This window comes from Paraburkholderia sp. Ac-20342 (genome assembly GCF_017104985.1).
Taxonomy (GTDB): Bacteria; Pseudomonadota; Gammaproteobacteria; order Burkholderiales; family Burkholderiaceae; genus Paraburkholderia.
Window position 1 is genome coordinate 1 of record NZ_JAAGPQ010000020.1, and the last position, 56,381, is coordinate 56,381.

A 56,381-nucleotide genomic window follows, 5' to 3' on the forward strand; every position below is an offset into this window, starting at 1 on the left:
CCCGTCATGCCTGATGACCATAGCGAGTCGGTCCCACCCCTTCCCATCCCGAACAGGACCGTGAAACGACTCCACGCCGATGATAGTGCGGATTGCCCGTGTGAAAGTAGGTAATCGTCAGGCTCCTCATGCTGTAACACGGACCCCGGCTTCTCACTCTGAGTGCCGGGGTCCGGCCGTTTACGGCGTCAGGGATACGCCGCCGGATCCCGAAGCCGCAGCGTTCGAACGGACCCGGGCGTCATGCCGCCCGCGTTCTCCACAATCCCCCGGCCGTGAAGCGGAAAAACCGGCGTATGCTGGATTGGACACTCGTGATGCGTAAGGTCTCGGTTGGTACATCATAAGCCTGTACAGAGGAGGCGTGGAGACACGTGGAGCATGCTTTGACGTGATATTTACATTGAATATGCGTTTTGCTCGAAATACATCGCTTTGTGATATATGTGTGCAGCGAAGTAGAACGCTCTGCTTATGCAATGTCCTTCAACCTTGCTGGTGCAACGTTAGCGAGCACGCTTGTGACGATCTGGCGCAGCTCTTCGAACGACTCGGCAGGCCAGCACTCGAGCACGCACTCGTTTCAGTACGCTCGGCCACATGGCTCGCGTGAGGCATGCAGCAAACAGCACGCAGTACACGCGGACCGCGTAAACGTCACGACCTGCAACGCATCCCGAACTATCTGTACTTCATTCGTATTGGTTGTTGACTGATTTTGTCTATGCACCTTTCGATGCCTGCCAGGAAATTTGTTCTGAAGTCCTACAGGACTCGATAGTCGATCTACTGGCTACTGGTAAGGTTGCGTTCTCTACCAGTACATCAGTCACGCTATTGGCCAATGCAGGTATTCAGCGAATTCGCAAGTTATCGCAACCGGCTTGTCCTTCGCATACAGCAAGCCAGCCCCCATCCCGAAGCGATTCGCCTGCCCGTTGGCTCTGAAAAGAAAAAGCGCCAGCGGGAAAAACCAGCTGGCGCTTCAGGACATCAGATGCCTGGCTCAAGAGCCTCGTCGGATGAGCCGGATGATAAACAGCAGAATGACCGCACCGATCACGGCGGTAATGATCGAGCCGATCCAGCCGCCGCCGAGCGAGATATGCAGTACGCCGGCGAGCCATCCGCCGATGAACGCGCCGACAATCCCGACGATGATGTCGACAATCAGACCGAAGCCGCCGCCTCTGACGAGTACACCCGCGAGCCAGCCAGCGATCGCGCCGATGATGAGCCATGCAATGACGCCGTGTTCCATATTCGAGACTCCATGGTTGAGTGTGAAAAAATCACGGTGATAGAGCTTAGTCGAAGGTTATGGGACAGTCCATGTTCAGGACACTGAATTAACATTGTCTGAATCTTCAGCAAGTTAAGTGTAGACGATGCGCGCCAATAAAGGGGATCGACGCGCTGCGGTTCACTCGGGGGTCGGCTCCACTTCCCGGGCCGTCCAGCTGACGCTGGAGACGCTCTTTTCCATGCTGAGGCGGCTTGCCATCTGTTCGAGCTTCGATTGATCCTTCGGATGCATCTTGAGCGTCGCCGTTACGCGGATGCGCCCCGATTCGTTCTCGACATCTTCGCTCATCAAGCTCTGGAACGACAGCGGCGCCGAGTACATCGAGTTGGAGATCGCGGTGCGAATGTGGATCTCGTCGGCTTCGAGGCAGACGATCGTCAGCATGTACTCGCGCACGAGATCGGCGTTTGAAACCGGCGTCGAGTTGATCATGCGGCTGACTTCGCGCAGCAGGGTGTTGGTCAGCAGCACGATCACGGTGCCCGCGAGCGCCGGCCCGTAATGTCCCGCGCCGCTCAACACACCGACCGCCGCTGAGCACCACAGCGTGGCTGCCGTGTTGATCCCCTGAATGGAGCCCTTGTCGCGCATGATGACGCCGCCGCCGAGGAAGCCGACGCCGGACACCACATAGGCGGCGATCTGCGTAATGCCGCTCACGCCGTTGCCAGTCAGCACGCCGAGCGTCACGAACAGGCACGCACCGCTTGCGACCAGTGTGATCGTACGCAGTCCGGCATTGCGCTGCCGTATCTGCCGTTCGAGGCCGATGGCGACACCGCAGGCGAACGCGGTGAGAAGCCGCAGGAAGAAATCGAGTGTCATCGTTCAGAAAGGTTGGCGTGTGGTTGCCGCGCGGTTGGCGCAGTGTGAAGCCTACGCGTGACAGCCGCGCGTCGTCTACCGTCGCCGGTTTGAAGGACGACCGTAGTCATGCATGGCAAAGCACGCGAACGCAAGCGCGCTGCACGGGCAACACAAAAAGTGAGCGGAAAAAAGCGACGTGCGCCGTCGAGCCAGGAAGCAGGACGGCGACAGAAAGACTGACGCGGAAATCCTGCCGATCAGGCGATCGGGCGAAGCGAAGCTCGGCAAGTACTACTGCTACTGTCCAAGATCGTGGTTCCGGTTAATTGAAGTGGGCGAATTTTAGGCGGTTGCACAACGCCTGGTCAAGCCTCGAACGCACGGTACAGGTTCTGCGCAACGGCTTTCAACCAGGTATTGGCGGTGGCGTTGTGAAGAGGCGGCGATATTAGTTGCGACTCCGAATATTGACGCTGTTCATTGAACAATACCGTCCGGGTATTCGAGAATAACGCTCACCCCGTGCATTACGTTTTGCTTTTTTGAGCTTGCTATTTCATCCGCTGGCATGTGCTCATGCGCTCCGATGCGGCACGATTCGACGAGCCTTACCCGGAACTCAACCCGGCCCACCCGGCACGAGCCGCAAACGTGTGATTTCAGAAGGCGCGCCAAGCCGCTTCGGCGGTCCCCAATAGCCGGTGCCTCGGCTCGTGTAGACCCACAGTCCGTTCAGGCGCGCGAGGCCCGCCGTGAACGGCTGCTGGAATCGCACGAAGAAATTCCACGGGAAGAACTGGCCGCCGTGCGTGTGGCCGGATAGCTGCAGCGTGAAGCCGGCCGCCGCGGCGGCTTCGGCGGAACGCGGCTGGTGTGCGAGCAATACCTTGAGCGGCACGTCGCGAGGCGCGCCGGCGAGCGCCGCAACCGGGTCGCTGCGATGCGCGGGATCATGATGGCCCGCCGAGTAATCGGTGACGCCGGCAATCACGGCGCGTGCGCCTTCGTGATCGACCACGACGTGTTCGTTGAGCAGCACGTTCAGGCCGAGGCGACGGAATTCGTCGATCCACGAGTTCGCACCGGAGTAGTACTCGTGATTGCCCGTGACGAGAAACGCGCCATGCCGTGCAGTGAGCCGCGACAACGGCTGCGTATGTCGGCTCAGTCGCGGCACGCTGCCGTCGACTATGTCGCCGGTCACGGCAATCAGATCGGGCTTCAAGCGGTTCACCGCATCGACGATGGCGTCGACGTAACGCACCTTGATCGTCGGGCCGACGTGGATGTCGCTGATCTGCACGATCGTGAAGCCTGCGAGCGCGGGCGGCAGATCGTTGATCGGCACGTCGATCGTCACGACGCGCGCGCGACGGCGCGCGTTGAAGAAGCCGATCAGCGTCGAGATCAACGCGAGTACCGGCACGGCCGCCGCCGAACCGGCGCGCCAATGCGCGATCGTCAATGTGTTCGGCCAGATCGCATCGATGCCAAGCAGCGAAGCGAGCACGAGGTCGCGCGCAAACGTCAGCACGAGCAGCGACGAGAAGAAGCCCATTGCGGGCAAGCCGATCCACGCGAGCCGGTCGCCGAGCGGTTGGCGCTTGATGCGGCGCGCCATCATGCCGAGCGGAATCAGGAAGACCGAAGCGACGAGCCACAGCACGCACAGCCAGCGGCCGGCGGTGTCGATCGGCAGAGCGGGAATCAGGCGCACGCCGACGTAGAGATGCATCAGGATGCCAATCAGGATCAGGCGAACTAAAAACGATGAAAGACGCATAGAGAAGATCGAGGCGGGAAGGGGCGAAGGCGCAGCGGCAATCGGTTGACGGGCGACGCACGCACGGGATTCGCGAACGCGGCGAATCATTCTACCGGCATGTCCGAGCCTTTGCCGACGCCGCGAAAGTCGTGCAAATCATGGGCGGATCCTCGGCCGATCATGAGCGAAGCACGTGCCCTTGCGGCACGCGGCACATATGCCCGGCACCGCTTCGCGATATGTTCAGGGCATCTATCTCCACGGCACATCTACAGACACGGGCTCACTAAATACCCGACGACCGGCCATTCGTATGCCCACCCGCGCCGCATTTTAATGTCCAGGCAAGCTAATTAAATGGGCTTTGAATTGTATTCGCGCGTGGACTATTCTTGAAACAAACCAGTCTGTCTCCGGTCACGGCAGCGGCATTGCAAGGTCACGGCAGAGCTTGCCGCGTGGGTCGCGCGGGGCGGTCACGACTGGTTCTGTCGCCGGGAAAGAGATCGGTCGGGGGGACGCACCATGAAGCTGCTCAAATCGGGCCACCTGTTCCACCATGTGCACCACGCGCATCCTCATCATGTACATCGCGTCGGGCACGAGGGCAGTCACGTGATGCTGCCGCTGGTCGGCATCTCGCTGATGGCAATCGCACTCTACCTCGGCGTGCGCGACATCGACTTCTCGCAGTTGGGCAAGGACGCGCTGTTCTATGTGGTGATGGTGAGCGTCGCGCTCGGTATCGCGGGGTTGTTCGGTGCGGTCGGCGCATGGCTGCGCTCGAGCGGCGACGAAGCCGACGAAGGCTTCTGCTTCGTCGGCGCGCTGATCGGCACGGTGGTGTTTTATATCGCGATGATGACCTGAGCGAGGCCAATCAACGGTGCACGAAGCGCTACTCGCCCCGCCGTCCGCTGTGTCGTCGCTTTGCGCGCCGCACCATGCGCGAGACACGTCGTCCGCTCACAGCGACAAACGGCCATGCAACAGCGACATACCGCAGCGCGCCACAACACACGTGCTCACAGCGCACACGCTCACAACAAATGCTTCAACGCGCCTCGCGCCTCAAACAATCCGCGCCGCTTCGTCGAATGAAAAACGCGGGCTGCGCGGGAACAGCTTCGACGCATCCCCGTAACCGAGATTGATCAGGAAGTTCGCCTTCACGGTCGTGCCCGCGAAGAACACCGCGTCGACTTTGGCCGCATCGAAGCCCGACATCGGACCCGTATCGAGGCCGAGCGCGCGGGCCGCGAGAATCAGATAGCCGCCTTGCAGCGTCGAGTTGCGAAACGCGGTATCGGCAATCGCGCGCTCGTTGCCGACGAACCAGCTGCGCGCATCCGCATGTGGAAAGAGTTTCGGCAGATACTCGTAAAACGCCATATCCGTGCCGACGATCACCGTGACCGGCGCGGCCATCGTCTTCTCGAGATTGCCCGCCGATAACGCCGGACGCAGCTTTTCCTTGCCTTCGGGCGTCTTCACGAACACGAAGCGGCCCGGGCTCGAATTGGCCGAGGTCGGGCCGAGCAGCACGAGTTCGATGAGTTGGTGCAGCACGGCATCGTCGATCGGTTTGTCTTGCCAGCCGTTGTGCGTGCGCGCTTCGCGAAAGAGCTGATCGAGCGCCTGGTCGGAAAGAATCATGAGCCTGCTCCGTGCGAAGGAAAACGAGCCGGGGAAGGGCGCGGCATACCGCGTCGAATGACAGAGCAAGGCGCGGGCGTCGGCGGGCACGCGTTGTCGTCATGCTTGCCGCCATAATAGCCGGGGTTTTCATGCACCCGCCCGCATTCAACTCGAAGCCGAACTTATCGATGACGGATCTTTTCGACGACCTGCCGACGCCCGACGTCGACTGGTATCCCGACTGGCTCGCGCCGGCCGATGCCGCGCAACGGTTCGCGCGGCTGATCGGCGAGGTGGAGTGGCGCCAGGACATGATGGGCACGCCGGCCGGCCGTGTCGCGCTGCCGCGTCTGACCGCGTGGCAAGGCGAGCCGGATGCCGTGTACGTCTACTCGGGCATCCGCAACGTGCCGCAAGCGTGGACGCCCGCGGTCGCCGAACTGAAGGCCGCCGCCGAGGCGACGAGCGGCGTGCGCTTTAACAGCGTGCTGCTGAACCGCTACCGCAGCGGCACCGACAGCATGGGCTGGCACGCCGACCGCGAGCGCGAACTCGGCAGCCGGCCGGTGATCGCGTCGGTCAGTCTCGGCGTCGCGCGCACGTTCGATCTGCGGCACAACCGCAGCGGCCGCATGCAGTCGTTCTCGCTGAAGGGCGGCAGCCTGCTCGTGATGAAGGGCGACACGCAGGCCGAGTGGCGCCACCGGGTGCCGAAGGAGCCGGGCGTGAGCGGCGAGCGCATCAATCTGACGTTTCGCAGGATCGTGCCGGGAGTCGCGCCACGGTAATTCCGCGAATGACCGTGCGCCGACTCGATACACCGACCCGCGCGCTATACCAAAATTGATATCGACGACGCGAATCATATGATTGGACGGTTAACGCGTCGCACAGTACGCTACATCACGATCCGCGCACCGTGAGGGCCGCGAGGGCTGGACAGGTCGCCGGGTCGTCTACACAACAATCAGGAGACAGTCATGGCGAATAGACGACGTGCCGCGTGTCGCGCTCTGGGCGCGCTTGCACTTTCCGCGAGTCTCGGTGCGCTGACGTTGGCGACGTCCGGCGCTCATGCCGAAGGCAAGCAGATTACGCTCGGTTTCGCACAGGTCGGCGCGGAAAGCGCATGGCGTACGGCCAATACCGAATCGGTGAAATCGGCGGCGGCGGATGCCGGCATCAAGCTCAAATTCTCCGACGCACAGCAGAAACAGGAAAACCAGATCAAGGCGATCCGCTCGTATATTGCGCAGAAAGTCGACGTGATCGCGTTCTCGCCGGTCGTCGAATCGGGCTGGGAACCGGTGCTGCGCGAAGCGAAGGCCGCGAACATTCCGGTGATCCTGACCGACCGCAACGTCGACGTGAAAGACCCGTCGCTCTACGTGACGATGATCGGTTCGGACTTCCTCGAAGAAGGACGGCGCGGCGGCCGCTGGCTCGAGGAGCACTACAAGAACGACAAGGGGCCGATCAATATCGCCGAACTGCAGGGCACGGTCGGCTCGGCGCCGGCCAACGATCGCCATGCGGGTCTGATGGAAGTCATCAAGAACGATCCGAAGTTCAAGATCATCGCGTCGCAAAGCGGCGACTTCACGCTCGCCGGCGGCAAGCAGGTGATGGAAGCGTTCGCCAAGACCTACGGCAACAAGATCAACGTCGTCTATGCGCATAACGACGACATGGCGCTCGGCGCGATCCAGGCGATGGAAGAAGCCGGCATGCATCCGGGCAAGGACATCGCCGTCGTGTCGTTCGACGCAACCAAGGGCGGCTTCCAGGCGATGGCCGGGGGCAAGATGAACGTCGACGTCGAATGCAGCCCGCTGCTCGGGCCGCAGCTGATGACGGCCGTGAAGGACATCGTGGCCGGCAAGCAGTTGCCCAAGCGCATCGTCACGGAAGAGACCGTGTTCCCGATGAGCGTGGCCGCGGAGACGCTGCCGAAGCGTAAATACTGACGCGACATGGGCGGGAGCGCGACGGCGTTCCCCGCTCACCGACCGGCGCCGGACGATGCCACGGCCGGCGCACGGGAGGCGCGCAGTACGGACAGAGCGAACCGGTTTCTCCAGTGGTGCTACCTGACCGCCCGGGCTGCTTCGGCAGCGGGCGGTCTCTTTTCGTCGGCGAGCCCCTGAGCCTGCCGACCCACGCCTTGCCAGGCGAGCGAGGTCCATGATCCCATCCGCATTTGAAGCGGGGCAGCCGGACCGCGGCATGAATGGCACGTACCACACGCACGCACGCACGGCACGCTCAGTTCGTGGTGGACGCGGATCGTGATCGGCGCGCTGCTGTGCGCGTTCTGCCTGTTGCCGCGCCTGATCGAGCGGCATGCGAAGCCGATGCGGCGGCGGGGTGGCACGAGCGCGGTGGCTGGCGACGGCGAGGCTGGCGCGCCTCACTCCGCGTGAGGCCGCCGCCCGCCCGAATGCAAGAGCGACAGCAACGGCCAGCCGAGATTGACGCCGAGACTCGCCGCGACGATCAGCACCATGCCCGCGAGTTGCGGCAGCGACAGCGCGCGGTGATACACGAGCGCATCGACGACGATCGCGGTGAGCGGATACACGAACAGCAGCACCGCGATCACAGGCGTGCTCAGTTTCGGCAGCGCGCCGTAGATCAGCACGTACGACAGCCCCGTATGCAGCACGCCCATGCCGATCAGCCAGAACCATTGCAACGGGCCGATATGCGCGAGCGTCAATGGGGCGATGAGCGGTGCAATAAGCGGCAGGCACACCACGCCGACCGCGCACTGCGCGAGCGTCAGCAGATGCGGGCGCAACTCACCAAGGCTCTTCGCGATCAGCGTGACGCTCGCGTACAGCAGCGAGCCGAACAGCGCCTCGCCGAGACCGATCAGATAGCTCGTGTGGCCTTGCAGGTTGCCGCTGGCCGCGACGCCCGAGGCGAGCACGAGTCCGGCGAACGCGGTGGCGATCCAGCCGAGCCGGTCCGCGCCGAGCCGCTCGTTGAAAAGCGCCGCGCCGATCAGCACGACCCAGAACGGCTGCACATGAAACACGACTGTCGCGACCGCGATGCTCGTGCGATGAATCGCATCGAAGAAACCGACCCACTGCGTGACCATCAGTACGCCTGAAATCAGCGCAAGCGCGACCGTGCGGCGTGTAAACTGCGCGCGCGTGAAAAAGCCCTGCCATGCGCAATACGCGGCCAGCGACAGAAAGCCGAACAGGCAGCGAAAGAACACGAGCGTGAGCGCATCGAGTCGCGCTTCCTCGACGAACACGCCGAGCGTGCCCATCAGCAATCCGCCGCTCGCGAGCGCGAGCGCGCCTTGTTGACGTTGGCTGAGGGACATGCGAAGCGGCTCCATAGGGTCGTGAATCAGGGTGATGAGCCCGAGTATTGCGCCGCTTGCGGCCTCATCGCAAACGAATTAAATTGAGCAATCCCATAAGCTGGATTGATAAATCGTGAACCCTGAATTCGACGTCGATCTGTTGCGCAGCTTCGTCGCGGTCGTGGAAGCGGGCAGCTTCACGAAGGCGGCGGCGAGCGTGCATCGCTCGCAGACGGCCGTCAGCATGCAGATCAAGCGGCTCGAAGCGATGCTCGGCACGACGCTGTTCGCGCGCAACACGCGCAACCTGTCGCTGACGCGGCCCGGCAATACGCTGCTCGAATACGCGCGGCGCGCGCTCGCGTTGCAGGAAGAGGCGTGGGCGGCGATCGTGCGGCCCGAGGTGACCGGGCGCGTCGTGCTCGGCGCGCCGGACGATTACGTGTCGTCCTTGCTCTCGCCGGTGTTGCGGCGTTTCGCGACGCTGTACCCGCGCGTCGAGATCGAGATCGTCTGCGCGCAAAGTACCGCGCTTGCGCCGATGCTCGCCGACAACAAGATCGACCTCGCATTCGTCACGCGCGACCGCAAGCTGCGCGGCGAATTCGTGCGCAGCGAGCCGATGGTGTGGGTGGGCGCGTCGGCCGATACGGCGGTGCTGAAGGCGTCGCCGTTGCCGGTGGGACTCTACGAGCCGGGCTGCGTCGCGCGTCAGCACACGCTGGCCGCGCTCGAGGGCGCGCGTATCCGCTATCGCGCGGCGTTCAGCAGCGCGAGCCTGATGGGGCTCGTCGCGACCGTCGACGCGGGTTTGTCGGTGATCGCGCTGACGCGTTGCAGCGTGCCGCCGCGGCTCGCGATGCTCGGCGAGGCGCAAGGGCTGCCGAAGATCGCACCGCTCGAAATCGTGGTCGCGCGTAGCGCGAAATCGGACCGGCCGACCTGCGATTATCTGGCGCAGCAGATGGTGCAGGATCTGTCGTTGCGCTAGGGCGCGGTTCCGCGCGGACCTTTTACGCCGTGCCTTATGGGTAGCCCTTAAGGTAGCTCTTGCAGGTGGCGCTTTATACGCAGCCCTACCTAATCACGCGGATAAGCCGTCACCTCGCCCTCGACCGTTAGCCGTACCCGTTCCCCCGGCTGCGGACACAGATAACCGGGCACGCGTGCGCGTACCATCGTCCGCGTGGCGGACTGCAATTGCAGCGCGACGCTCGCGTCCTGCCCTTGAAAGATCACCTCGGTGACGAGCGCATCATGCGCGGCACCGTCACGCGCGGCTTCGCCGGCACGCAGCAGGCGGATCTGCTCGGGCCGCAGCATCACGTCGACCGCGCCATGGCCGCTGGACGCGAGCGGCGCGGCCAGCGTGAGATCGCCAAGCTCGCAACTCGCGCGGTCCTGCTGCGCCACGCCCGGCAACAACACCGCCTCGCCGACGAACGACGCAAGCTCGCGCGTCACGGGCCGCCGGTACAGCGCCTCGGGCGTCGCGGTCTGGATCAGCCGGCCGTTCCATAGCACCGCAACTTCATGCCCGAGCGACAGCGCCTCGGACTGATCGTGCGTAACCAGCACCGCCGTCGCTCCCGCTGCGGCGAGCGCGCTCGCGACCGCCTGGCGCGTCTCGACGCGCAGCGCCGCATCGAGCGACGAGAACGGCTCGTCGAGCATCACCAGCGTCGGTGCCGGCGCGAGCGCACGGGCCAGCGCGACGCGCTGCTGCTGACCGCCCGACAATTGCTGCGGCGCGCGCTCGCCGAAATGCGCCGGCAGACCCACGAGTTCGAGCAATTCGGCGACGCGATGGCGCGCGCGGCGCTGCGTGCGCGGCAGGCCGAACACGATGTTGTCCGCGACCGATAGATGCGGAAACAGCGCGCCTTCCTGAGGCACGTAGCCGATGCGGCGCTGTTCCGACGGCACGTGCAGACCGTCGCCGGCCACGCGCCGTCCGTCGATCTCGACGCTGCCGCCGTCCGTGCGCTCGAAGCCGCACAGCAGACGCAGCAGCGTCGTCTTGCCGCTGCCCGACGGACCGAGCAGCGCGAGCAGGGTGCCGCGCTCGACCGACAGATCGATGCCGTGCAGCACCGCGTGGCCGTCGAACGATTTGCGCAGTCCGCGGATACGAAGTTCGCTCATGAAAATCCGATGGAGTCCGAAGATAAAGGCCGGCGATGGCTCAAATGGTTCAAGCGCGCTCGCCGAGCAGGGCCGAGCGGCCGAACAGCGCGAACAGCAGTCCCGAGGCGAGCAGCGAAATGCCCGTGAGCAGCGCCGCGTACGGCGCGGCCGCGGCGAATGCCATCGTCGAGGTGTCGGCCCAGACCTGGGTCGCGAGCGTTTGCGTATCGAGCGGCGAGAGCAGCAGCGTCGCGTTCAGTTCGGTGACGACCGAGATGAACACCATCGCCGCCGACGCACCGAGGCCCGGACCGGCGAGCGGCAGGATCACGCGCAGGAGCGTTTGCGGCCAGTTCAGGCCGAGTGCGCGCGCGGTTTCCTCGAGACGCGGCTGCGCCTGCATGAACGCGGCGCGCACGCTGACGAGCGCGACCGGCATGAACAGGATCGCATACGCGACGACCAGCAGCGTCGCGCTCTGATAGAGCGGCTGCAGCGCATGCACCGCGAGCGAGACGATCGCGAGCGCGATCACGAGTCCCGGCACGCCTTGCGCGAGAAACACGCTGCGCTCGAACAGCGTCGCGCAACGCGTCGGATAGCGCACCAGCAGAAACGCGAGCGGCACCACGAGCAGCGTGGTTAGCGCGGCGGCGGCGAGGCCGAAGCCGAGCGACGACAGCGTCGCGTTCCACAGCAGTTCCGGCGATACGTCGGCGGGCGTGACGGCAGCCGCGCCCGGCTGCGTGAGCCAGAAGCCGATCATGCCGAGCGGCACGCCGAGCGTCGCGAGCGTGAGCAGCGCGAAGCCCACGACGACGATCCAGCGCCATGCGCCGAGTTCATAGCGCAGCACCGCGCGGCGCGTGCCGCGATCGACGCGCTCGTAGCGCGCCGCGCCGCGCACGCGAAACTCGAACGCGAGCACGGCGAGACAGATGACGATGAGCAGACACGCGAGCAGCGAGGCGCCGCCGCCGTCGAAACCGGTGCGGAATTCGGCGTAGATCTGCGTCGTGAAGGTACGAAAGCGCAGCAGCGTAAACGCGCCGAATTCGGAGAGCACCCCAAGCGCGACGAGCAGCATGCCGCCGAGCAGCGCGGGGCGCAGTTGCGGCAACACGACGCGCATGAAGCTGGTCCAGCGGTTGCAGCCGAGCGAGCGCGCGCTTTCTTCGAGCGCCGGGTCCATGCCGCGCAGCGCGGCAGCAACCGGCAGATAGACGAGCGGAAAATACGCGCAGGTCAGCACGAGGAGCGCGCCGTTGAAGTCCTGCAGGTTCTCGCTCAGCGACACCCAGGCATAGCTCGAAATGAAGGCTGGCATCGCGAGCGGCGCGGCGCACAGCACGGCCCACGCGCGGCGTCCCGGCAGATACGTGCGTTCGACGAACCACGCGGCCGCGGTGCCGAGCACCGCGCAGACGAGCGTGGTCGCAACGGCAATCAGCAACGTGTTGACGAGCAGTTCGCCGACGAGCGGCCGCCAGATCAGATCGAGCGCTTCGCCGATGCCGAAGCTCGCGGCACGCCAGAACGTAAACGCAATCGGCAGCAGCACCAGCAAAGCGCTGAGTGCCGCCGCCGCGAACAGACCGCGCGGCGCGCGCGAACGCATGCGCGCCGGAGGCGGGGAGACAGCCGGCGGACCGGCTGACAGTGCTTCGCTCATTTACAGCAGGCCCGCCTGACGCAGCAGCTTGCCGGCCTGGCTATCGTCGCCGAGTTGCTGGATCGTCAGCGCGGGCGGCGTCAGTTCCGCGAACGGCTTGAGCGCCGGGTCCGGCGCAACGCCCGCGTGCAGCGGATACTCGAACATCACGTGGCTATTGGCCATCAACTGCTGCGCGCGCTCGCCGACCAGATAGGCGAGAAACTTCTGCGCGCCGTCCGCGTTGTGCGCCGACTTCAGCACGCCCGCGCCCGATACGTTGACGAGCGCGCCCACGTCGCCGTGGCCGAAGTGATAGATCGCGCTGCGCGTTTTCGCGTCGCCGATCTCCGCATGCAGACGCGACCAGTAGTAGTTGTTGATGAGGCCGGTCGCGACCGCGCCGCGATTGACCGCGGCGACCACGCCTTCGTCGTCGTCGAAAATCTGCGAGTTGGTTTTCAGGCCCTTGAGCCAGGCAAGCGTCTGCTCTTCGCCCTTCAGCGCGAGCACGGCGCTCACGAGCGGCAGGAAGTCGGCGTCGCTCGGCGCGATGCCGACCTTGCCTTTCCATTCCGGCTTCGCGAGATCGAGCGCCGACTGCGGCAGTTGCGCCGGTTGCAGCTTCGCCGTGTTGTAGGCGAGCACGCTTTCGCGCGCGGTCACGGCAACCCATGCGCCGCCCGGCGAATTGAAGCGCGCGGGCACGGTCGCGAGCGTTGCTGCGTCGGTTTTGGCGAGCAGGCCCTTTTCCTCGAGCAGCATCAGCTCCGGCGAGTTCTCGGTGAAGTACACGTCGGCGGGCGAGGCCGTGCCTTCCGCGACGATCTGCGCGGCGAGCGCCGGGCCTTCGCCGTTGCGGATTTTCACCGAGATGCCGGACTGCTTCTCGAAGTCCTTGGCGAGCAGATTGACGACCTGCTCGTGCTGCGCGTTATAGAGCGTGATCGATGCCGCGTGTGCCGCCGACGGCAGCGTCGCGAAAGCGGTGAGCGAGAGCGCGGCCACGCTGCCGAGCGCGCGCAGGCGGGTGGCAAACCAGGAATGAGCCATGTTGCGGAATTCCGTTCTGATTATGTTGAGTGGGCCGGTCGCCAGGCGACCGGCGTGCTTCGTTTGCTTCGGATGTCTGATGGATATTGCGCGGGAGTCCGTGCGCGCATCACGTCTCGAACAGCCCCGCGCCGACATACGAACCCGGCTTCGCCCCCGGCGGCACGACGAAGATCGCGCTGCCGACGTGGGTCGTGAACTGGTTCATCATGTCGAACTTCGCGAGCCGTTCGTTGATCGGGATGAAGCCGCTACGCGGGTCGCTCTGGTGCGCGATGAAAATCAGCCCCGCGTCGTACTCGGTTTCCTGGCGCCATGGCGGCCAGCGCTCGATATAGAAGTTCGTGCCTTCGTTGTACGAATACGAGCGGCGCAGAATCTGCGCGCCGTTGTTGCTCGCCTGATTCGACAGACGCACGTGCGAGTTCTCCGGAATCACCGGATTGCCGTCCTTGTCCTCGGCCTTCAGGTCCACCGGGTCGAACTCGTGCTTGCTGCCGATCGGCGCGCCGCTGTATTTGTGGCGGCCGAACACCTGCTCCTGGAAGCCGAGCTCGGTGTTGTCCCAGTGTTCGAGCGTGATGCGGATGCGCCGCACGACCGTGTAGGTGCCGCCTTCCATCCACGGCGCGTCGTCGGTGGCGCGGGCCCACACGAACTGGTTCATCAGTTCCGGCTTCGCGGTCGACGGGTTGTTGGTGCCGTCCTTGAAGCCCATCAGGTTGCGCGGCGTCTGCCCGCGCGGACCCGACAGGAAGCCGGCCTGGCCCCAGCGCATCGTCGCGACGCCGTAGGCGTGGCGCGACAGCTGGCGCACCGCGTGAAACGCGACTTGCGCGTCGTTCGCGCAGGCCTGGATGAACAGGTCGCCGCCGGTCTTCTCCTTGACTAGCTGATCGCCGTTGAAGCGCGGCAGATCGACGAGCGCGGCGGGGCGGCGCGAGGCGAGCCCGTAACGGTCCTGACCGTCCTTCGTGAAGAGGCCGGGGCCGAAGCCGAACATGATCGTGAGGCCGTTCGGGCCGAGGCCGAGCACGTCGCCGGAATCGGGCGCGGCCTGGTTGTCGCCGGCGTCGCCCGTGGGCAGCGCGGCGGCCGTATTGCCCTGCGTGAGGCGCGCGGCCGCTTCGGTCCACGCGCGCAGCAAGGCGATCACGTCGTCGCGCTTGCCGGTGGTCAGATCGAGTGCGGCGACATAGGTGTGGCTCTGCTGCGGCGTGGTGATGCCGCCTTGATGCGCGCCGTAGAACGGCTCGACCGCGAGCTGCGGATCGGTGCTCTGCGCGTTCGCGGTGCTAGGCGCGGGCGCTTTGGCGAACGCGGCCTGCGAGCTTGCGAGGCCGGCGCCGAGCGACGCACCGGCCGCGACCGCGGCGCCGCCCGCCTTCAGAAAGCCGCGCCGCGACGGACGTTGCGGACGTTGCGGCTTTGGGGGTTGATCGTTTGTCATGGTCACTTCGTTTTCAAGAGGGCCGACGCGCGTGGCTTACTTCGCGAGCACCAGCGTATTCACGTCGTCTTCGACGTAGTAGAAGCCGTCGCCTTCCGGCGTTATCGCGATGCCGAACAGGTCGCCGTTGCCCGGCGGCGATTGCGCCTTGTCGGTGTCGATCCAGCGCGCGTAGAGCTGTTTGCCGCTCGCCGGATCGATTTCGACGACCTGGCCGTTCAGCGCGTTGGTCACGAGCAGATGGCCGTTGGGCGCGGTGGTCATCGCGAGCGGACGATGCAGCAGGCCGTCGGCGGTCAGCTGGCGGCCGACGCCCGCGCTCGTGTCGCGCGTGAGCGGATCGTCGATCTCGGTGATGCGGTTGCCGATCGCATCGGACACGTACAGCAGCTTCTGATCGGCCGACAGCGACAGCCCGGTCGGGCCGACGAGGAACACGCCCTTGTCGGCCTGCGCGCCGAAGCCGCTGCCGATCACGGTTTCCTTCTTCACGACGGGCGGCTTGTCCTGCGGCACGTCGAGGTCGAGGCGCAGCACGGTGGCCTGCTTGAACACGGGCGGTTCGCCGTCCGCGCCGCCGACGCCGAAGCCCGCGTTGCTGACGAACAGCGTCGCGCTCGTGCCGTTATCGACCACGGCCATGTTGCCCCACGGGTCGTTGATGTTCGGGCTCGAGATCGTCGAGGCGATCTTGCCTTGCGGATCGATCACGATCAGGCAGCCCGCGCCCTTGGTGCCGGTGGTGCCGTCGTTGCTCGGCGTGCTGCCGACGATCACGTAGCCCGACTTCAGCATCGTCATCGCGGTCGAGAGGCCGATGCCGCCCGGGCATTCCTTGAGGTCGCGCGGCACGGTCGCGAACACCGTCATCTGTTGGGTGTCCGGGTGATAGTCGACGATCGTGCTGCCGGTGCCTTGCAGGTTCGTCGAGTTGTTGAAGTTGCCGACCAGCACGTCGCCCTTCTTCACGGTGCCGGCGCTGACGGGCGCGACCACGACCGCGTACGGATTCTGGTCGCCGTTATCGGGCACGGTGTTGATGAGCGTCGTGTGGTGCTTGATGGTTTCGAGGAAACCTTGCGGCTCGGCATGGGCGGCGCTGGTCGTCACGAGAGCAGCAGCGGCTGCCATGGTGGTTGCAGCAGCGGTTGCGGCGAGCCGGGCCCGCGCGGCGCGCGGCGAAAACTGGCGCGTGGGATGGTTCACGATTGGGCCTCCGTGCATGAGCACAAAGCGTGGGTAGCGGTGAGGAGCGAAAGCATGGAAAGTGCGGGTCCGATTGCGTGTGAGTGCAGGCGTGTCTGAATGCCTGCGTGGAGAGAGGGCACGAGCGGCATCAGAAATTGATGAGGGTCCGTACGCCGACGACGAACGTATTGCGCAGCGGCTGCGTCGGATCGTTCGGGTTCTGGCCGGCGCCCGCGTTGAACGTGTACTGCGCGTCGGCCTGCAGTTGCCACCACGGATTGACCTGGTACTGGTAGGTCGCTTCGAGCGCGGTTTCGCTCGTGCGCACGCCGTACGGGCCGCCGTTGAATGCCAGGGTATCCTGATCGAGTCCGTTGACGTGATTGCCGATCTTGATGTAGGTCAGCGCGAGACCGGCGCTGTCGTTGTCGCGACCCTTGAACGGTGCTTTCAGCACGATGCCGAGGTTCGCCGCGAGGCTCACGAGGTTGCGGTCGCCGGGGGCGCCCATCACGCGCGCGAACACGCCGAGGCTGCGCGGCTCGTCGGGGTCCGGACGCCACACCATCTGGTCGGCGACCGCGTAGATGCTGTAATTGCCGTGATGGTTCGCGGCCACGCCGGTGGACGCCGGGTTCGCGAGCGACAGGCCGAGGTTGTCGTAACGCTGATCCGCGAAACTGTTCGTGTTGTACCAGACGCCGATCTTGTAGGTGCCGGGCAGGCCGCCGCCCGCGCCGACCATCTGACCGTCGGACGGCTGGTTGATCGCGTACTGCAATTCGCCGATCCACAACGCGCCGTTATGCAGGTTGAAGTTCGTGCCGCTCATGTTGCTGGGGTCGTTGCCGAGCGGGTCGCCCGAGTACACGCCGGCCAGCGCGGTCAACGACGGCGTGATCTGGCCGCGCACGCGCACGCCGAGCGCCGAGAGCGGATACGCGGGGCCGCCCGAGGGCAGGTCGTACGAGGGCAGCGCGGGCCAGCCGAACATCGTGTTGAGGAACAGCGCCGCGTACGAACTCACGATGAATTCCTGGTCCAGACTTTGCTGGCCGATCTTCACGTCGACGCGCTTGTCGAGAAACGACTGCTGATACCAGAGTTCCCACAGACGCGTCGCGTCGTCGGCCTCGATGCCGCTCGCCGTATTGAGCGTGCCGAGCTTGTTGGCGCTGAGGTTCGCGCCGTGGATCTGCAGCGCGCTCACGTTGAAGAGGCCGCCGGGCAGGCCGAACGCCTTCGAGGTGTCCATCTGCAGGGTGGCGGTCGTGAGGCCGTCGTAGTCGGCGCCGCGCGCGAGACCGCCGCGCAGGTTCGCGAGTACTTCGCTGGTTTCGGTCACGGTGAGGGTCACGCCGTATTTGCCGAGCCACGGACGCAGGCCGCCGATGTCGCCGAGCATCTGCTGACGGTTCCAGACGCCGGTCCACTGGTCGGTCTGGGCCGCCTGGATTTTCAGGTCGGCTTCGGGCGCTTCCGGGGTGGCGTCGGGACTGGTTTCGGCCATCGCCGTGCCGGCGTTCAGCGAGGCCCATGCGAAGGCCGTGCAGAGCGCGACGTGCCGCATCGAAGGCAGGCGCGTACGATGAGTTGCAGCGGGACGTGTCGAGGAGTCGCAAGGAGGACGCGCGTAGGCGCGGCGTCCGTTGAATTGGGCAAACTTCATCGAGATCCTTATTGATGTTGTTTCTACTGATCGAATCAACGTTGCGACTGCCCCGCGTGCGAATTCGCGCGATGTCCCGGGATGCCGGCGCAGTAGATGGCGTGATCGTACGTACTCGGATTTCAGGAGTCAATATAAATGAGAACGATTCTCATCAATATTACTGCGGTGTAATGCCGCTCTTTACGGATTGCGCCCAAAAGGCGTGACGGCGTAATGAATGAGGAATTAATGTGTAATTTAATCGTATTTATGTGGTCATACGAAACGTGCGCGAGCGCGCGATGTCGAAGCGCACGGGTAATTTGACAGCCAACGTAAGGAGAGGGAAATGAATCGACGCATTCTTCTGGTTTCATTGCTGACGAGCGGTGCGCTGCTCGCGGGCGGCGCGGCGCATGCGCAGATGAGCCTGAAGCAGTTCGGCCTCGGCGGCGGCGACAGTTCGACCGGCGGTTCGGCCGGCAGTGGGCTCGGCGCCGCGGTGGGCAATGCACTGGGCGGTAATGCCGGCAGTACTTCGTCGAGCGGCGTGTCGCAATTGCTGCAAGGCTATGTGGGCGCGAACCAGCAGGTGCTGAGCGGTCAATCGAGCCTCGCCTCGGCGATGGGCATGACGAGCGCGGCCGGCCAGGCGCAGCAGGCCGCGGGGCTGCTGAGCGGCGGCACGCCGTCGGTCAGCCAGTTGACGCAGATGGGCAGCACGCAGCAGTCGTTGTCGCAGAAGCTCACCGGTGCGTTCGCGAGTCAGGCGAGCGGCGGCGCGTCGGCGGCGCCGGTCGACAAGCAGGCGTTTACCGATGGGCTGTCGTCGCTCGGCAAGGGCGTGAGCCAGTATTCGAGCTTGCAGTCGGGGCTCGGCAGCGTCGGCCAGATGAGTCCGTCCTCGTTGCTGCAGTCGGGGCTCAATCCGCAGACCGCGCAAAGCGCGTCGTATATCGCGCAATCGGCGCCGGGGCAGTTGAAGTCGTTGACGTCGACGCTCAGTGCGGCCGTGCAGTTCGCGTCGAGCCATGGCATCAGCGTGCCGTCGGCCGCGACGGCGGCGTTGAAGGGCATGTAGCCGCGGCGGGAGGAAGCGGGTAGCGGGCGCGGCGCGGACATCGTTGCTTTCCGCTCGGCCGCGCCATGCCGGAGAGACGCAAAAAGCCGCTATGATCGTTTCATGAGGCGGGCCGCGTGTCGTGTGCTGTGTGCCTATGAGCATGCATCGCAACGTGCAGACAGGCGCGGCCCGCGCGTGCCGAACTCGCTCCTCTCTACCGGAACCACGCCGATGCCCCACGCCATCAATCTCGAACGCTACTTCGCGCGCATCGGCTACACGGGCCCGCGCGCGGCCACGCTGGAAGTTCTGCAGGTGCTTCACGGGCTGCACCCGGCAGCGATTCCGTTCGAAAACCTCAACACGCTGACGGGCCGCCCCGTCAGGCTGGACCTCGAAGCGATCGAGCACAAGCTCGTCGCCAGCAGGCGCGGCGGCTACTGCTTCGAGCAGAACTCGCTGTTCGCCAACGTGCTGATGCAGCTCGGCTTCAGGATCACGCCGATGCTCGGGCGCGTGCTGTGGGGGCGCGCATCCGATACGATTCCGCCGCGCACGCACATGGTGCTGCGCATCGACCTCGGCAACGACACATGGATCGCCGACGTCGGCTTCGGCAGCGTGACGCTGACCGAGCCGCTGCGTCTGAGCGCGGGCATCGCGCAACCGACGCCGCTCGGCACGTTCCGTCTCGCCGACGCCGGCCGCGACATGCTGACGCTCGAAATGCAGGAGCCCGACGAAAGCTGGGTGCGCGTCTATCGTTTCGATCTGCATCCGGTCGAATGGATCGATTACGAAACGTCGAACTGGTACACGTCGACCTCGCCGGATTCCATCTTCGCGCACAACCTGATCGTGTGTCGTGTGTTGCCGGGGCTGCGCGTCACGCTCTTTAACGATCAGTTGAACGAACGCGATGCACAAGGGCGGCTCGTGGCCGAGCGGCAACTGGCCAGTGCCGGCGAGCTTGCCGATTGTCTGCGCGAGCGCTTCGGGCTGAATCTCGAAGACCTCGACATCGGCGCGGTGTTCGAGCGCGTGCGCACGCGCGGCGAGGCCGCCTGACGGCGACGGCCCAAGACGCCTGCATAAGGAGCCGATCCAAGGGAGATATCGCCATGATCGCGCGTCTGATCCTGCAATCGCTCGCGTGGCTCGCGAGCATGGGCGTGCTGCTGTTCGGCGCGGCGGGCACGCTCGCGTGGCCGGCCGCATGGTGGTATCTGATCGAACTGGCCGTGTTGAGCCTATGGCTCGGCGTGTGGCTCGCGCGTCACGATCCCGCGTTGCTGGCCGAGCGGCTCGCGCCATTCGTGCAGACGCAGCAGAGCCGCTGGGATCGTCTGTTCATGGCCGCGGTCGCGCCCGCGTGGCTCGGCTGGCTGATCCTGATGGGCTTCGATGCGGTGCGCTTTCGCTGGTCCGCGCCGCTGCCGCTCTGGCTCGCGAGCTTCGGCGCGCTATGCGTGTTCCTCTGCATCTTCCTGTGTCGCTTCGTGTTTCGCGCCAATAGCTATGCGGCGCCGGTCGTGAAGATTCAGGCGAGCCGCGGTCATAAGGTTGCCGACACGGGGCCTTATGCGTATGTGCGTCATCCGATGTATGCGGACGCGCTGCTGTTCTTCGTCGGCACGCCGCTGTTGCTCGGCTCGTGGTGGGGGCTCGCGGCGTTGCCGGTGGCGGCGTTCGGCTTCGGTTGGCGCGCGGTGCGCGAGGAGCGTCTGCTTGCCGAACAGCTCGACGGTTACGCGGCCTATATGAAGCGCGTGCGGTTCCGCTTCGTGCCGTTCATCTGGTAGGCGCGCAGCGTCGAGTGTCCGGCCTCGCCGCCGAACCGGGTAAGATTGGGCCCGGCCGCCGGAGAACCGGCCACGGTGTACGACGTGTATTGCCGGCGCACGACCTATGAGGCTTGCAGTGAAAACAACGACACAGGCGCGCGGCGTGTCCGCCGTACCGGACGACCCGCACCACGGGCAGGACCACGAGCGGGAGCGGAACCGCGTCGGCCGCGGCCGCGATGCACTGGTCAAGGCGGTGCCCGCTTATGAGCAGATCAAGCGCTATGTGCTCGATCGCATCGGCGAGGGTGTCTGGAAACCGGGCGGGCTGATTCCGTCCGAAACGGAACTGGTCAAGGAATTCGGCGTCGCGCGCATGACGGTGTCGCGCGCGCTGCGCGAACTGACCGCTGAGCGCGTGCTTACGCGTGTGCAAGGCTCGGGCACGTTCGTCGCGGCGCAGCGTTATGAATCGACGGTGCTGGAAATCCGCAATATCGCCGATGAAATCGCCGCGCGCGGTCATCGCCATACGGCGCGCGTGCTGACGCTCGAACCGGGCGACGACGCCGAAGCGCTCGACGCGCTCGGTCTCGCAAACGGCCCCGCGTATCACTCGTGCATCGTGCACAGCGAGGAGGGCGTGCCGATCCAGTACGAGGACCGCTACGTCAATCCGAAGGTGTTCCCCGAATACCTGCAACAGGATTTTTCGGTCGAAACGCCGAATCACTACATGGTGCGGGTCGCGCCGGTGCAGCGCGCCGAGTTTCGCATCTACGCGCAAAAGCCCGACGCCCATGTGCGGCGGCATCTGATGATGGATATCGGCGAGCCGTGTCTGCTGCTATGGCGGCGCACGTGGGTCGTCGAGAACGTCGCGACCTCGGTGCGGCTATGGCATCCGGCCTCGCGTTTTCATCTGGCCGGGACCGTATAGCGCGGCGTTGTTTCAGCCGCGCTTCGCTGCGCATTCAGCCATTCGACTCAGGGCGCGGAGACCGAATCGAGCCCGGTCGAGCGGACCGTCTTCTGCGCCGCGGGCGACGCGAGATAGTCGAGCAGCGCTTTCGCTTCGCGCGGATGCGGCGCATTCACCGGAATACCTGCTGCATAGCGCGTGACCGATTGCACCGATTCGGGAATCTTGCCGACGAAGGTCGCGCCCTTGACCGGCAGCAATTCGCTGACCTGCTGGAAGCCGACTTCGTAGTCGCCGTTCGCGACGACCGAGGCAACCGGAATCTTCGGCACCATCTTCGCTTTTGCGCTCACCTGATCTTCGATACCGAGCCGCTTGAACATCTCGCGTTGAATATAGACGCCGCTCGCGCTGTCCGAGTAGGCGATCGATTTCGCGTGCAGCAGCGTGTTTTTCAGCCCTTCGATCGTGCTGATGTCGGGCTTCGGCGCGCCGTCGCGCACGACCATGCCGATGCGCGAATCCGCGAGTTCCACGCGCGAGCCGGGAATGACCTTGCCCTGCTTGATCAGATCGTCGAGTGCATAGCCGACCATAATGACGACGTCGGCGGATTCGCCACGCGCGAGCCGGTTCGGAATCGCTTCGGGCGATTGACCCATCGACGGTCCGAGGATCGTGTCGAGCGTGTTGCCGCTCGAGGCCGCGAACGTCGGCCCGAGTTCCTTGTAAGCGGCGGTGAAGCCGCCCGAGGTCATGACGCGCAGTTCGGCCGCCTGCACGTTCGTCGCGGCGACGGTGTTGCCGAGCAAGCCGGCGGTGAACAAGGCCAGAAAGAATTTTTTCATCGCGATGAGTGAGAGTACGGGTGGATGAGTGTGCGTGGAATGAAGGCGCAACGAAAGCGTGGCGCGGAAAAAGCGGGGAGGGCCGCGCGTCGCGCAACATGAACCATACCGGAATGATGGCGCGAGGAGAACCCATGTCATGCGGATGACGCGTTACGCATCGACGAGGCGGGGCAACACGGTGGCATAACGCAGCAGCACGACACAGCGGCACGACCAAGCGAAGCGACGCAACAGCGGCGAATTGAAACGCGCGCCGCGCATCGCCCGATGCACGGCGCCGATGACGGCACGCCAATGCGTGCCGTCAATGCGCGTTGAGATACTGCACGATCACCGGATAAACATCGACCGCCGCGTTCTTGCCGAAGATGCAGTCGATATGCCCATAGTCCGGAATCAGATGCCGTTCATACGGCTGCTCGGGGAACGCGCCGCGCAGCATGTCGTAGGTGAGTTCAGTGCTCTTCGGCAGATAGGTCTCGTTCTTCTCGCCGTGAATGAAGCCGATCGGCAGGCGCATACCCGCGAGCCCTTTCATGCCGTTCGCGCCGGTGAAGTACACGTCGTCGCCATGCGCATCGACGAGCTTGCCGGCCCGCACCATCGCCGCCAGATGCATGAATACGGCGACGTCGTGAATGCCGAACAGCTCCTGCAGGTTCGCATGCAGCGTTTCGTTGAGCTTCTGGTGTTCGTAGAGCAGTCCATACAGGAACGTCGCGCGATGGCAGACCGGATTGCCGCAGCCCTCGTCGTGATCGAGCGGATAGAGCCGCAGTGCTTCGTCGAGCAGGTTCGCGGGCCACGAATCCTGCTGCGTATAGGCGGTCAGATCGCGTATCCGCAGATGCTGCATGAGGTCGGGAATATGAAGCCCGGCCTTGATCCGTTGCAGCGTGCCGGGCACCGGATGCGCGGACACCTGCGAAATTACCGCCGAGCGTACGCCTTCGAGCCCATGCATCAGCGACATGCTCAGCGCGAGCCCGCCCATGCAATGACCGAGCACCTGCAGGTTCGGTGCGCCGGTCAGCGCGAGAATCTTCGCGACCGCGGCGGGAATGTCCTCGCGCGCGACCTTGTCGACATTGGTCGGCACGAGCACGCTCGGCAGTTCGATGCTCACGCGCAGATCGACGAGCCAGACGTCGAAGCCCGAGGCGCACAGATACTCGACGAGATTGGTCGGCGTCAGATCGGTCGAGAAGATGCGGCTCGACACGCCCGAGCCGTGAATCAGCAGGACCGGTTTGCCGGCTTTGCCCGCGGCCGGATCGACGTAGCGCGTGAGCCTGAGCCTCGTGCCGTCGGGTGTATCGAACCAGCTGATTTGCGGCGCCGGCGCGCGCAGCGTGCGCTTCGCGCGCGGCGGCAGCGCCGGATCGTAGAACTGCAACGGCGCGGCCACGCCGCCGTATTCGGTGAACAGCACGCCCGCGAAGAACCGGCCGAACTTCAGCGTCCATTCGAGGCGCGTTTTCAGATCGGGCGCGTGCGTGACTTCGAGCGTGCGCTGCTGCTTGAGGAAGTTTTCCGGCGTGATGATCAACCTCGCGGTGCCGAGCGGCGGCGCGGTGTCGTCGGCCGTCGCGCGGATGTCCGCGTAAAGCGTATTGGTCTGCTCCCAGAGATTGATCGGCGAAGTGCGCGTGATGATCTTCCTGCCGCTCAGATAGTAGGTGTTGCCCTCGGCCGCGTTGAGCGTCATGCGATACGTCATGTTGCGTTCGTCGACATCCGATGCGTCGACGACGAACAGGTTGAACGTGCCGTCCGTGATCGTCAGCGGTTGCGCGGACAGGGCGGGGCAGGTCAGCGTGCCAGCGGTGTGCGCGAGATGCTGTGGATTGCCAAGCATATCGGCGAGATCGTCGGACTCGACCGTGAGCGTGAATTCGATCGGGCTCGTCGCCGCCTCGCCGGCCACCTTCGGCGTGTAGGTGCCGACCATCGTCTCGGTGAAGCGCAGGCCGATTTTTTGCGCGGGCGGCGCGGCGGCCTCGCCCGCTTTCGCGTAATCGATCGACCAGCCGTGCGTCTTCGCGAGCAGCGCGCAATTGCGCTCGGCGAGCGCGGAGATGGTCAGCAGCGGATTCACGCCGAGCGACATCGGCATCACCGCGCCGTCCATCACATAGAGGCCGTCGTGTACCGCATTGCCAGCCGTGCCGCTGAATACGCGGCCCATATGATCGACTACGCCACGTTCCGCGTCCTCGCCCATTCCGCAGCCGCCGAGCGGATGCACGGTGACCGTGCGCCTGCCGAGAATCTTTGTCGAAATCGGATTGCGCAGATATTTGCCGCCGAGCGGCGCGGTGGCCTGGATCAGCACGTTCTCGATCGCCTTGAAGAGCGGCTGGCGTCCAGCGTTTTTCCACTCGATGCGCGCGCGTCCCTGCTCGTCGATCGTGATGCGGCCATCCTCGTCGTCATGCGCCATCACGAGATAGCTTTGCGTGTGGTTCAGCGCGCCGTGATACGGGCCGCGTATCAGGCTCTCGATGGCGCGCGCGTCGTAGGCGAGCCGCTCGCGCAGCGTCGGCGGTCCGCCCGGGTCCACGCCTTCGAGCGGCGCGACCGCGCCGAGCATACCGACCAGCGCTTCGCCGACCGGCCCGGCCAGCGAACCTTCCTCGATCACGTAGCCGTCCTTCGCATCCGGCCCGTTCTGGCGAACGTCGATGAGCCCGGTGATGGTTGGCCCGACCACGGGAATTTCGCCTGGCGCATGCTCGCCCCAGCCGACGCCGTTGATCGTGTCGCGGGTGTTGTACGCGAAGGCCAGCACGTCGCCGTTGCCGGTGAAGCGCCGGCCGAGCATGTCCGAGGTGCTCAGGCCTTCCTTGCGCGAACGCAGCAGCAGCGCGCTCGAACCGATCGTTCCCGCCGCCACGATGACGATATCGGCCAGCACGAACAGATCGGGCGCGCCGTAGCTCTCGCGGCCGAGTTCGACGAGCTGGAAGTTGACCTTCCATTGCTGCGTGTCCGGATCGCGCAGCACCGAATGCACGGCCGCGCCCGTGAAAATCTGTGCGCGGTGCGCGACCGCATCGGGCAGATAGTTCATGTGTGTCGAATTCTTCGCGTCGTAGTTGCAGCCCGAGTTGCAATCGCCGCAGCCGACGCAGCGCTGCTGTTCGACGCCGGCCGCATTCGGGCCCTTCGTGAACGTGACCGTGATCGGCGGGCGGCTGAAGCGGTTCGCCATGCCGAGCGCCTGCGCCGATTTTTCGAGCGCGTCGAGCTTCGGCAGCGGCCCAAAATCGGCAGGCACCGGCGACGGCGACAGCATCTTCCGCGCGAGCGCATAACCTGCGTCGCGTCCGTCGCTGTCGGCGCGCAGCGCGGCCGGCCAGCGCGGGTCGTCCCAGAGACGCGGATCGGCTTCGAGCGCGACGTTCGCATTGATCAGCGAGGTGCCGCCGAGCCCGCAGCCGACCACCGCATTGACGTCCTCGTTCACGTGTACTTCGAGCAGCGCGAGCGGCGAGCCGAGCTGCGCCTCGGCCGTGTTGTACTGGAGCTGCTCGCCGCCCTGCACGGGCGTGCGCGGGTATTCGCCGGCCATGAATTCGCGGCCGCGCTCGAGCACGCAGACGCTGCGGCCCGCGCGCGCCATGCGGCTCGCGGCGATCGCGCCGCCATAGCCGGAACCGACCACGACCACTTCGTAATGCCGTTGCAGCGCCGTCGGCGCGCTCGATAAGCGGTTCATCAGGACCACCTCGTCTGGAGTCGGATGCGGGGAACGGAAGCTGTGCTTCGGAATAAAGACGGCGCGCGGCAGCAGATTTTTTATCGTAGGTGGAATGGGCGCACAAAAAAAGCGCGCCGTGCAAGGCGCGCAACCGTAGCGTGCGACGTGTCGGGCGGCATGAGCGGGCGGTTTTCTTGTGGTTTGGCCGGCCGTGCGCTCATGCGCGGGTCCATCGCTTTTTATGTGGCCTGTTATGTCGTCCGTTAGGCGGTCACTTCATTCATTTCGCTGTCGCTCGATTCCGCGGCGAGCAGGTTCAGCGCGAGCAGGATAGCTTCGCGATTTTCGATGTCGATGGCGATGCCGAGCACGTCGGTGAGCCAGCGGCCGATCTTCGTGTTGGAAAATTCCTCGGCGCCGGCCGTCTTTTTCATCGTGACGCCGAGTTTGACGGCGCGATAGTGATAAGAGGGGACCCGATGCCGAGCCGCCACCGCCGCGAGCCCGCCCTTGCTTTCCGAGCACCAGCCGAGGCTGCCCGCCAGCACGATCCGTTCGGGCTCGTCGAGCCCTTCGATAAATTCGCGTGCTGCGAACCTCACGCACTGCTCGTCGAGACCGTATTGCAGCAGCACGCTTTGCACCGGATCTTCGAGTGCCTGGGCATGCAGATCGATTTCCTGCTCGATGCCCTCGTTTTCCATCGAGACGTTGCGTTGATGGCCGGCGCTGCGCAGGCAGTCGATCAGATAGCGGCGGAAATAGGCGCATACCGCGTAGCTGTTCGACGGCGCGCTGTCCGCGCAGGCGCTCGTTTCGGTGTGGCCGGGCGCGAGGCGCAGTACCTTTGCGTAGATGAACTGAGCGACCAGTTCTTCCTTGTCTTCGCCGAGCGCCTGCAATTCGAGCGGGTGATAGGTTCGCAACGCGCGCCGGACCAGTTCGACGATCGACACCATTTCGTCCGCGGACAGCCGGGTGCGTCTGCGCCACAGGTCGGGCAGGATCGCGTCGTCGAGTTGGCGGGCGAACTCGTAGCTTGGGACTGCGCCCATGGAAACCTCCGTCAGCGTGGGGACAAGGAGCGCGGTGAGCTTCGGCGGTGGGCCGCGAAGCGTTGGATGAAGCCTGAAATGCCGCGCTGAAACGTGAATGCAGTATGGTTCGCGGCAAGGCTCGCGCCTATATGGATTAAGTGTTAGCTGATGGGTAAACTGCCGGGTAAACCTTCTGACGGATTCCTTTCTTTTCGTCTGAAGAGTGGACGTACGTTCGGGGAAATGTCGCGCTCGCGAAGCGGGCGCATGGTGGGGATAATCGGCGCGTGGGCCATGTCGGGGCCGCGCCGTTCGACAAAGGAGACCGCGCGATGCGGGCCGACCCGATCCAGCGTGCCATCGACGAAGACCTCGTGCGCGTGCTCTATGCGCAAGATCCGATCGCCTTCTTTTCTCACTGGTTTTCGATGGCCGTGCTCATTGCGATCTACTGGCCGCAGATACCGTCGCCAGCGCTTTTTATCGCGTGTTTCGGCTTCTATGCGCTAGCCAATTGCGCGGGCCTCGCGCTATGGATCTGCAACCGGCGCTATCCGCAACTCGTTGCGCCGCGCGAGTGGATTCGTCTGCATGCGTTGCGCGGCGTGTTGCTCTACAGCGGCCCCGGCTTCGCGGTGTGGTTCGCGTTCCAGAGTTCGCAGGCCGATCTGCCCTTGCTGCATACCGTGATGCTCGTGACGCTCGCCGCCGGCGTCTTCATGTCGAATGGTTTCGACCTCCTGAACTTTTCGACCTCGATCCCGTTCCTGCTACTGCCGTCGATCGTGCTGCATTTCGGCTCGCATACGTTCGACCGCACGATTCTCGCGATCGTCCTCGCGTTTTTCTTCTGCGCGATCAACGTCTATGCGATGAGCTACCGCAAGCTGTTTCGCCAGGTCGTGCAGGCGCGCGTCGATCAGCAGTACCTCGCGGAATCGCTGGCGACGCAAAAACGCGTGGCCGAAGAAGCTAGCCTCGCGAAGACGCGCTTTTTCGCGGCCGCGAGCCACGATTTGCGGCAGCCGCTGCATGCGATCGGACTGCTCGCGGCATCGCTGAACGATCCGGCCGCGACGCCGGTGCAGCACGCGAAGACGGCCGGGCACATCGTCTACAACGTCGAGGCGCTGAACCAGCTGTTCAACCAGGTGCTCGATCTCGCGCGGCTCGAAAGCGGCGTGACCCAGGTGATCCGCCTGCATTTCAGGCTTGCCGAACTGTTCGAGCGGGTCGGCAGCCAGTATCGTCCGCAGGCCGCGGCGAAGGGGCTCGCGCTGCGCATCGCGCCGACCGCGATGGTCGTCTACGACGACCCCGTACTGCTCGAACGCGTGCTGAGCAACCTGCTGTCGAACTCGGTGCGTTACACCGAAGAGGGCGCGATCTGGCTTGGCTTGCGGCGCGCGGGACGGCAGACGGGCGGTTTTATCGAGGTGCGCGATTCGGGCATCGGCATTGCGCCCGAGGAGCACGCGCATATTTTCGAGGAGTTCTATCAGGTCGCGAATCCGCAGCGCGACGCGCGTCAGGGGCACGGCCTCGGGCTGCCGACCGTCAAGCGGCTCGTCGATCTGCTCGGCGGCGAACTGCAGTTGCGCTCGGCGCCGGGGCGCGGCTCCGTGTTCCGCTTTGCGGTGCAGGCGGGCGACGCGGCCGGCATCGTCGGGAGTCTCAACGATTCGGTGACGGGCGGGCCGGCGGCGCAGGAGCGGCGCGTGCTGTGTATCGACGACGACCCCTCGATTCTCGAAGGAATCGAAAGCCTGCTACGGCGTTGGGGGTGCAGCGCGTTCGGCGCGCGCGATGAAGCCGAGGCGCTGGCCGCGCTCGCGGACGGCTTCGTGCCCGATGCGGTGCTCTGCGATTACCAGCTCGCGAATCACCGCACCGGCGCGCAGGCGTTGGCGGCAGTGCGCGGCGCGCTCGCGCGCGCGGGTCATGGCAATGTCGCGACCTTGCTGATTACCGGCGATATGGCGTCGACGGAACTCTCGGCGCTCGTGTTGCAGGGCATACCGGTGCTGCACAAGCCGGTGACGCCGGCGCGCCTGCGGCGCACGCTCGAAATGCTGTGGCAGCAGGCGGAACTGGACAAGGGACGGCCGGCGGCGGCACCCATGTTGCGTGACGGTGCGGGGGCGGGCATAGACGGTGGCGAGGGCGGCAAGGGTGGTGCAAGCAGCGGTGTACAGAACGAGACAGCAACCGGCGCGGCCACGGTGAGCGCCGTCGCCGCGAACCCCGTCGCTACAAACTCTTCCCCGCCTCGAGCCAGCCGTTGATTACCGCAATCGCCGTCGCGCGGTTATGCACGCCGAGCGCGCGGAAGATCACCGACAGATGCACCTTGACGGTGCCTTCGGCGACGCCGAGATCGCGCGCGATCATCTTGTTGGTCCAGCCGCGATGCACGAGCCGCATGATGTCCTGCTGACGCGGCGAGAGGTTTTCCAGCAGATGCTGCTGATGCGGCTGGAGCGCCGGCATCCGCGCGGCGGGGCTCGGGATCGGCGCCTGAGCGGCGGATTGTGCAGCGGATTGCGAAGCGCCGCCATGGCTGGCAATGCCGGCGAGCGCGGCGGCCGTTTCCACCCCCGTGCCCGAAGCCGCGCCGGCGCAGGCATCGGCCGCTGGCGTATCGCGCGCGCCGAGCAGGCTCAGCGCTTCCATCGGCACATAGGCGCCGCCGGAGAGCACCAGCTCGATCGCCTTCAGCATCACGCTGGCGGGCTGCCGCTTCGGCACGAAGCCGAGCGCGCCGGCCGCGAGCACCGCGCGCATTTCGTCGGGCGATTCTTCCGCCGACAGCACCACGAGCGGCAGCGCCGGGTTCGCCTTGAGCAGCGCTTCGAGCGAGCTTGCGCCGCTCATGCCCGGCATATGCAGATCGACGATCGCAAGATCGTGATTGGCATCGGGACGCGCGGCGCTGGCGAGTGTTTCCCAGCTATCGGCTTCGTCGAACTGGGCTTCGGGATCGAAGCCGCGCAGCATGCCTTTGACGCCTTGCCGGATCAGTTCATGGTCGTCGGCCACAAGAAACTTCATGATGTCTCCGCGAGTCGGGCCTGTCCGTTGAGGGCTACCGCCGTTGCAGGATAGTGTGCTTCTGTTCTCGTGAAACGCATCATGGCCGGTATTCCGCGCTCGTGCATCAGGCTTGCGCGGCGTGCTTTCGTCCCGATACCCGGGCCGCGCTTCTGCGTCGCTTACCGTTGTCCGTCTCGTTCCTCTCCCTCGCCGGCATCGTTCGATGCGCTACCTGATGTGTAAGGCAGGGCTCTCGCGCATAGGTTCCGGCTTGCTAGGTAGACGAGCCGAGCGGGCCTTTTTTTAAGCGCTTTCGCGCGTGCCCCGGCAGGTTATGCAGGCCGGATCGACGCGCGTTCGCAGGCGGCTATCCGACTGCGAATAACGTTGCATTCATCAGAAGCTTGAAGGCGAAACCGAGCGACATCGCCCCGGCCACGCCGCCGCACCATAGGGCGATGAACCAGAGCCAGCCCGGCAGTCTGCGCGCGCGTGGCGCGGCGGCGCGGGTGCCGGCGGGGTCAGTGATAGTGATGGGGGTCGTCATGGCGCACCTTGCCTCGGAAGATCCAGTAACCCATCGTCGTGTACGCGACGATGACCGGCAGAATCACCGCCGCGCCGGCCAGCGTGAACGTCTGACTCGTGCGCGGCGCGGCCGCTTGCCATAGCGTCAGGCTCGACGGAATCGCATACGGCCACAGGCTCACGAGTAGCCCGAGGTAGCCGAGCAGCACGAGCGTCAGCGCGAGCACGAACGGCGTGTTGTGATGGCGCGCGCGCACCGCGCGATGCATGAAGAACGTGCAGATCGCGACGAGGAACGGCACCGGCAGCAGACGGTGGAAGATGCCGTCGTGGAACCAGCGCTGCGCGATGCCGGCGTCCATCAGTGGCGTCCAGAGGCTCACGAGCGCGATGAAGCCGAGCAGCACGAGCGTGAGCGGCCATACCACGCGATGCAGCCGGCGCTGCAGATCGTCCTCGGTCTTCGCGACGAGCCAGCAGCAGCCGAGCAGCGCATAGGTCGCGACGAGCCCGAGGCCCGTCAGCAGGCTGAACGGCGTGAGCCAGCCGAACGCGTCGCCGGCATAGGCACCGTCGATCACGGGGATGCCTTGCAGGAACGCGCCGAGCACGATGCCCTGGAAGAATGTCGCGCCGGCCGAGCCGCCGATGAAGGCGAGGTCCCACAGGTACTTCGTGCGGCGAGCCTTCGCGCGGATCTCGAACGATACGCCGCGAAAGATCAGGCACACGAGCATGAAGACGAGCGGCAGATACAGTGCCGACAGCACGGTCGAATAGACGACCGGAAACACCGCGAACAGCGCGGCGCCGCCGAGCACGAGCCAGGTTTCGTTGCCGTCCCAGACCGGCGCGACCGTGTTCATCATCAGGTCGCGTTCCTTTTCGTCGGGGAAGAACGGGAAGACGATGCCGATGCCGAGATCGAAGCCGTCCAGCACGACATACATGAAAAGTCCGAGCGCGATGATCGCGGCCCATACGACAGTGACGTCCATTTTCTTGCTCTCGAAGCTAAGGTTAGACAGCGTCGATCATCTGATCGGCGGCGGACAGCGGACGGCGCGCGGTTTGGGCGGGCGTCGGCCGGGCGAGGCTGTCGGGCGCGTCGTGCGAACCGCTGCCGGGCCGCGCTGGACCCGAGCGCATCAGCTTCAGCATGTAGTAGATGCCGGTGCCGAACACGAGGAAGTAGACCACCACGAAGGTCATCAGCGAGAGGCCGACCTGCTGCGTGGTCAGCGGCGAGACTGCCTGCGAGGTGCGCATCACGCCGTACACGACCCACGGCTGGCGGCCCGCTTCGGTCGTGACCCAGCCGGCCAGCAAGGAGACGAAGCCGCTCGGCCCCATCGCGACGCACAGGCGCTGGAACCACTTCGCTTCGAACAGACGCCCGCGGCGACGCAGCACCCAGGCCGCGAGCGACATCGCGATCATCAGCACGCCGAGCCCGGCCATGAGGCGGAAGCTCCAGAACACCACGGTCGAGTTCGGCCGGTCCTGCGGCGGGAATGACTTGAGGCCGCGAATTTCGCCATCCCAACTATGCGTGAGGATCAGGCTGCCGAGGTGAGGGATCGCGATCGCATAGCGCGTGGTTTCCGCCTTCATGTCGGGGATACCGAACAGGTTCAGCGCGGTGCCGCCTTTTTCGGTGTCCCACAGACCTTCGATCGCGGCGATCTTGGCCGGCTGATACTGGCGCGTGTTCAGACCGTGCTGATCGCCGACGAATGCCTGGATCGGCGTGAGGATCAGCAGCAGCCACAGCGCCATCGAAAACATCTTCTTCACGGCCAGATCGCGCCGGCCGCGCAGCAGATGCCATGCACCGACCGCCGCGACCACGAGCCCCGCGACGATGAACGCGGCGAGCGCCATATGCGCGAGCCGGTACGGGAACGACGGATTGAAGATGATCTTGAACCAGTCGAGCGGCACGACCTGGCCGTTGACGACCTCGAAGCCTTGCGGTGTTTGCATCCAGCTATTCGAGGCGAGAATCCAGAAGGTCGAGATCAGCGTGCCGACCGCCACCATCAGCGTTGCGCCGAAGTGCGCGCGCGGGCTCACGCGCTGCCAGCCGAACAGCATGATGCCGAGGAAGCCCGCTTCGAGAAAGAACGCGGTCATCACTTCGTACATCAGCAGCGGACCGGTGACGGGCCCCGCGAAACTCGAAAAGCCCGACCAGTTGGTGCCGAACTGATAGCTCATGACGACGCCGGAGACGACGCCCATGCCGAAGGCCACTGCGAAGATCTTCGACCAGAACAGGCAAAGATCTTGGTAGTACGCCTTACCTGTTTGTAGCCAGCGCCATTCGAGCACGGCGATGAAACTGGCGAGACCGATACTGAGCGCCGGAAAAACGATGTGGAATGAAACGGTGAACGCAAATTGAATGCGGGCGAGATCGAATGCCGATATTGCGGAGTTCATGAGCGTGAGGTGTGTGATGGCCGCGCGAGCGGACTACGCGCGTCGACTGTTGTCGGTGCGCACTGCGCTGGGCAGATGACGCAAGCGTAGGTGATCGAAGCAAATCGTGCTGCGCTGCGGCGTGCGTCAAAAAACCGCCTTGTTTTATGCGCGATACGCCGATGGGGCGCGCAAGCTATTGATGGGTATCAAGTTTTACTGATCGATGCACGTGCGCTGTTTTGCACGCCTCGACGCGCGCTGCGGCAATCGACCGCGCTGCAGCAGGGTGATTGGGCAACGTTTGGGCAAGGCCCGGGTTCGGTTGTGGTCCGTTTTCAACCGAGGATCGATCCGTCCGGCCCGACATCGCGGGCCGGCGAGCTGGCGGGAGGATTCTTTTACTTCTACGATGCACGTTGCCGAAGCCGTTTCATCCCCACCTGCCGACGACGGCAGACTTCAACCTGAGGAGTCAGTCGATGAGCACGATCAAGACGAAAGACGGTACCGCGATTTTCTACAAGGATTGGGGCAAGGGGCGCCCGGTCGTGTTTTCGCATGGCTGGCCGCTCACCGCCGATGCGTGGGATGCGCAGATGCTGTTTCTCGGCAACAAGGGCTTTCGCGTGATCGCGCATGACCGCCGCGGCCATGGCCGCTCGGAGCAGCCGTGGGACGGCAACGAGATGGACACCTACGCCGACGATCTCGCGGCGCTGATCGAGCATCTCGACCTGCGGGACGCGACGCTGGTCGGCCATTCGACGGGCGGCGGCGAAGTCGCGCACTACATCGGCCGGCATGGCACGGCGCGTGTCGCCAGGGCCGTGCTGATCGGCGCGGTGCCGCCGCTGATGCTGAAGACCGCCGACAATCCGCTCGGCCTGCCGATCGACGTATTCGACGGCATTCGCAAGGGCGTCGAAGACGATCGCTCGCAGTTCTTCAAGGACCTTGCGGTGCCTTTCTACGGCTACAACCGCGCGGGCGCGAAGGTGTCGCAGGGCGTGATCGATTCGTTCTGGCGTCAGGGCATGGCCGGCTCGATCAAGGGGCTGTACGAGTGCATCAGGCAGTTCTCCGAAGTCGACTATACCGGGGGCCTGAAGAAGATCGACGTGCCGACGCTCGTGCTGCATGGCGACGACGACCAGATCGTGCCGATCGACGCCGCCGGGCGGCAGACCGCCAAGATCGTCAAGGACGCGACGCTGAAGGTCTATCCGGGCGGCCAGCACGGCATGTGCACGACCGAGGCGGACAAGGTCAATGCCGACCTGCTCGAATTCATCGGCTCGTGAGCGCGTAATGGTGTGACGGCAGGCATGACGGCGCGGGGAGGATGGAGGGCGTGTCATGTTGGCTGTCCTCGCGATCGTCCTCGCGGTTTGCCGACTTCATCGACGGGCCGGAAACGCCCGTCATGGAGTAGGGAAATACTCACTTAGTTATATGATGTCTTATAAATATAAGACTCGTATCTCTTTGTTTTAAAAGGGATTGGCGAGCCTGAGATCGTTAAAATAAGGGTAAATGCCTAGTTGAAATCAACCCGGCCATCGTTGATAGTCTGTTATCGTACAACTTGAGTGTAGGGTGCGACGTAGTGCGTCCTTCACTCGCTTCCTCTGTTTTCCAGTTCGATCTCGCGCGCGGCGCAGTAAAGGAACCCCTATGAAGAAGATTGCCCTGAGTGGCGCCGGCGGCCAGCTCGGCTCCGTCGTTCGTGCCGCGTTCGTCGCGCGTGGTACTCCGTTGCGTTCGGCGGCGGGCTCGAAAGTGCTGACGCCGCTCGTCGAAGGCGAAGACGTCATGAACGGCGACCTGCGCGATCCGGCGGTCGTCGACCGGCTGCTCAACGGCGTGGACGTGCTGATCCACTTCGCCGGCACGAGCGTCGAGCGTCCGCTGCCCGAGATCATCGAGAACAATCTGCGCGGCCTCGTCGAAGTCTACGAAGGTGCGCGCCGCAACGGCGTGAAGCGCATCGTGTTCGCGAGCTCGAACCATGCGATCGGCATGTACCCGGTCACCGAACATCTGAGCCTCGACTGCGAAGTGCGCCCGGACGGCTTCTATGGCTTGTCGAAGGTGTGGGGCGAAGCGCTCGCGCGCATGTACTGGGACAAGCACGGCATCGAGAGCGTGTGCGTGCGCATCGGCAGCTGCCTCGAGCGGCCGACCGAGCCGCGTCAGCTCAGCACGTGGTTCGGCCATGAAGACCTCATGCACTTCCTCGACCGCTGCATCGAAGTGGAAGACATCGGCTTCCTGACGGTCTGGGGCGTGTCGGCGAACACGCGCAGCTGGTGGGACAACAGCGGCGCCGAGCGCCTCGGCTACCGGCCGAAGCAGAATTCCGAAGATTACGCCGCGGACGTCCTGTCGCGCCCGAATCCGCTCGACGCGTTTGGTCAGCGCTTCCAGGGCGGCGCGTTTGTCGGCATCGACTATTCGCGCAAGGATTGATTGGCGGTTCGAGTGGCGCTTGCGCCATGGTCGGTTGCCGCGGTGACGGTGGAATAGAGTGAATGGCAGTCGGCTCGGAAGAGTTTGATTGCCGATAGGCGGCGCCCGGTGGGCGCCGTTTTTTTTCGGGATGAAGAGGTTGGCTGCCGGGAGTGAGACATCTTGTAATGCCGTTGGTTTGTTACGGTGGCAATTTTGAGAAGAGATGAGTGAGAGAAGGGGCCGCTGGAAAGTCAGTCTAAAATTTTTAAAATATAAATTATAAATAACTGATTTTTCAGTGAATTGTCTTTAATGAGAGAGCTTATCGACCCGAGTTGCCAAGCGACGTAAAGGAGTGGAAGGAATTTGACCTTCACTGCAAAAAATTTCGAGATAAATAATTTGGCGGAAATGTTTTATTGGGATAGCTAAAAAGATTGATCGATACGGCAGAGAGGGCTATTATCGCGACCTTCCTTATGCTGAGGCAGCCTTGCTAACAATATGATATGAGCAACGCGTATTATTACGATGGGCACTGGGATTTGTCTCCTGCCGAGCTATTCATTTTTATTGTCATGCAAGAAGTCGGTGAGCGCCTGGGTATTGATGATATTGAATATCTGATACTGATGCTTTCTGGACTTAATGTGTTACCGACAAGAGCGAAGCCAGCAGGCGCTACACAAGGAACATCCATGGCATCGGTCATGTCAAGATCGATTTTTAGATACCAATTAAAGAAAAAGATACTGCCAACATTTACCCTGGAAAGTATGAAGACGTTCAGATGGGTCTTAACACACAAACTGGGCACCTTTGTTGGAAGGACCTTGCCTGGTGTGGGTTGGATTATGATGGCAAAGGATGTGTACGAAATTATGGATCATGCGATTATCAAATATAATCAGATCGTCAGATCCGAAGACAGGGTGTTTTGATGAGTGAGCGCTCATGGCTAGATTTAAGAAATTTCATCGTAGAGGAAGCCTGTTTTCCGCCTGATAAGCTAATCACCGAGGACATGAGCGTCGTATATTCATTGGGCCAGTGCGGAGATGATGCCAATGAATTCATGGAGAAATATTTCCTGACTTTCAGAGTGGATCGGGGAGACTATGAATTCAGTCGGTATTTTTTCATGGAAGGGGAGGGATTTATTTTTTATTTCGTTAAGAAATTTATCCTGCGAAAACCTCTGTCGCTGAAAAGAGAGTTGATGACGGTGGGCATGCTGTATAGAGCCATAGTCCATGGAAAATGGGATTGTGGGGTTTTGTCTGAGGGGCGATTTTATTGAAGATGATTAAACGGGGGAATACTCCATACTGGACACCTGTTGGCGGCCTCTGGCAGACGAGCACTTGATTCGGACACTGATAGAAAACCAGAGGTCCACTTATGTTTTTTTTGATAGCCATTCAACAGTGGTCATCCGTGTCGAGGTAGGGGCGTTCGATTTTTCGGTCTGCCTGAGCTCAAAAAACTCCCTCATTGCAGATAGACATGCTTGTGTCTTTAATTGCAGGTTTTTGGATTTTAAGATTTAAAAATTTTCTTCTTATTATAATTTCGAAGTGCCGATAATCTCAATAATCTTCCGATTTTATTGGGATGCCCTGCTCCTGGAAATATATGGCATCATCAGCGTCTAAATTTCAGATGAATAATTCAACAATTAATTGCCGGTCGAGGAGGGCAGGGAGTGGCATTGCATGGAAAATTTATTATCTATAACGAACCTTTGATGCGCGCACTCCTGCACACGTTCACCATCCCTGCTCGTAATTCAGGGATTCGCGCATATGGAACCATCGAGGTAATAGCGAATGGTGCCACTTGTCCGTAGATTTTTTAAGGTGGTGTTGTTTATCAGATTATTTCTTCTCTCTGTCCGCTATGTTCACACCTACCCATTGCCGATGACTGAGAGCCAGTTGGATTTCTGGTTCTCCGTTTCTGAGCGGTTTGGTATTCGTGACCCTGAGGACCTCTATGTCCCGGTTATGGTGATTATTGAATTAATCGTTACGATCTTCGCGGATATCATCATTATCAGGCTCTGGCGGCATTACTGGGCAAAGCGGGCCTGATTCAGCCCAAAACGGCGCTGCCGCAAACGAACAAAAGCCGCCGCGCCACCCCCATCTGCAACCAGGAGCGAACGCAGCGGCATAACAGCCAACCGCGCACCCAACCGCGCATAAAACGAAATCACACCAAACGAAACCACACCGTCCGAAATTACGCCGGCGTCTGCCCGATCTCGTGATTCGCGAGCACTTCGAGCGCACGCACCATCGCCGAGTGGTCCCACGCCTTGCCGCCGTGCGCAACGCATGCGTTGAAGAGCGCCTGGCAGGTCGCCGTGTTCGGCAGCGACACGCCGAGCGCCTGCGCGGTCGATAGCGCGAGGTTCAGGTCCTTCTGGTGCAGCTCGATGCGGAAGCCCGGATCGAAGGTGCGCTTCGTCATGCGCTCGCCATGCACTTCGAGAATACGCGACGACGCGAAGCCGCCCATCAGCGCTTCGCGCACGCGCGCCGGATCGACGCCGGCCTTCGACGCGAGCAGCAGCGCCTCGCCCACGGCCTCGATGGTCGCCGCGACGATCACCTGGTTCGCGACCTTGCACACCTGGCCCGCGCCGACCGCGCCGATCAGCGTGACGTTCTTGCCCATCATGTCGAAGAGCGGCTTGACGGTGTCGAACGTGCTCTGCTCGCCGCCGACCATGATCGTCAGCGAACCGGCCTTCGCGCCCACTTCGCCGCCCGAGACCGGCGCGTCGAGGTAGTCGGCGCCGCGCTCGCGCACGCGTGCCGCGAAATCGCGCGTCGCCATCGGCGAGATCGAGCTCATGTCGACCACGATCTGGCCCGCACGCAGCCCGTTAGCGAGCCCCTGTTCGCCGAACAGCACGCGTTCGACGTCGGGCGTGTCCGGCACCATCACGAAGATCACGTCGGCCTGCGCGGCCACCGCGGCCGGGCTGTCGCACGCGACGGCGCCGGCCTGGGTCAGCTCGCCGGGCACGCCGCTGCGCGTGAACGCGGCGAGCGGCACGCCGTTCTTCAGAAGGTTGGCGGCCATGGGCTTGCCCATGATGCCGAGTCCGATAAAGCCTGCTTTTTTCATGGAATGCTCCGGAGATGTCGTGGCGGCGGCGCTCAAGCCTGCCCCGCCGGTTTCTGCATGAAGTGCTTCTGAACCGACTGCGCGGCGCTCTTGAGCAGCCCGAGGTCCGCGCAGACCGCGATGATGCGCGCGCCCATCGACAGATAGCGTTCCGCATCCGCCTGCACGGGCGCGAGGATGCCGCTCGATTTGCCGGCTGCCTGCGCGCGCTCGAATACGTGCGCGATGGCCTGCTGCACGTCGGGGTGGTTCGCGTTGCCGAGATGGCCGTACGAGGCCGCGAGATCGGACGGGCCGACGAAGACCGCGTCGATGCCGTCCACGGCGAGAATGCGGTCGATCGCCTCGACCGACTTGCGGCTTTCGATCTGCGGGATCACGCAGACGTTCTCGTTGGCGATGGCGAAATAATCGGCGACCGTGCCGTAGCGGTTGCCGCGGTGGCCGACCGACACGCCGCGGATGCCCTGCGGCGGGTAGCGCGTCGAGGCGACGGCGCGCGCGGCGTCGTCGGCGCTGTCGACGAACGGCACGAGGAAGTTCGAGAAGCCGCTGTCGAGAAAGCGCTTGATGACGACGCTGTCGTTGGCCGGCGGCCGCACGACCGGCGCGCTGCCGCTGTCCTTGAGCGCCATCAGCTGCGGGATCAGCGTGAGCACGTCGTTGGGGGCGTGCTCGGCGTCCAGCAGCATCCAGTCGAAGCCGACCGTGCCCAGCAGTTCGGTGGCGATCGGGCTGGCGAGCGACGCCCAGCAGCCGATCTGGGTTTCTCCGCCGCGCACCGCGTGTCGGAAGCGGTTGGGCAGGGACTGATAAGGCGTGACGGCGGACATGCGGTATCTCCTCGAACTGCGATGGATCGGGAAAAAGCGGCGACGATGCGGGCGGCGCGCCGGGAAGCGCACCGGAAAACACGGCCACGACGGCGAAACGTGAAGTTATAAGTCGTCGTACATCTACGAGAAGATTAGCACCGCTATCTGTTCTTGTAACGGCCACGTAAACCCGAATACCCCGTCCAACAGGCGATTCGGGTTGCGTGTAGCCCCTGCAATGTTGTAGGATGACCTATATCTTTGGTCGTCATTTAAGGAAAGCTCAAATGCCTATTACCGGTGAAATGCTGATCGGTCGCCAAGCCGTGCGCGGCAGCGAAAAAGCGCTGCGCGCATTCAATCCCGCCACGGGTTCCGAGATTGCCGAGCCGGTGTTCGGCAGCGGCACCGTGGCGAACGTCGACGCAGCGTGCGAACTCGCGCGCGCGGCGTTCGACGCCTACCGTCAATTGCCGCTGACGGTACGCGCCGAGTTTCTCGAGCGTATCGCCGATGGCATCACCGCGCTTGGCGACGAGCTGATCGAGCGCGCGATGGCTGAATCGGGCCTGCCGAAGGCGCGTCTCGAAGGCGAACGCGGTCGCACCACGGGCCAGCTCAAGCTGTTCGCGCAGACCGTGCGCGCGGGCCAGTGGCTCACCGCCACGCTCGACTCGCCGCTGCCGGAGCGCAAGCCGCTGCCGCGCTCGGATCTGCGCATGCAGAAGATCGCGCTCGGCCCGGTCGCCGTGTTCGGCGCGAGCAACTTCCCGCTCGCATTCTCGGTGGCCGGCGGCGACACCGCCGCGGCACTGGCCGCCGGCTGCCCGGTCGTCGTCAAGGCGCACCGCGCGCACCTCGGCACGTCGGAGCTGGTCGGCCGCGTGATCCAGCGCGTCGCGCAGGAAATGGACCTGCCGGAAGGCGTGTTCTCGATGATCGTCGGCGCGGGTAACTCGGTCGGCGAGGCGCTGGTCGCGCATCCGGCCATCAAGGCGGTCGGCTTCACCGGTTCGCGCGCGGGCGGCACCTCGCTGATGCGCGTCGCGGCGGCGCGCCCCGAGCCGATCCCGGTCTATGCCGAAATGAGCAGCATCAACCCGGTGTTCCTGATGCCGAGCGCGCTGGCCGCACGCGGCGACAGCATCGCGCGCGGTTTCGTCGACTCGCTCGTGCTCGGCGCGGGCCAGTTCTGCACGAACCCGGGCCTCGCAATCGCGATCGACAGCGACGCGCTGAAAAGCTTCGTCGCCACCGCGTCGGAAGCGCTCGCCGCCAAGCCGGCGCAGACCATGCTGACCTCGGGCATCCACGCCGCGTACGAAGACGGCGAAAGCAAGCTGGCTGCAACCCGGGGCGTCGAAGTCGTGGCGCGCGGCGTCGCGGCAGCCGGCCCGACCCAGGCTTGCGCGGCGCTGTTCGTGACCGACGCGCAGACGTTCCTGTCGAACCCGGCGCTCGAAGACGAAGTGTTCGGCCCGGTGTCGACGATCATCCGCTGCAAGGACGAGCAGGAACTGCTGCAGGTGGCTGAGCACTTCGCGGGTCAGCTGACCGCGACGCTGCAAATGGACAGCGCCGACGTGGCGGCGGCAAAGAAGCTTGTGCCGATCCTCGAACGCAAGGCCGGCCGGATTCTGGTCAACGGTTTCCCGACCGGTGTCGAAGTGTGTCACGCGATGGTGCACGGCGGCCCGTTCCCGGCAACTTCGGACAGCCGCGCGACGTCGGTAGGTACGACGTCTATCGACCGCTTCCTGCGCCCGGTGTGCTACCAGGACTTCCCGGCCGAACTGTTGCCGCAAACGCTGGCCGACGGCAATCCGCTGGAGCTGTGGCGCCGTCGCGATGGCGAGCTCACGCGCGGTTGAGTGCGTGAGGTTGGCCCGAGTTGCTGATCTGACTGGCCTCTGATGTGCCTGCCTGGGCGGACTCCGCCTGGGCAGGGCGCCGAATAGGGCGAGAGTGAGGAAAGAATCGGGCGAGAACCGGGCGAGTCGCGGCAGCAAACAGCGCGGCAGCAGGCGGAACGCAAAAGCAGGCGGAACGCAAAAGCAGGACGAAAAAAATGGCCGGGAAAATCCCGGCCATTTTTTTCGCCTACGGCGTCAGAACCCGCAACGTCAGCTATTCGCGTCGCTCACTTCGTTCGCGCGACGCAGCCGCTCGCGGCTATTCGACAGATGCATGCGCATCGCCGCGCGCGCCCCTTCCGCGTCGTGCCGCGAGATCGCTTCGAGAATGCTCTCGTGTTCGAGATTGACGAGCGACAGGTACGAATCCGGATCGGCGCGCGCAATGCCGGCCGAGTCGAGCCGGTTGCGCGGAATCAGCGCGCTGCCCATCTGCGAGAGGATGTCGACGAAATAGCGGTTGCCCGTCGCGCGCGCCACCGAGATATGGAATTGCAGGTCGGCGTCGACGCTGTCGAGCCCGTTGTGACGCGTCGCTTCGATCGCGTCGAGCGCGGCGCGCATGCGCGCGAGGTCGTCCGGATTGGCGCGTTGCGCCGCGAGACCCGCGCATTCGGTTTCGAGGCTGATGCGCAGTTCGAGAATGGAGAGCACGTCGCGCAGCGTCGTGGCGGGCACCATGTCGATGCCGAGCTTTTCGCGCGGCGGCTCGAGCACGAAGCTGCCGATGCCGTGGCGCGTCTCGATGATCTTGCCCGCCTGCAGGCGTGAAATGGCCTCGCGAATCACGGTGCGGCTCACGCTGAGCGTGCTCATCAGCTGCGATTCGGTCGGGAGTTTGTCGCCGGGCTTCAGTGCGTTGGTCGCAATCTGCTCGGTAACATAATTGACGACGAACTCGGCAAGATTGCGAGCGCGTCGTGGCGGTGCCGCGGATGCCAGTGGTGTAGCCATCGAAAACGCCCCCTGATCGGAAAGTTGCAATTTAATTATACCGTCGTCTGACGACTGATTATATAAGCGCCGGATCGGTTTCGGCGAAGTTGTCGTCGATATCGGCGACGTCTGCCGATCGATCGGCGCACGCCGCGCCCGGATACGGGGCAGGGCGCCGCCCGCCGGGCGGGCGGAAGTACGATAACTGCTGTAAACGCGGCGGAGGCCGTTGCGCCGAGGCCCGAAAACCCCAGCCGCAAGACGACCGCCGCGCGCGGTGCCGGCTTTTGCGTGCCGTTCAGGCCGCCGTGTGCAGCTCGACGCGCCGGATGTCCTTCACGATCACGAGGTAGCTGAACACCGTCAGCAGCGCGTTCGCGCCGACGAACACCAGCGCGCCGTTGAACGAGCCCGTGCGCGCGACGAGGTAGCCGATCACGATCGGCGTGACGATGCCCGCGACGTTGCCGAACATGTTGAAGATCGCGCCCGACAGGCCGAGCGCTTCCTTCGGCGACGTATCGGCGACCACGGCCCAGCCGAGCGCGCCGATGCCCTTGCCGAAGAACGCGAGCGACATCAGCGCGACCACGATCCAGTCGGTCGAAACGTAGTTGCAGCCGATGATGCAGGTCGACAGTAGCATGCCGCCGACGATCGGCACCTTGCGTGCGACCGTGAGCGAACAGCCGCGCCGGATCAGCCCGTCCGAGATGACGCCGCCGAGCACGCCGCCCGAAAAGCCGCAGATTGCCGGCAGCGAGGCGACGAGCCCCGCGTGCAGGATCGTCATGCCGCGCGCCTGCACGAGGTAGATCGGAAACCAGGTCAGGAAGAAGTAGGTCAGCACGTTGATGCAGTACTGCGCGAGGTAGACGCCGAGCAGCATGCGGTTGCCGAGCAGCTGGCGCACGAGCGCGAGGCCGCCGGACGGCGCGACGTCTGCGGGGCTTGCCTTGCGCGCGCCGTTGACGAGGCCGCCGCCTTGCTCGATGTATTCGAGCTCGGCACGCGACACGCGCGGATGGTCGGCGGGATTCTTCATGAACTTCAGCCACGTGAGCGCGAGCAGCAGCCCGATCACGCCCATCACGACGTAGACCGCCTGCCAGCCGAACACGTGGGTGAGCCAGGCCATCAGCGGCGTGAACACGACCGCGGCAAAGTATTGCGCAGCGTTAAAAATGGCCGAGGCGGTGCCGCGCTCGTTGGTCGGAAACCAGCTTGCGACGACCTTGGCGTTGGCCGGAAACGCCGGCGATTCCGCCGCACCCATCACGAAGCGCAGCACGAACAGCGCGGAAACTGCCGCGCCGGCGCTGCCGAGCAGGCCGATCGAGCTTTGCAGCAGCGTGAACAGCGACCACGAAAAAATGCTCGCCGCGTACACGCGGCGCGCGCCGAAGCGGTCGAGCAGCCAGCCGGCCGGCAGTTGCGACAGCACATAGGCCCAGCTGAACGCGGAGAAGATGTAGCCCATGCGGATCGCGTCGAGGCTGAACGCGGCGCGCATCGCGGAGCCGGTGATGGACAGCGTCGCGCGGTCGGCGTAATTGAGCGTGGTGATCAGAAAGATCAGCAGCAGGATCGCGTAGCGGACTTTCGTGCGCGCCGCGGTGCTGGCGGGGTTGGCGGGACTGGCCGCGCGGCTCGTGTTCATGGTCGTCTCCTGAATTGTTTCCGGCCTGCGAGCGGCCTTCGGGTGCGCTGGCTTACCGGTAGCCAGAAACAGAAGCGCCCGGCGACGTTGCCGTGCCGGGCGCTCGTGACGGGAGCGCGGCGAGCGCTCCCTGTCGTACGGCCGCGAACGTTGCGCAAGCCGTGAGGCCGGTGCCTTACTGCGGTCCGAGCTTCTTGATCAGCGCGTCGAGCTGTTCCATTTCTTCCGGCGTCAGATCGGTCAGCGGTGCGCGCACCGGACCCGCGCTGTGGCCGACCAGCTTCGCGCCCGCCTTGACGATGCTGACTGCGTAGCCAGCGCGGCGGTTGCGGATCTTCAGGTACGGCAGGAAGAATTCGTCGATCAGCTTGCCGACCGTGGCGTGGTCGTCGGCGGCGATCGCGCGGTAGAACTCCATTGCCGTCTTCGGGATGAAGTTGAACACGGCCGACGAGTAGACCGGCACGCCGAGCGCCTTGTAGGCGGCAGCGTAGACTTCAGCGGTCGGCAGGCCGCCGAGGTACGAGAAGCGCTCGCCGAGGCGGCGGCGGATCGTCACCATGTTTTCGATCTCGCCCACGCCGTCCTTGAAGCCGATCAGGTTCGGGCAGCTGTCGGCGAGGCGCTCGAGCATGTCGGCGTTGAGCTTCGAATTCGCGCGGTTGTAGATGATCACGCCCATGTTCGGCACGGCCTTGCAGACTTCCTCGGCGTGCGCTGCGATGCCTTCCTGGCTCGCTTCGGTCAGGTAGTGCGGCATCAGCAGGATGCCGTGCGCGCCGTGGCGCTCGGCTTCCTGCGCGTAGGCGATCGCCACGCGGGTCGGGCCGCCCGCACCGGCGAGGATCGGCACCTTGCCCTTGCAGACTTCGGTGGCGGTGCGCACGACCTTCGAGTAGTCGTCGTGCGTCAGCGAGAAGAATTCACCGGTGCCGCCGGCCACGAACAGCGCCGACGCGCCGTACGGCGCGAGCCATTCGAGGCGCTCGGCGTAAGTGTCGGCGCGGAATTCGCCCTGTTCGTCGAAGTCGGTGACCGGGAAGGAGAGAAGGCCTTCCGAAACGATCTGCTTGAGTTCCTGCGGTGTCGTCATTTGAGTATCCAGGCGTCGGGATGAGTCGATCGGTAGTCGGGTCGGTCAGCGGACCCGGACCCGTGCTTGTAGAAATTCATTGGAACGTCGATTTCTTATACGTCATCGTACAACAACAAATCCGGTAACTCAACGGGGTTTTCACGGCATAATGCACGCCATAGGGTAAATATGGAACATTCAGGCAAAGTTTCATGTTGTAGGATGACGTATGAATGGCTGGCGCAGCAGGCCGACGGCGCCTGGACGGCGCCTGAATAACGCCTAAAGGATCGATGCAATGGAACAAACTCCGCTCTACATACGCGTTCACCCCAACGACAACGTCGCGATCGTCGTCAACGACGGCGGCCTGGGCGAGGGCGCGGTATTCCCCGATGGCCTCAAGCTGCTCGAGCGCGTGCCGCAGGGCCACAAGGTCGCGCTGGCCGATCTGGCCGAGGGCGACGAGGTGGTCCGCTACAACGTGGTGATCGGCTATGCGCTGAAGCCGCTGCCGAAGGGCAGCTGGATCAACGAGCACGTGATCCGCATGCCGAGCCCGCCGGGGCTCGAAGACCTGCCGATCGCCACGACCAGGGCGCCGGACATGCCGCCGCTCGACGGCTACACGTTCGAGGGCTACCGCAACGCGGACGGCTCGGTCGGCACGCGCAACATCCTCGCGATCACGACCACCGTGCAGTGCGTGGCCGACGTGGTGCAGCACGCGGTCACGCGCATCAAGGCCGAGCTGCTGCCGAAATACCCGAACGTCGACGACGTGGTGAGCCTCGGCCACACCTACGGCTGCGGCGTCGCGATCGACGCGCCCGACGCGATGGTGCCGATCCGCACCGTGCGCAATATCGCGCTGAACCCGAACTTCGGCGGCGAAGTGATGATGGTGAGCCTCGGCTGCGAAAAGCTGCAGCCCGAGCGCCTGATGCCGCCGGGCACGATTCCGATCGCGGCGGCCGCGGTGGTGGATGACGTGGCCGACGTCGGCGACGTCGCGCTCGACCAGAACGGCGACGTCGTGGTGCTGCAGGACGAGTCGCACGTCGGCTTCCAGTCGATGATCGAGTCGATCATGCGGATGGCCGAGGGCCACCTGAAGCGCCTGAACAACCGCCGCCGCGAAACCTGCCCGGCCTCCGATCTCGTGATCGGCGTGCAGTGCGGCGGCAGCGACGCGTTCTCGGGCCTGACCGCGAACCCGGCCGTCGGTTTCGCGACCGACCTGCTGGTGCGCGCCGGCGCGACCGTGATGTTCTCCGAAGTCACCGAGGTGCGCGACGGCGTCGATCAGCTGACCGCGCGCGCGGCCAACGCGGACGTCGCCGCGGCGATCATCCGCGAAATGCAGTGGTACGACGATTACCTGAAGCGCGGCGGCGCCGACCGCAGCGCGAACACCACGCCCGGCAACAAGAAGGGCGGCCTGTCGAACATCGTCGAAAAGGCGATGGGCTCGATCATCAAGTCGGGCAATTCGGCCATCTCCGGCGTGCTGTCGCCGGGCGAGAAGGTGCGCCAGAAGGGCCTGATCTACGCGGCGACGCCGGCCAGCGACTTCATCTGCGGCACGCTGCAGGTCGCCTCGGGCATCACGCTGCACGTCTTCACGACCGGCCGCGGCACGCCGTACAGCCTCGCCGAAGTGCCGGTCATCAAGGTCGCGACGCGCTCGGACCTCGCGCGCCGCTGGCATGACCTGATGGACATCAACGCTGGCACGATCGCCACCGGCGCCTCGACCATCGAAGAGGTGGGCTGGGAACTGTTCCGTCTGATGCTCGAAGTCGCGAGCGGGCGCAAGGAGACCTGCGCGGAGAAGCTCGGGCTGCACAATGCGTTGACGCTGTTCAACCCGGCGCCGGTGACCTGATAATCCGCTTACCCGCTGGCTTCGTCGGGGGGCGCCGGTTGCGCCGGCCTTCCCCTGTCTCCAGTTCAACCGATTCGCTCGCATCCCACGGGCTGATCTGATCGCACTCACACCAACAAAAAGACATGACCGATTCGAACGTTGACCGCTCCGCGGCAAAGAAACCCTTCCGCCGTCTGCTCCTCACCGGCGCCGCGGGCAATCTCGGCAAGCAGCTGCGTCCCGCGCTCGCCGAATGGGCCGACATCGTGCGCGTGTCCGACATCGCGCCGCTCGGCGAAGTCGCCGCCCACGAGGAAGCCGCCGTCGTCGACCTCGCCGACAAAGCCGCGGTTCACGCGCTGCTCGAAGGCGTGGACGCGGTCGTGCATCTCGGCGGCATTTCCGTCGAAGCGCCGTTCGAGGACCTGATCGAAGCGAACATCCGCGGCCTGTACAACCTCTACTCGGCCGCGCAGAAGCACGGCGTGAAGCGCGTCATCTACGCCAGCTCGAACCATGCGGTGGGCTTCCATCCGGTGACCTCGGTCGTCGACCTCGACGCGCCGCTGCGTCCGGACGGCATGTACGGCGTGACCAAGTGCTTCGGCGAAGCGCTGTCGCGCTACTACTTCGACCGCTTCGGCCTCGAAACCGTCTGCCTGCGCATCGGCTCGTCGTTCGAGCAGCCGAAGAACGCGCGCATGCTCGTCACCTACCTGAGCTACCGCGACTTCATCGAACTCGTGCGCTGCTCGCTGTTCACGAACCGCGTCGGCCATGCGATCGCCTATGGCGTGTCGAACAACCGCATCTCGTGGGTGGACAACACCAAGGCCGCGTTCCTCGGCTTCCGTCCGCAGGACAGCTCGCAGCAGTTCGAGCACCTGTTCCCGGCCGGCGCGCCCGACACGCGCTTCGACGATCCGACCCAGCAGTTCCAGGGCGGTCCGTTCGTGCTGGCCGGACCGATGGAGCCGAAGGGCGAGGCGCAATAATGAGCGCGACGGCCAATCCGAAGGTGGAGCGGCTCGAAGCCGCCGGGCCGCTGCCCGCGGCGACGGGCGAAAGCCCGGTCTGGCGCGCGGCGGAGCAGGCGCTCTACTGGGTCGACATTCCGGCAAAGAAGATCGTCCGGGCGCTCGTCGAAACCGGCGAGCGCAGCGAATGGCTGATGCCGGAGCAGGCCGCCTGTATCGCGTTCGACCGTGACGGCACGGTGCTCGCCGGCTGCGAGACGGGGCTGTTCGCGGTGACGCTGGGCGATGCGCCGGCGGTATCGGCTACGCCGGGCGGCGAGCCGCTGACGGCGACGCTCCGCAAGCTCGCGGCGCCGGTATTTCCGCGCGCCGGCATGCGTTTCAACGACGGCCGCTGCGACCGGCAAGGGCGCTTCTGGTCCGGCACGATGGTCATGGACATGGCCGCGGCGATTCCGGACGGCGCGCTGTACCGCTTCGACGCGAACGGCGTGCTGTCCGCGCCGGTCGTCGACGCGCTGATTACGCAGAACGGCCTCGCATGGTCGCCGGACGGCACGACGATGTATCTGTCGGATTCGCATCCGCTGCGCCGGCTGATCTGGGCGTTCGACTACGACGTCGAGACGGGCGAGCCGCGCAACCGGCGCGTGTTTGCCGATCTGAACCACCATGCAGGCCGTCCCGACGGCGCGGCGGTGGACGCCGACGGCTGCTACTGGATCTGCGCCAACGACGCCGGCCTGCTGCTGCGTTTCACGCCGCAAGGCAAGCTCGACCGGCAGATCGCGGTGCCGGCCGTCAAGCCGGCCATGTGCGCGTTCGGCGGCCGCGAGCTCGACACGCTGTTCGTCACGTCGATTCGCCCCGGCACCGGCGCGACCGAGCACGACGGCCATGTGTTCGCGGTGCGGCCCGGCGTGAGCGGGCTGCCCGAGCCGGAATTCGCGGGCCGGCTGTAATCAGGCTTGCACGCAGAAAGCGCCGGGGCGAAGTGCTTCTCCCGGCGCTTTTTATTTGAAGAGTTGTTTGTCCTGCCTTTTATTTGTCACTCATCGTACAACGTGTAGCGTGGAGACCACGAAGCTCTCCGTGCTTCGTCCATAAAAAAACCAGCGCTTCGCGAGACCCCCGCCGATCCTGCCTCTGCGCCGTGCCATCTGGCACGGCCTTGGTGCCGTGCCGCACCGGTCATTGCTACCGCATCGCTTATTTGTGCGGGTAAATACCGTCTGTACAAGTCAAAAACGCTTTTATAGACTTCGTATGTCGTCGTACAACATATAAGCCCAAACAAATGGCTTTCTGCGAAAGTCGGGCTGTCGTACTCAACACGGCGGCTTTCGGGTGAGCAGCAGCCTGGTTCGCGCAAGTTCGAAAGCGTGCCGACGCGATGGAAGCAAGGAAGTCGAGTTGTCAATGGAGTGCTGGGCCACCTGTGCCGGGGATCGTTGCACAGCCAGTACGGCAGGCGCCCGCATCTGCGAGGGGCGAGCGCATAGCCGGAGACGCATTAAAACCATGTCACATCCGCATTCGATGGGATGGTCAATTTTTAAGGAATGTCACGATGAACAAGAAGTTTGCCTCTTCCCGTGTTCCGATGATCGTCGCCGCCGCGGCGCTGGCGTTCAGCACGATGTCGGCTGAAGCGCGCGTGTTCCGCTCGGCGGACGTGCACGGCGACACCTTCCCGACCAACATGGCCGTGAAGTATATGGGCGACGAGATCAGCAAGGCGACCAACGGCAAGGACTCGATCAAGGTCTTCGGCAACAGCGCACTCGGTTCCGAAAACGACACGGTCGACCAGCTCCGCATCGGCGCGCTCGACATGGCGCGTATCAACGGCGCGGCGTTCAACGAAATCGTGCCGGAATCGATGATTCCGTCGCTGCCGTTCCTGTTCCGCGACATCGACCATTTCCGCAAGGTGATGTACGGACCGGAAGGCCAGAAGATTCTCGACGCGTTCGCGGCGAAGGGCATGATCGCGCTGACGTTCTATGAAAGCGGCGCACGCTCGATGTACGCGAAGAAGCCGATCAAGTCGCCGGCCGACATGAAGGGCGTGAAGGTGCGCGTGCAGCCGTCGGACCTGATGGTCGACGAAATCAAGGCAATGGGCGGCACGCCGACCCCGATGCCGTTCGCGGAAGTCTATACGGGCCTGAAGACCGGCCTCGTCGACGGCGCGGAAAACAACCTGCCGTCGTACGAAGAAACCAAGCACTACGAAGTGGCGAACGTCTTCTCGGAGACCGAGCACTCGATGACGCCGGAAGTGGTGGTGTTCTCGAAGAAGGTGTGGGACACGCTGAGCCCGCAGGAACAGCAGATCATCAAGAAGGCGGCGGTCGACTCGGTGCCTTACTACGTGAAGCTGTGGACCGCGCGTGAAGCCGACGCACAGAAGACGGTCACGCAAGGCGGCGCGACGATCATCCCGGCTTCGCAGATCGACCGCGCGGCTTTCGTGAAGGCGATGCAGCCGGTGTGGGCGAAGTACGAGAAGACCCCGCAAATGAAGCAGATCGTCGACGAAATCCAGGCCATCAAGTAAGTCTCGCGTCCCGGACGCAACCCGTATCGGCAACGTTTATGGCAGGGCGGCGTGAAGCGTCCCGCGGGAGAGCCCGCGGGCTTTGCGCCGCGCTGTGTCTGGCGCGTGCCGTGCACGGCGGTTGCGGCCGCGGACGTCTGCTGCATTTTCAAGACAGATTGGTCGTAAGAAGGACAGGGTCAATGAGTTTTCTAAAACGCCCAAATGATTTTCTTTTCCACGTGCTGCAGGCAGTAGCGTCGCTCGCGCTCGCCTCGCTGTGTCTGCTCGTGATTTATGGCGTGGTAATGCGCTACGTCTTTGCCGACGCGCCGGATTTCGTCGAGCCGATCGCGCTGCTGCTCGTCATCGTGATTGCGATGTTCGGCGCCGCGCTCAAGGTGCGCGACGGCGGCCACATCGGGCTCGACTCGTTCGTGCGGCGCTTGCCGCCGAAAGGCCAGGCGATCGTGACGGGCATCCAGCATCTTTGCCTGATCGCTTTCGCCGTGGCTGTTTTTTTCGGTTGTCTGGAAATGGCGGAAACCACGATGCAAGACCGCATTCCGATTATCGGCTTGCCAGAAGGGCTGCGTTACTGCATTCCGGTTGTCGCGAGCGTCTGCATCGCGATGTTCTCGGCCGAGCACCTGCTCGAGCTCTTCGCCAGGAAGCAAAAGTAGAACAATCATGGAACTTACCCTTCTTACCGTTAGTTTTCTCGTTTTCCTCTTTCTCGGGGTTCCGGTTTCGTTTGCACTGGGGCTGTCGTGCGTGCTGACGTACCTGTATGAAGGTCTGCCGGCGGCGACCGCGATGCAGGGCATGATCTCGGGGATGAACGCGTTCTCGTTCCTCGCCGTGCCGTTCTTCATCTTCTCGGGCGAGCTGATGCTGCACGGTGGTATCGCCGACCGCATCCTGCGCTTCGCGCAAGCCACCGTCGGTCATTTCCGCGGCGGTCTCGGCATGGCCAACGTGGTCGCCTGCACGCTGTTCGGCGGCGTGTCGGGTTCGCCGACCGCGGACACCTCCGCGATGGGCGGCGTGGTCATTCCGATGATGAAGCGCGAAGGTTATAGCGCGGCTTACGCGGTCAACGTGACGACGCACTCGTCGCTGGCCGGCGCGTTGATGCCGACCTCGACCAACATGATCATCTACGCGTTCGCGGCGCAAGGCGTGAGCGGCGTGCTGCACGGGCAGCGCATGAGCGGCGTGTCGATCGGCGATCTGCTGTTCTCGGGTCTGTTGCCGGTGCTGTGGGTGATGGGCCTCGTGCTGATCGCCGCGTACTGGCAGGCCGTCAAGTACGGCTATCCGCGCCGCCCCGACGGCTCGACTGAACTGCAGCGCTTCCCGGGCTGGATGGCGGTGCTGCGCACCTTCATCGGCGCGGTGCCGGGTCTGATGGTGATCGCGATCATCCTGTTCTGCGTGGCGCGCGGTATCGCCACCGCGACGGAAGCCGCCGCGATTGCCGTCGGGTATTCGCTCGTGCTGACCATCGTCGTGTACCGCTCGATGACGCTCAGCAAGCTCGCTCACGCGCTCGGCAAGGCCGCGAAGACGACGGGCGTGGTGCTGCTGCTGATCGGCGTGTCGAACATGCTGCGCTTCCAGATGGCCTATCTGGAGATTCCGGATGCGATCGAGCGCATGCTCGACGGCGCGACCTCGCTGCCGTGGCTGATGCTGCTGTACATCAACGTGATCCAGGTGTTCCTCGGGACCTTCGTCGACATGGCGGCGCACATCCTGATCACGACGCCGCTGTTCCTGCCGATGGCGATGCACAACGGCGTGGGTCCGGTGCAGTTCGGCATCATGATCCTGTTGAACTGCGCATTGGGTCTCGTGCATCCGCCGATCGGCTCGGTGCAGTTCATCGGATGCGCGATTGGCAATGTGTCGATTGGTGAAACTACTAAGGTGGCGTGGCCGTATTACCTCGCTATCTTCTCGGCCATCAATATCGTTACCTACGTTCCCTGGTTCTCGACCTGGTTGCCAAGTCTGATCAATGGCCACCCGGTGTTCTGATCAAAACAATCCGCTTTTCCACACTCAGCGGCGCTTGGCCCAGGCCGCACAAGAAAGTTTCTAACAGAGGAGTAAAAATGAAGAAGGCACTCGTCACTTCGGCCTTGGGGTTGGTCGCCCTGGGTGCGCATGCTCAAAGCAGCGTAACGTTGTACGGTATCGTCGATACGGGGTTGGGCTGGCAGAACAGTTCCACGACGCTGAGTTCCGGCGCGAAGCCGTCGCCGGGTGGCCGTTCGCAAGTCAAGATGATCAACGGCATCTGGGCCGGCAGCCGTTTCGGCCTGAAGGGTTCGGAAGATCTGGGCGGCGGCACCAAGGCCATTTTCCAGTTGGAAGAAGGCTTTAACAGCGCAACCGGCGCAGAAAGCACGTCGGGCCTGATGTTCAGCCGCCAGGCATGGGTCGGTATGACGAACGCTCAGTTCGGTACGCTGACGGCTGGTCGCCAGTACACGTCGTACTACACGCTGCTGTCGACGTACAGCCCGACCAACTGGCTGACGGGCGCATACGGCGCGCACCCGGGTGATATCGACTCTCTGGATACGCTGTACCGCGCGAACAACTCGCTCGTCTACACGTCGCCGAACTTCTCGGGCCTGACGGTCAGCGGTTCGTACTCGCTGGGCGGCAATCCGGGCAGCTTCGCCGCAGGTCAGACCTGGAGCGTGGCGGCACAGTACCTGCATGGCCCGTTCGGTATCGCAGCCGGTATCCAGCGCATCGACAACGCGGCAACCGTCGCGAACCCGGCGTGGAACTCCACGATGTCGAACAACGGCGCGCAAACGGCCGTGTCGGCGATCAACAACGGCTTCCAGTCGGCAGCGAAGCAGCAGCGCGTTGCAGTGACGGGCGGCTACGCATTCAACTCGCAGTGGGACGTGTCGTTCGCTTACTCGAACGTTCAATACGCTGCGGGTCAGGCGTCGCTGTTCCACGGCACGCAGATCTGGAACACCGGTGGCGCAGTGCTGCACTGGAAGCCGATCTCGGTGCTGGACCTGGGCGCTGGCTATAGCTACACCCGTGCAACGTCGTCGAACGGCATCTCGAACACGGCCAGCTACAACCAGTTCAACCTGTCGCAGTACTACACGCTGTCGAAGCGTACGGGTCTGTACGCGCTGGAAGCCTATCAGCGTGCTAACGGCCAGACGCTGGCAGGCAACGGCAAGACGATCATCGACGCAACCGCAAGCATCGGCGACGCTCAGAACGGTGCTCCGGCATCGTCGCGCAGCCAGGTTGCTGTTGGCGTCGGCATGGTTCACCGTTTCTAAGTAGTTACTGAAAACGTGGCGGCGATGTTGTTTTGCCGCCACGGTAAGCGTGTTTTTTAACGCCTTACCAGACCATGTTGCTGCGCGCCTTTGGCGCGCAGTTTTTTTTGCGCGGCCGCTTTTTTTCCCGGATTTTTCCTGTTGGTGCGCGCGCGGGTCTAGCTGGTCCTGGCTGGCTTCGCTTTCGCGCTTCAATTCGGCGACGTCGCGCCTTCGGCGTGACGCCATCGCTTCCAGGCTGCTCAGGCCTCGGTCTCCGACCACAAACGTCCCCCCGTTGCCCAGTTTTCGCGCTTCACGTCGGTGAGGATGATGTCGACCGAGTTCGGCTCGACGCCGAGCGATTCGCAGGTCGCCTGGGTGATCGCTTCGACGAACTGGCGTTTCTGTTCCAGCGTGCGGCCTTCGAAGAGTTCGATATGAAACGTGGGCATGGCATGACTCCGTTGGGAAAGGTGGTCGAGAGTGAAATGAAGCAGGGAGTGAAGCAGGTGGTGCGCATCCGCTCGTGCATCCGGCCGCGCCGCTAGTCGCGATAGCCGCGATCGAGCCGGTCGAGCTTGCGCAGCAGCGCGGGCCATTCGAGTGCGCCTTCGATCGCGCCGCCGTCGTAGAGCTGCTCCGCCGTGCGCGCGGCGATCGCCTCGTTCGGCACCACCAGCGGCGCGCCGCCTGTTTGCGCCTGCAGCTGGATCTCGCAGGCCTTGATGAGCGTCGCCATCAGCACATAGGCTTCGGCGACCGTACGGCCGAGCGTCAGCGTGCCGTGATTGCGCAGCAGCATCGCGGGTTTGTCGGCGAGATGCGCGACGAGACGCTCGCCTTCGGCGGGCGTGAACGCGAGCCCTTCGTAGTCGTGGTAAGCGAGCTGCCCGTAAAAACGCAGCGCGTGTTGCGACGCCGGCAGCAGGCCGGCCGGTTGCGCCGATACCGCGACGCCCGCGGTGTTGTGCAGATGCATGACGCAGAACGCCTCGGCGCGCGCCGCGTGTACGGCAGCATGCAGCGCGAAGCCGGTCGCATTCACCGGATGCTCGCTTGCGCCGACGATATTGCCCGCGATATCGATCTTCACGAGATTCGACGCGCACACCTCATCGAATGCGAGCCCGAACGGATTGATCAGGAAGTGGCCAGGCTCGCCGGGCACGCTCGCGGAAATATGCGTGTAGATCAGATCGTCCCAGCCGTTGAGGGCGGCAAGCCGGTAGGCGGCGGCAAGATCGACGCGGGTCTGCTGTTCCGCCAGCGAGAGCGGGCCGGATTCGGCGATGCGGCCGGCGGGGGAGTGGGTGAACGACATGGCTGACTCCGATCCCTCGCGGGAGGGGGCTGAAATGCGCGGCCGCGGCAGGCGCGAACCGGCTTGCGATGCTACCGCACAATGCCGGCTTCTGGCGATGCGCGGCAATGCGCGGGGCGGGCGCGGCGCCTGTTCTCGCCCCTGTGCCGATAACGGTTCTCACGGTGATGTGCGGGCGAGACCGCGCTTGAGCCACTGAACGCTCCACGTCGCGAGCACGAACGGCGCCGTCATGACCGGCCAGCCGGCATGCGCGGCCGCCGCTTGCAACAGTACCGACATCGCGACGCCGCCGAGCATCGGCGCGAAGCCGGCATCGCACAGCGCGAGTGCGGTGAGTATGCCGTTGAAGCCCGATAGGCCGGCGTCGAATGAAGCGGCGTCGGTGCCGGGCAGCAGAGGTGCGGCGCTCGCGAAGCCCGCACCGATGAGCGCATACAGCGCGTGCCGGCGTGAAGCGGCGGCGATGCCGAGCAGCACGCACACACCCGCCAATGCACCCGACGCAAAACCGGTTTGCGCGAAACCGGCGAGCACGCCGGTGCAGAAACGCAGCGCATCGAGGGGATGAACGGGCGGCGGGCTCGCGTGCCGCGTGCCGTCCGCGATAAACGGCAGCCATAGCCATGTGACGATCAGGCACGGGCTCGACAAGCAGCCGAGCCCCCGCGCGCGCAGCCATCGCGACCACGGTTGCGAAAGCCACGCGGTGCCGGTCGCGGCAAGAATCGCAACCGCCGCCGCAGTTGCCGGATCGGCGATGAAACTGAAAGCGGCGAGCCCCGCGAGCGCGCCATTGAAGCCATGCAGGCCGGCGCTCGTGTCGGGTGCGGGATGGCCGGCGAGCACGGCGCTCACGTTGGCCGCGCTTGCACCTAGCAGCGCCGCGCATGCGAGGCGCGGGTCTGCCAGCAGCCACGCGGCGATCAGGCAGGCGCCGGTGAACGCATTCGCTTGCAGCACGATCTGCCCGAAGCTGCGCAGCAGCGTGCGCAGCGGGGCGCCGAACGAAGGAGATGGCGCGACGGTATGCATCGGGGACGGGCGTGGTTGAGGAATCACGGCA

At 64.2% G+C, this 56,381-nt stretch carries 48 protein-coding genes, 1 rRNA gene and 2 pseudogenes; 25 read left to right on the plus strand and 26 right to left on the minus strand.

Features of this window, described 5'->3' with window-relative positions; translation table 11 throughout:
• Window positions 1–9 precede the first annotated feature (9 nt).
• Window positions 10–123: ribosomal RNA gene (gene rrf / locus G3N58_RS10810) — 5S ribosomal RNA — on the plus strand.
• Window positions 124–1,006: 883 nt separating this feature from the next.
• Here the strand turns inward: rrf and G3N58_RS10815 are convergent.
• The 3 genes from G3N58_RS10815 to G3N58_RS10825 all read right to left on the minus strand — a co-directional run bounded on the left by G3N58_RS10815 (window position 1,007) and on the right by G3N58_RS10825 (window position 3,896).
• Window positions 1,007–1,261, minus strand: a complete 255-nt coding sequence (locus G3N58_RS10815; protein WP_167050220.1) for a GlsB/YeaQ/YmgE family stress response membrane protein — start codon at window positions 1,259–1,261, stop codon at window positions 1,007–1,009.
• A gap of 162 nt (window positions 1,262–1,423) precedes the next feature.
• Window positions 1,424–2,131 carry an MgtC/SapB family protein gene (locus G3N58_RS10820; RefSeq protein ID WP_167050218.1) on the minus strand — a complete coding sequence of 236 codons (708 nt, stop codon included), beginning with the start codon at window positions 2,129–2,131 and terminating at the stop codon, window positions 1,424–1,426.
• A 601-nt stretch (window positions 2,132–2,732) separates the two neighbouring features.
• A complete protein-coding gene (locus G3N58_RS10825) occupies window positions 2,733–3,896 on the minus strand; it encodes a metallophosphoesterase (protein ID WP_205999152.1) in 1,164 nt (387 codons plus the stop codon).
• A gap of 507 nt (window positions 3,897–4,403) precedes the next feature.
• Between G3N58_RS10825 and G3N58_RS10830 the strand changes: the two genes are divergently transcribed.
• Window positions 4,404–4,748: a hypothetical protein gene (locus G3N58_RS10830; protein WP_167050214.1), complete on the plus strand. Its 345-nt coding sequence runs from the start codon at window positions 4,404–4,406 to the stop codon at window positions 4,746–4,748.
• Window positions 4,749–4,949: 201 nt separating this feature from the next.
• Here the strand turns inward: G3N58_RS10830 and G3N58_RS10835 are convergent, their stop codons facing one another.
• Window positions 4,950–5,534 (minus strand): malonic semialdehyde reductase, encoded by a 585-nt coding sequence (locus G3N58_RS10835; RefSeq protein WP_167050212.1) that lies wholly within the window; start codon window positions 5,532–5,534, stop codon window positions 4,950–4,952.
• Window positions 5,535–5,704: 170 nt separating this feature from the next.
• On the opposite strand from G3N58_RS10835, the gene G3N58_RS10840 reads away from it, so the two are divergent.
• From G3N58_RS10840 to G3N58_RS10850, 3 genes and pseudogenes are all read left to right on the plus strand, one after another.
• The gene (locus G3N58_RS10840) at window positions 5,705–6,304 is read left to right on the plus strand and encodes an alpha-ketoglutarate-dependent dioxygenase AlkB (protein WP_205999153.1); all 600 of its coding nucleotides are present in this window, start codon (window positions 5,705–5,707) and stop codon (window positions 6,302–6,304) included.
• 192 nt (window positions 6,305–6,496) lie between these two features.
• A complete protein-coding gene (locus G3N58_RS10845; RefSeq protein ID WP_240159379.1) occupies window positions 6,497–7,483 on the plus strand; it encodes an ABC transporter substrate-binding protein in 987 nt (328 codons plus the stop codon).
• A gap of 291 nt (window positions 7,484–7,774) precedes the next feature.
• Window positions 7,775–7,900: pseudogene (locus G3N58_RS10850) on the plus strand (sugar ABC transporter permease YjfF); the annotation flags it as partial.
• Window positions 7,901–7,926: 26 nt separating this feature from the next.
• Here G3N58_RS10850 and G3N58_RS10855 read toward each other — a convergent pair.
• Window positions 7,927–8,856 carry a DMT family transporter gene (locus G3N58_RS10855; RefSeq protein WP_205999154.1) on the minus strand — a complete coding sequence of 310 codons (930 nt, stop codon included), beginning with the start codon at window positions 8,854–8,856 and terminating at the stop codon, window positions 7,927–7,929.
• A 115-nt stretch (window positions 8,857–8,971) separates the two neighbouring features.
• Between G3N58_RS10855 and G3N58_RS10860 the strand changes: the two genes are divergently transcribed.
• Window positions 8,972–9,829: a LysR family transcriptional regulator gene (locus G3N58_RS10860; protein ID WP_205999155.1), complete on the plus strand. Its 858-nt coding sequence runs from the start codon at window positions 8,972–8,974 to the stop codon at window positions 9,827–9,829.
• 89 nt (window positions 9,830–9,918) lie between these two features.
• Here G3N58_RS10860 and G3N58_RS10865 read toward each other — a convergent pair whose 3' ends face one another.
• The 6 genes from G3N58_RS10865 to G3N58_RS10890 all read right to left on the minus strand — a co-directional run bounded on the left by G3N58_RS10865 (window position 9,919) and on the right by G3N58_RS10890 (window position 17,976).
• Window positions 9,919–10,983, minus strand: a complete 1,065-nt coding sequence (locus G3N58_RS10865) for an ABC transporter ATP-binding protein (RefSeq protein ID WP_167283901.1) — start codon at window positions 10,981–10,983, stop codon at window positions 9,919–9,921.
• A 49-nt stretch (window positions 10,984–11,032) separates the two neighbouring features.
• Window positions 11,033–12,637: an iron ABC transporter permease gene (locus G3N58_RS10870; protein WP_167283902.1), complete on the minus strand. Its 1,605-nt coding sequence runs from the start codon at window positions 12,635–12,637 to the stop codon at window positions 11,033–11,035.
• Entirely contained in the window at window positions 12,638–13,669 is a 1,032-nt protein-coding gene (locus G3N58_RS10875; RefSeq protein WP_205999156.1) for an iron ABC transporter substrate-binding protein, read from the minus strand.
• A gap of 109 nt (window positions 13,670–13,778) precedes the next feature.
• Entirely contained in the window at window positions 13,779–15,119 is a 1,341-nt protein-coding gene (efeB, locus tag G3N58_RS10880) for an iron uptake transporter deferrochelatase/peroxidase subunit (RefSeq protein WP_205999157.1), read from the minus strand.
• A gap of 36 nt (window positions 15,120–15,155) precedes the next feature.
• Window positions 15,156–16,250 (minus strand): hypothetical protein, encoded by a 1,095-nt coding sequence (locus G3N58_RS10885; protein ID WP_241017070.1) that lies wholly within the window; start codon window positions 16,248–16,250, stop codon window positions 15,156–15,158.
• A 205-nt stretch (window positions 16,251–16,455) separates the two neighbouring features.
• Window positions 16,456–17,976, minus strand: coding sequence for a carbohydrate porin (locus tag G3N58_RS10890; RefSeq protein WP_205999159.1), 1,521 nt, complete (start codon window positions 17,974–17,976; stop codon window positions 16,456–16,458).
• Window positions 17,977–18,307: 331 nt separating this feature from the next.
• On the opposite strand from G3N58_RS10890, the gene G3N58_RS10895 reads away from it, so the two are divergent.
• The 4 genes from G3N58_RS10895 to hutC all read left to right on the plus strand — a co-directional run bounded on the left by G3N58_RS10895 (window position 18,308) and on the right by hutC (window position 21,745).
• Window positions 18,308–19,039: a hypothetical protein gene (locus G3N58_RS10895; protein ID WP_205999160.1), complete on the plus strand. Its 732-nt coding sequence runs from the start codon at window positions 18,308–18,310 to the stop codon at window positions 19,037–19,039.
• A 213-nt stretch (window positions 19,040–19,252) separates the two neighbouring features.
• A complete protein-coding gene (locus tag G3N58_RS10900; protein WP_205999161.1) occupies window positions 19,253–20,089 on the plus strand; it encodes an arylamine N-acetyltransferase in 837 nt (278 codons plus the stop codon).
• 53 nt (window positions 20,090–20,142) lie between these two features.
• Window positions 20,143–20,823, plus strand: a complete 681-nt coding sequence (locus tag G3N58_RS10905) for an isoprenylcysteine carboxylmethyltransferase family protein (protein ID WP_167050189.1) — start codon at window positions 20,143–20,145, stop codon at window positions 20,821–20,823.
• Between the two features lie 226 nt (window positions 20,824–21,049).
• Window positions 21,050–21,745 (plus strand): histidine utilization repressor, encoded by a 696-nt coding sequence (gene hutC / locus G3N58_RS10910; RefSeq protein WP_241017071.1) that lies wholly within the window; start codon window positions 21,050–21,052, stop codon window positions 21,743–21,745.
• A 47-nt stretch (window positions 21,746–21,792) separates the two neighbouring features.
• On the opposite strand, the gene G3N58_RS10915 is transcribed toward hutC, so the two are convergent.
• From G3N58_RS10915 to G3N58_RS10925, 3 genes are all read right to left on the minus strand, one after another.
• Window positions 21,793–22,575 carry a substrate-binding domain-containing protein gene (locus tag G3N58_RS10915; protein ID WP_205999162.1) on the minus strand — a complete coding sequence of 261 codons (783 nt, stop codon included), beginning with the start codon at window positions 22,573–22,575 and terminating at the stop codon, window positions 21,793–21,795.
• A gap of 307 nt (window positions 22,576–22,882) precedes the next feature.
• Window positions 22,883–26,299 carry an alpha/beta fold hydrolase gene (locus G3N58_RS10920; protein ID WP_205999163.1) on the minus strand — a complete coding sequence of 1,139 codons (3,417 nt, stop codon included), beginning with the start codon at window positions 26,297–26,299 and terminating at the stop codon, window positions 22,883–22,885.
• A 245-nt stretch (window positions 26,300–26,544) separates the two neighbouring features.
• Window positions 26,545–27,336 (minus strand): hypothetical protein, encoded by a 792-nt coding sequence (locus G3N58_RS10925; RefSeq protein WP_205999164.1) that lies wholly within the window; start codon window positions 27,334–27,336, stop codon window positions 26,545–26,547.
• A 314-nt stretch (window positions 27,337–27,650) separates the two neighbouring features.
• Here G3N58_RS10925 and G3N58_RS10930 point away from each other — a divergent pair, with 314 nt between their 5' ends.
• Window positions 27,651–29,603 carry a hybrid sensor histidine kinase/response regulator gene (locus G3N58_RS10930; RefSeq protein WP_167283912.1) on the plus strand — a complete coding sequence of 651 codons (1,953 nt, stop codon included), beginning with the start codon at window positions 27,651–27,653 and terminating at the stop codon, window positions 29,601–29,603.
• Here G3N58_RS10930 and G3N58_RS10935 read toward each other — a convergent pair.
• The 4 genes from G3N58_RS10935 to G3N58_RS10945 form a co-directional block, all read right to left on the minus strand.
• Entirely contained in the window at window positions 29,569–30,369 is an 801-nt protein-coding gene (locus G3N58_RS10935) for a response regulator transcription factor (RefSeq protein ID WP_205999165.1), read from the minus strand. The two genes, G3N58_RS10930 and G3N58_RS10935, sit on opposite strands and share 35 nt — an antisense overlap.
• A 349-nt stretch (window positions 30,370–30,718) precedes the next feature.
• Window positions 30,719–30,898 (minus strand): hypothetical protein, encoded by a 180-nt coding sequence (locus G3N58_RS34140; RefSeq protein ID WP_167050177.1) that lies wholly within the window; start codon window positions 30,896–30,898, stop codon window positions 30,719–30,721.
• The gene (gene cydB, locus G3N58_RS10940) at window positions 30,873–31,877 is read right to left on the minus strand and encodes a cytochrome d ubiquinol oxidase subunit II (protein ID WP_205999166.1); all 1,005 of its coding nucleotides are present in this window, start codon (window positions 31,875–31,877) and stop codon (window positions 30,873–30,875) included. Before cydB ends, G3N58_RS34140 begins: the two co-directional genes overlap by 26 nt.
• 22 nt (window positions 31,878–31,899) lie before the next feature.
• Window positions 31,900–33,324 carry a cytochrome ubiquinol oxidase subunit I gene (locus G3N58_RS10945; RefSeq protein WP_205999167.1) on the minus strand — a complete coding sequence of 475 codons (1,425 nt, stop codon included), beginning with the start codon at window positions 33,322–33,324 and terminating at the stop codon, window positions 31,900–31,902.
• 461 nt (window positions 33,325–33,785) lie between these two features.
• Between G3N58_RS10945 and G3N58_RS10950 the strand changes: the two genes are divergently transcribed.
• The 6 genes and pseudogenes from G3N58_RS10950 (at window position 33,786) to G3N58_RS10970 (ending at window position 37,850) form a co-directional block, all read left to right on the plus strand.
• Complete coding sequence (locus G3N58_RS10950; protein ID WP_205999168.1) at window positions 33,786–34,607, plus strand: alpha/beta hydrolase; 822 nt, start codon at window positions 33,786–33,788, stop codon at window positions 34,605–34,607.
• A 373-nt stretch (window positions 34,608–34,980) separates the two neighbouring features.
• Window positions 34,981–35,775: an NAD(P)-dependent oxidoreductase gene (locus G3N58_RS10955; protein WP_167050167.1), complete on the plus strand. Its 795-nt coding sequence runs from the start codon at window positions 34,981–34,983 to the stop codon at window positions 35,773–35,775.
• Between the two features lie 491 nt (window positions 35,776–36,266).
• Entirely contained in the window at window positions 36,267–36,698 is a 432-nt protein-coding gene (locus G3N58_RS10960) for an STM2901 family protein (protein WP_205999169.1), read from the plus strand.
• Window positions 36,698–37,057: a DUF1493 family protein gene (locus tag G3N58_RS10965; protein WP_167050163.1), complete on the plus strand. Its 360-nt coding sequence runs from the start codon at window positions 36,698–36,700 to the stop codon at window positions 37,055–37,057. The genes G3N58_RS10960 and G3N58_RS10965 overlap by 1 nt, the downstream gene beginning before the upstream one ends.
• Window positions 37,058–37,510: 453 nt before the next feature.
• Window positions 37,511–37,606, plus strand: a pseudogene (locus G3N58_RS34145) (DUF2778 domain-containing protein); the annotation flags it as partial.
• Complete coding sequence (locus tag G3N58_RS10970) at window positions 37,587–37,850, plus strand: hypothetical protein (RefSeq protein ID WP_205999170.1); 264 nt, start codon at window positions 37,587–37,589, stop codon at window positions 37,848–37,850. The pseudogene G3N58_RS34145 and the gene G3N58_RS10970, both read left to right, overlap by 20 nt.
• 151 nt (window positions 37,851–38,001) lie before the next feature.
• Here the strand turns inward: G3N58_RS10970 and G3N58_RS10975 are convergent, their stop codons facing one another.
• Both G3N58_RS10975 and garL read right to left on the minus strand, forming a co-directional pair.
• On the minus strand, window positions 38,002–38,931 hold the full coding sequence (locus G3N58_RS10975) for a 2-hydroxy-3-oxopropionate reductase (RefSeq protein ID WP_275692085.1): 930 nt from the start codon (window positions 38,929–38,931) through the stop codon (window positions 38,002–38,004).
• The gene (garL, locus tag G3N58_RS10980) at window positions 38,928–39,728 is read right to left on the minus strand and encodes a 2-dehydro-3-deoxyglucarate aldolase (RefSeq protein WP_205989154.1); all 801 of its coding nucleotides are present in this window, start codon (window positions 39,726–39,728) and stop codon (window positions 38,928–38,930) included. Before garL ends, G3N58_RS10975 begins: the two co-directional genes overlap by 4 nt.
• A gap of 269 nt (window positions 39,729–39,997) precedes the next feature.
• Between garL and G3N58_RS10985 the strand changes: the two genes are divergently transcribed.
• Entirely contained in the window at window positions 39,998–41,581 is a 1,584-nt protein-coding gene (locus G3N58_RS10985) for an aldehyde dehydrogenase (NADP(+)) (RefSeq protein ID WP_205999171.1), read from the plus strand.
• Window positions 41,582–41,833: 252 nt separating this feature from the next.
• On the opposite strand, the gene G3N58_RS10990 is transcribed toward G3N58_RS10985, so the two are convergent.
• From G3N58_RS10990 to kdgD, 3 genes are all read right to left on the minus strand, one after another.
• Window positions 41,834–42,577, minus strand: a complete 744-nt coding sequence (locus G3N58_RS10990) for a FadR/GntR family transcriptional regulator (protein WP_167049777.1) — start codon at window positions 42,575–42,577, stop codon at window positions 41,834–41,836.
• Between the two features lie 280 nt (window positions 42,578–42,857).
• Complete coding sequence (locus G3N58_RS10995) at window positions 42,858–44,219, minus strand: MFS transporter (protein WP_167049779.1); 1,362 nt, start codon at window positions 44,217–44,219, stop codon at window positions 42,858–42,860.
• 175 nt (window positions 44,220–44,394) lie between these two features.
• Entirely contained in the window at window positions 44,395–45,312 is a 918-nt protein-coding gene (gene kdgD, locus G3N58_RS11000) for a 5-dehydro-4-deoxyglucarate dehydratase (protein WP_167049781.1), read from the minus strand.
• A gap of 280 nt (window positions 45,313–45,592) precedes the next feature.
• Here kdgD and garD point away from each other — a divergent pair, with 280 nt between their 5' ends.
• The 7 genes from garD to G3N58_RS11035 all read left to right on the plus strand — a co-directional run bounded on the left by garD (window position 45,593) and on the right by G3N58_RS11035 (window position 54,012).
• A complete protein-coding gene (garD, locus tag G3N58_RS11005; RefSeq protein WP_205999172.1) occupies window positions 45,593–47,182 on the plus strand; it encodes a galactarate dehydratase in 1,590 nt (529 codons plus the stop codon).
• A gap of 125 nt (window positions 47,183–47,307) precedes the next feature.
• Entirely contained in the window at window positions 47,308–48,159 is an 852-nt protein-coding gene (locus G3N58_RS11010) for an NAD(P)-dependent oxidoreductase (protein WP_167049785.1), read from the plus strand.
• Complete coding sequence (locus tag G3N58_RS11015) at window positions 48,159–49,103, plus strand: SMP-30/gluconolactonase/LRE family protein (RefSeq protein WP_205999173.1); 945 nt, start codon at window positions 48,159–48,161, stop codon at window positions 49,101–49,103. Before G3N58_RS11010 ends, G3N58_RS11015 begins: the two co-directional genes overlap by 1 nt.
• Window positions 49,104–49,711: 608 nt before the next feature.
• Entirely contained in the window at window positions 49,712–50,704 is a 993-nt protein-coding gene (locus G3N58_RS11020; protein ID WP_167049789.1) for a TRAP transporter substrate-binding protein, read from the plus strand.
• Between the two features lie 38 nt (window positions 50,705–50,742).
• Entirely contained in the window at window positions 50,743–51,366 is a 624-nt protein-coding gene (locus G3N58_RS11025) for a TRAP transporter small permease (protein WP_346778258.1), read from the plus strand.
• Between the two features lie 7 nt (window positions 51,367–51,373).
• Window positions 51,374–52,726, plus strand: coding sequence for a TRAP transporter large permease (locus tag G3N58_RS11030; protein WP_167049791.1), 1,353 nt, complete (start codon window positions 51,374–51,376; stop codon window positions 52,724–52,726).
• Between the two features lie 77 nt (window positions 52,727–52,803).
• A complete protein-coding gene (locus tag G3N58_RS11035) occupies window positions 52,804–54,012 on the plus strand; it encodes a porin (protein ID WP_167049793.1) in 1,209 nt (402 codons plus the stop codon).
• A gap of 242 nt (window positions 54,013–54,254) precedes the next feature.
• On the opposite strand, the gene G3N58_RS11040 is transcribed toward G3N58_RS11035, so the two are convergent.
• The 3 genes from G3N58_RS11040 to G3N58_RS11050 all read right to left on the minus strand — a co-directional run bounded on the left by G3N58_RS11040 (window position 54,255) and on the right by G3N58_RS11050 (window position 56,350).
• A complete protein-coding gene (locus G3N58_RS11040; RefSeq protein ID WP_167283923.1) occupies window positions 54,255–54,446 on the minus strand; it encodes a 4-oxalocrotonate tautomerase in 192 nt (63 codons plus the stop codon).
• Between the two features lie 92 nt (window positions 54,447–54,538).
• A complete protein-coding gene (locus G3N58_RS11045; protein ID WP_167049797.1) occupies window positions 54,539–55,315 on the minus strand; it encodes a class II aldolase/adducin family protein in 777 nt (258 codons plus the stop codon).
• Between the two features lie 159 nt (window positions 55,316–55,474).
• Window positions 55,475–56,350 carry an urea transporter gene (locus tag G3N58_RS11050; RefSeq protein ID WP_205999174.1) on the minus strand — a complete coding sequence of 292 codons (876 nt, stop codon included), beginning with the start codon at window positions 56,348–56,350 and terminating at the stop codon, window positions 55,475–55,477.
• Between the last annotated feature and the right edge of the window lie 31 nt (window positions 56,351–56,381).

What these genes read in the sequence shown, in the direction of transcription:
- G3N58_RS10935 (WP_205999165.1), bottom strand. Translation starts at nt 30,369, where the DNA reads ATGAAGTTTCTTGTGGCCGACGACCATGAACTGATCCGGCAAGGCGTC.
- G3N58_RS10895 (WP_205999160.1), top strand. Translation starts at nt 18,308, where the DNA reads ATGAATCGACGCATTCTTCTGGTTTCATTGCTGACGAGCGGTGCGCTG.
- G3N58_RS11030 (WP_167049791.1), top strand. Translation starts at nt 51,374, where the DNA reads ATGGAACTTACCCTTCTTACCGTTAGTTTTCTCGTTTTCCTCTTTCTC.
- G3N58_RS10965 (WP_167050163.1), top strand. Translation starts at nt 36,698, where the DNA reads ATGAGTGAGCGCTCATGGCTAGATTTAAGAAATTTCATCGTAGAGGAA.
- G3N58_RS10900 (WP_205999161.1), top strand. Translation starts at nt 19,253, where the DNA reads ATGCCCCACGCCATCAATCTCGAACGCTACTTCGCGCGCATCGGCTAC.
- G3N58_RS10995 (WP_167049779.1), bottom strand. Translation starts at nt 44,219, where the DNA reads ATGAACACGAGCCGCGCGGCCAGTCCCGCCAACCCCGCCAGCACCGCG.
- G3N58_RS10970 (WP_205999170.1), top strand. Translation starts at nt 37,587, where the DNA reads ATGGTGCCACTTGTCCGTAGATTTTTTAAGGTGGTGTTGTTTATCAGA.
- G3N58_RS10835 (WP_167050212.1), bottom strand. Translation starts at nt 5,534, where the DNA reads ATGATTCTTTCCGACCAGGCGCTCGATCAGCTCTTTCGCGAAGCGCGC.
- G3N58_RS11050 (WP_205999174.1), bottom strand. Translation starts at nt 56,350, where the DNA reads ATGCATACCGTCGCGCCATCTCCTTCGTTCGGCGCCCCGCTGCGCACG.
- G3N58_RS10985 (WP_205999171.1), top strand. Translation starts at nt 39,998, where the DNA reads ATGCCTATTACCGGTGAAATGCTGATCGGTCGCCAAGCCGTGCGCGGC.
- G3N58_RS10905 (WP_167050189.1), top strand. Translation starts at nt 20,143, where the DNA reads ATGATCGCGCGTCTGATCCTGCAATCGCTCGCGTGGCTCGCGAGCATG.
- garD (WP_205999172.1), top strand. Translation starts at nt 45,593, where the DNA reads ATGGAACAAACTCCGCTCTACATACGCGTTCACCCCAACGACAACGTC.
- G3N58_RS10830 (WP_167050214.1), top strand. Translation starts at nt 4,404, where the DNA reads ATGAAGCTGCTCAAATCGGGCCACCTGTTCCACCATGTGCACCACGCG.
- G3N58_RS11025 (WP_346778258.1), top strand. Translation starts at nt 50,743, where the DNA reads ATGGCAGGGCGGCGTGAAGCGTCCCGCGGGAGAGCCCGCGGGCTTTGC.
- G3N58_RS10930 (WP_167283912.1), top strand. Translation starts at nt 27,651, where the DNA reads ATGCGGGCCGACCCGATCCAGCGTGCCATCGACGAAGACCTCGTGCGC.
- G3N58_RS10945 (WP_205999167.1), bottom strand. Translation starts at nt 33,324, where the DNA reads ATGAACTCCGCAATATCGGCATTCGATCTCGCCCGCATTCAATTTGCG.
- G3N58_RS10890 (WP_205999159.1), bottom strand. Translation starts at nt 17,976, where the DNA reads ATGAAGTTTGCCCAATTCAACGGACGCCGCGCCTACGCGCGTCCTCCT.
- G3N58_RS34140 (WP_167050177.1), bottom strand. Translation starts at nt 30,898, where the DNA reads ATGACGACCCCCATCACTATCACTGACCCCGCCGGCACCCGCGCCGCC.
- G3N58_RS10815 (WP_167050220.1), bottom strand. Translation starts at nt 1,261, where the DNA reads ATGGAACACGGCGTCATTGCATGGCTCATCATCGGCGCGATCGCTGGC.
- G3N58_RS10875 (WP_205999156.1), bottom strand. Translation starts at nt 13,669, where the DNA reads ATGGCTCATTCCTGGTTTGCCACCCGCCTGCGCGCGCTCGGCAGCGTG.
- G3N58_RS10950 (WP_205999168.1), top strand. Translation starts at nt 33,786, where the DNA reads ATGAGCACGATCAAGACGAAAGACGGTACCGCGATTTTCTACAAGGAT.
- G3N58_RS11020 (WP_167049789.1), top strand. Translation starts at nt 49,712, where the DNA reads ATGAACAAGAAGTTTGCCTCTTCCCGTGTTCCGATGATCGTCGCCGCC.
- G3N58_RS10885 (WP_241017070.1), bottom strand. Translation starts at nt 16,250, where the DNA reads ATGGCAGCCGCTGCTGCTCTCGTGACGACCAGCGCCGCCCATGCCGAG.
- G3N58_RS11040 (WP_167283923.1), bottom strand. Translation starts at nt 54,446, where the DNA reads ATGCCCACGTTTCATATCGAACTCTTCGAAGGCCGCACGCTGGAACAG.
- G3N58_RS11035 (WP_167049793.1), top strand. Translation starts at nt 52,804, where the DNA reads ATGAAGAAGGCACTCGTCACTTCGGCCTTGGGGTTGGTCGCCCTGGGT.
- G3N58_RS11010 (WP_167049785.1), top strand. Translation starts at nt 47,308, where the DNA reads ATGACCGATTCGAACGTTGACCGCTCCGCGGCAAAGAAACCCTTCCGC.
- G3N58_RS10865 (WP_167283901.1), bottom strand. Translation starts at nt 10,983, where the DNA reads ATGAGCGAACTTCGTATCCGCGGACTGCGCAAATCGTTCGACGGCCAC.
- G3N58_RS10855 (WP_205999154.1), bottom strand. Translation starts at nt 8,856, where the DNA reads ATGTCCCTCAGCCAACGTCAACAAGGCGCGCTCGCGCTCGCGAGCGGC.
- G3N58_RS10870 (WP_167283902.1), bottom strand. Translation starts at nt 12,637, where the DNA reads ATGAGCGAAGCACTGTCAGCCGGTCCGCCGGCTGTCTCCCCGCCTCCG.
- G3N58_RS10955 (WP_167050167.1), top strand. Translation starts at nt 34,981, where the DNA reads ATGAAGAAGATTGCCCTGAGTGGCGCCGGCGGCCAGCTCGGCTCCGTC.
- cydB (WP_205999166.1), bottom strand. Translation starts at nt 31,877, where the DNA reads ATGGACGTCACTGTCGTATGGGCCGCGATCATCGCGCTCGGACTTTTC.
- G3N58_RS11045 (WP_167049797.1), bottom strand. Translation starts at nt 55,315, where the DNA reads ATGTCGTTCACCCACTCCCCCGCCGGCCGCATCGCCGAATCCGGCCCG.
- kdgD (WP_167049781.1), bottom strand. Translation starts at nt 45,312, where the DNA reads ATGACGACACCGCAGGAACTCAAGCAGATCGTTTCGGAAGGCCTTCTC.
- G3N58_RS10925 (WP_205999164.1), bottom strand. Translation starts at nt 27,336, where the DNA reads ATGGGCGCAGTCCCAAGCTACGAGTTCGCCCGCCAACTCGACGACGCG.
- G3N58_RS10845 (WP_240159379.1), top strand. Translation starts at nt 6,497, where the DNA reads ATGGCGAATAGACGACGTGCCGCGTGTCGCGCTCTGGGCGCGCTTGCA.
- G3N58_RS10820 (WP_167050218.1), bottom strand. Translation starts at nt 2,131, where the DNA reads ATGACACTCGATTTCTTCCTGCGGCTTCTCACCGCGTTCGCCTGCGGT.
- G3N58_RS10840 (WP_205999153.1), top strand. Translation starts at nt 5,705, where the DNA reads ATGACGGATCTTTTCGACGACCTGCCGACGCCCGACGTCGACTGGTAT.
- garL (WP_205989154.1), bottom strand. Translation starts at nt 39,728, where the DNA reads ATGTCCGCCGTCACGCCTTATCAGTCCCTGCCCAACCGCTTCCGACAC.
- G3N58_RS10960 (WP_205999169.1), top strand. Translation starts at nt 36,267, where the DNA reads ATGAGCAACGCGTATTATTACGATGGGCACTGGGATTTGTCTCCTGCC.
- G3N58_RS10825 (WP_205999152.1), bottom strand. Translation starts at nt 3,896, where the DNA reads ATGCGTCTTTCATCGTTTTTAGTTCGCCTGATCCTGATTGGCATCCTG.
- G3N58_RS10990 (WP_167049777.1), bottom strand. Translation starts at nt 42,577, where the DNA reads ATGGCTACACCACTGGCATCCGCGGCACCGCCACGACGCGCTCGCAAT.
- efeB (WP_205999157.1), bottom strand. Translation starts at nt 15,119, where the DNA reads ATGACAAACGATCAACCCCCAAAGCCGCAACGTCCGCAACGTCCGTCG.
- G3N58_RS11015 (WP_205999173.1), top strand. Translation starts at nt 48,159, where the DNA reads ATGAGCGCGACGGCCAATCCGAAGGTGGAGCGGCTCGAAGCCGCCGGG.
- G3N58_RS10915 (WP_205999162.1), bottom strand. Translation starts at nt 22,575, where the DNA reads ATGAAAAAATTCTTTCTGGCCTTGTTCACCGCCGGCTTGCTCGGCAAC.
- G3N58_RS10920 (WP_205999163.1), bottom strand. Translation starts at nt 26,299, where the DNA reads ATGAACCGCTTATCGAGCGCGCCGACGGCGCTGCAACGGCATTACGAA.